This window comes from Caulobacter sp. UNC358MFTsu5.1 (genome assembly GCF_000712075.1).
Lineage (GTDB): Bacteria > Pseudomonadota > Alphaproteobacteria > Caulobacterales > Caulobacteraceae > Caulobacter.
The window spans coordinates 1-56930 of record NZ_JONW01000013.1 but is presented as its reverse complement, the minus strand read 5'-3'; the positions used below and the strand labels follow the sequence as shown (position 1 = coordinate 56930).

The 56930-nt window shown below is 69.7% G+C and carries 49 protein-coding genes, 1 pseudogene and 1 riboswitch (1 of these 51 running past the window's edge); of the genes and pseudogenes, 24 read left to right on the top strand and 26 right to left on the bottom strand.

The features are described 5' to 3' along the window. Positions 1-524: the 5' portion of a FecR domain-containing protein gene (locus tag BR39_RS0124390; protein ID WP_029917124.1), read on the bottom strand. The gene continues 484 nt to the left of window position 1, outside the view; the window shows 524 of its 1008 coding nt (coding positions 1-524); its start codon is at positions 522-524; its stop codon lies off the left edge, out of view. Between the two features lie 97 nt (positions 525-621). Next, positions 622-1119 carry an RNA polymerase sigma factor gene (locus BR39_RS0124385; RefSeq protein WP_029917123.1) on the bottom strand — a complete coding sequence of 166 codons (498 nt, stop codon included), beginning with the start codon at positions 1117-1119 and terminating at the stop codon, positions 622-624. A gap of 202 nt (positions 1120-1321) precedes the next feature. Between BR39_RS0124385 and BR39_RS0124380 the strand changes: the two genes are divergently transcribed. Then, positions 1322-1789, top strand: coding sequence for a hypothetical protein (locus BR39_RS0124380; protein WP_029917121.1), 468 nt, complete (start codon positions 1322-1324; stop codon positions 1787-1789). On the opposite strand, the gene BR39_RS0124375 is transcribed toward BR39_RS0124380, so the two are convergent. After that, entirely contained in the window at positions 1783-2271 is a 489-nt protein-coding gene (locus tag BR39_RS0124375) for a molybdopterin-binding oxidoreductase (RefSeq protein WP_029917120.1), read from the bottom strand. The genes BR39_RS0124380 and BR39_RS0124375 overlap by 7 nt on opposite strands. A gap of 9 nt (positions 2272-2280) precedes the next feature. Continuing rightward, positions 2281-3051, bottom strand: a complete 771-nt coding sequence (locus BR39_RS0124370) for a TOBE domain-containing protein (protein ID WP_029917118.1) — start codon at positions 3049-3051, stop codon at positions 2281-2283. Positions 3052-3208: 157 nt separating this feature from the next. On the opposite strand from BR39_RS0124370, the gene modB reads away from it, so the two are divergent. Continuing rightward, positions 3209-3880, top strand: coding sequence for a molybdate ABC transporter permease subunit (gene modB / locus BR39_RS0124365; RefSeq protein ID WP_029917117.1), 672 nt, complete (start codon positions 3209-3211; stop codon positions 3878-3880). Between the two features lie 46 nt (positions 3881-3926). On the opposite strand, the gene BR39_RS0124360 is transcribed toward modB, so the two are convergent. Continuing rightward, a complete protein-coding gene (locus BR39_RS0124360) occupies positions 3927-4814 on the bottom strand; it encodes a TauD/TfdA family dioxygenase (protein ID WP_029917115.1) in 888 nt (295 codons plus the stop codon). Between the two features lie 90 nt (positions 4815-4904). Continuing rightward, positions 4905-5423: a bifunctional adenosylcobinamide kinase/adenosylcobinamide-phosphate guanylyltransferase gene (gene cobU, locus BR39_RS0124355; RefSeq protein WP_029917113.1), complete on the bottom strand. Its 519-nt coding sequence runs from the start codon at positions 5421-5423 to the stop codon at positions 4905-4907. 49 nt (positions 5424-5472) lie between these two features. Then, positions 5473-5673: riboswitch (cobalamin riboswitch) on the top strand. Between the two features lie 108 nt (positions 5674-5781). Here cobU and BR39_RS0124350 point away from each other — a divergent pair. Genes BR39_RS0124350 through BR39_RS0124305 form a run of 10 tightly spaced genes read left to right on the top strand, consistent with a single transcriptional unit; the run spans position 5782 to position 15229 of the window. Continuing rightward, a complete protein-coding gene (locus BR39_RS0124350) occupies positions 5782-7710 on the top strand; it encodes a TonB-dependent siderophore receptor (protein ID WP_029917112.1) in 1929 nt (642 codons plus the stop codon). A gap of 2 nt (positions 7711-7712) precedes the next feature. Then, positions 7713-8696: a threonine-phosphate decarboxylase gene (locus tag BR39_RS0124345; protein WP_029917110.1), complete on the top strand. Its 984-nt coding sequence runs from the start codon at positions 7713-7715 to the stop codon at positions 8694-8696. Then, positions 8696-9316: a cob(I)yrinic acid a,c-diamide adenosyltransferase gene (cobO, locus tag BR39_RS0124340; protein WP_029917108.1), complete on the top strand. Its 621-nt coding sequence runs from the start codon at positions 8696-8698 to the stop codon at positions 9314-9316. Before BR39_RS0124345 ends, cobO begins: the two co-directional genes overlap by 1 nt. Beyond that, positions 9313-10167, top strand: a complete 855-nt coding sequence (locus tag BR39_RS0124335) for an ABC transporter substrate-binding protein (RefSeq protein WP_029917107.1) — start codon at positions 9313-9315, stop codon at positions 10165-10167. The genes cobO and BR39_RS0124335 overlap by 4 nt, the downstream gene beginning before the upstream one ends. Further along, positions 10164-11144 carry an iron ABC transporter permease gene (locus tag BR39_RS0124330; protein WP_029917105.1) on the top strand — a complete coding sequence of 327 codons (981 nt, stop codon included), beginning with the start codon at positions 10164-10166 and terminating at the stop codon, positions 11142-11144. The genes BR39_RS0124335 and BR39_RS0124330 overlap by 4 nt, the downstream gene beginning before the upstream one ends. 11 nt (positions 11145-11155) lie before the next feature. Beyond that, positions 11156-11935 carry an ABC transporter ATP-binding protein gene (locus BR39_RS0124325; RefSeq protein ID WP_029917103.1) on the top strand — a complete coding sequence of 260 codons (780 nt, stop codon included), beginning with the start codon at positions 11156-11158 and terminating at the stop codon, positions 11933-11935. After that, a complete protein-coding gene (gene cbiB, locus BR39_RS0124320) occupies positions 11928-12872 on the top strand; it encodes an adenosylcobinamide-phosphate synthase CbiB (RefSeq protein ID WP_051696087.1) in 945 nt (314 codons plus the stop codon). The genes BR39_RS0124325 and cbiB overlap by 8 nt, the downstream gene beginning before the upstream one ends. A 28-nt stretch (positions 12873-12900) precedes the next feature. Beyond that, positions 12901-13947, top strand: a complete 1047-nt coding sequence (gene cobT, locus BR39_RS0124315) for a nicotinate-nucleotide--dimethylbenzimidazole phosphoribosyltransferase (RefSeq protein WP_029917099.1) — start codon at positions 12901-12903, stop codon at positions 13945-13947. After that, positions 13947-14723 carry an adenosylcobinamide-GDP ribazoletransferase gene (gene cobS / locus BR39_RS0124310; RefSeq protein WP_231499549.1) on the top strand — a complete coding sequence of 259 codons (777 nt, stop codon included), beginning with the start codon at positions 13947-13949 and terminating at the stop codon, positions 14721-14723. The genes cobT and cobS overlap by 1 nt, the downstream gene beginning before the upstream one ends. After that, complete coding sequence (locus tag BR39_RS0124305) at positions 14720-15229, top strand: tyrosine phosphatase family protein (RefSeq protein WP_029917093.1); 510 nt, start codon at positions 14720-14722, stop codon at positions 15227-15229. The genes cobS and BR39_RS0124305 overlap by 4 nt, the downstream gene beginning before the upstream one ends. 63 nt (positions 15230-15292) lie before the next feature. Here the strand turns inward: BR39_RS0124305 and BR39_RS0124300 are convergent, their stop codons facing one another. Together BR39_RS0124300 and BR39_RS0124295 are read right to left on the bottom strand one after the other, a co-directional pair. Next, entirely contained in the window at positions 15293-17641 is a 2349-nt protein-coding gene (locus BR39_RS0124300) for a glucan 1,4-alpha-glucosidase (protein ID WP_029917089.1), read from the bottom strand. Positions 17642-17681: 40 nt separating this feature from the next. Continuing rightward, positions 17682-19235 (bottom strand): MFS transporter, encoded by a 1554-nt coding sequence (locus BR39_RS0124295; protein WP_051696085.1) that lies wholly within the window; start codon positions 19233-19235, stop codon positions 17682-17684. A 298-nt stretch (positions 19236-19533) separates the two neighbouring features. On the opposite strand from BR39_RS0124295, the gene BR39_RS0124290 reads away from it, so the two are divergent. Together BR39_RS0124290 and BR39_RS0124285 are read left to right on the top strand one after the other, a co-directional pair. Further along, positions 19534-20607 (top strand): LacI family DNA-binding transcriptional regulator, encoded by a 1074-nt coding sequence (locus tag BR39_RS0124290; protein WP_231499553.1) that lies wholly within the window; start codon positions 19534-19536, stop codon positions 20605-20607. A 139-nt stretch (positions 20608-20746) separates the two neighbouring features. Continuing rightward, positions 20747-23275: a hypothetical protein gene (locus BR39_RS0124285; protein WP_156035882.1), complete on the top strand. Its 2529-nt coding sequence runs from the start codon at positions 20747-20749 to the stop codon at positions 23273-23275. Positions 23276-23488: 213 nt separating this feature from the next. On the opposite strand, the gene BR39_RS0124280 is transcribed toward BR39_RS0124285, so the two are convergent. Beyond that, positions 23489-25114 (bottom strand): alpha-amylase family glycosyl hydrolase, encoded by a 1626-nt coding sequence (locus tag BR39_RS0124280; protein WP_197026757.1) that lies wholly within the window; start codon positions 25112-25114, stop codon positions 23489-23491. Positions 25115-25606: 492 nt separating this feature from the next. Here BR39_RS0124280 and BR39_RS0124275 point away from each other — a divergent pair, with 492 nt between their 5' ends. The 4 genes from BR39_RS0124275 (at position 25607) to BR39_RS0124260 (ending at position 33153) form a co-directional block, all read left to right on the top strand. Then, positions 25607-28369, top strand: coding sequence for a TonB-dependent receptor (locus BR39_RS0124275; protein ID WP_029917080.1), 2763 nt, complete (start codon positions 25607-25609; stop codon positions 28367-28369). 115 nt (positions 28370-28484) lie between these two features. After that, positions 28485-29984: a tryptophan halogenase family protein gene (locus BR39_RS0124270; protein ID WP_029917077.1), complete on the top strand. Its 1500-nt coding sequence runs from the start codon at positions 28485-28487 to the stop codon at positions 29982-29984. Positions 29985-30021: 37 nt separating this feature from the next. Beyond that, positions 30022-31227, top strand: a complete 1206-nt coding sequence (locus BR39_RS0124265) for a winged helix-turn-helix domain-containing protein (protein WP_029917076.1) — start codon at positions 30022-30024, stop codon at positions 31225-31227. Between the two features lie 108 nt (positions 31228-31335). Then, a complete protein-coding gene (locus BR39_RS0124260) occupies positions 31336-33153 on the top strand; it encodes a DEAD/DEAH box helicase (RefSeq protein WP_029917075.1) in 1818 nt (605 codons plus the stop codon). 64 nt (positions 33154-33217) lie between these two features. On the opposite strand, the gene BR39_RS0124255 is transcribed toward BR39_RS0124260, so the two are convergent. Together BR39_RS0124255 and BR39_RS0124250 are read right to left on the bottom strand one after the other, a co-directional pair. Next, a complete protein-coding gene (locus BR39_RS0124255; RefSeq protein ID WP_029917073.1) occupies positions 33218-34372 on the bottom strand; it encodes a DUF563 domain-containing protein in 1155 nt (384 codons plus the stop codon). Positions 34373-35124: 752 nt separating this feature from the next. Further along, a complete protein-coding gene (locus BR39_RS0124250) occupies positions 35125-36582 on the bottom strand; it encodes a coniferyl aldehyde dehydrogenase (RefSeq protein WP_029917071.1) in 1458 nt (485 codons plus the stop codon). A gap of 175 nt (positions 36583-36757) precedes the next feature. Here BR39_RS0124250 and BR39_RS0124245 point away from each other — a divergent pair, with 175 nt between their 5' ends. Continuing rightward, the gene (locus BR39_RS0124245; RefSeq protein ID WP_029917069.1) at positions 36758-37819 is read left to right on the top strand and encodes a GGDEF domain-containing protein; all 1062 of its coding nucleotides are present in this window, start codon (positions 36758-36760) and stop codon (positions 37817-37819) included. A gap of 101 nt (positions 37820-37920) precedes the next feature. Continuing rightward, positions 37921-38724: an enoyl-CoA hydratase/isomerase gene (locus tag BR39_RS0124240; RefSeq protein WP_029917061.1), complete on the top strand. Its 804-nt coding sequence runs from the start codon at positions 37921-37923 to the stop codon at positions 38722-38724. 84 nt (positions 38725-38808) lie between these two features. On the opposite strand, the gene BR39_RS0124235 is transcribed toward BR39_RS0124240, so the two are convergent. Then, positions 38809-39258 (bottom strand): type II toxin-antitoxin system RatA family toxin, encoded by a 450-nt coding sequence (locus tag BR39_RS0124235; protein ID WP_029917059.1) that lies wholly within the window; start codon positions 39256-39258, stop codon positions 38809-38811. Positions 39259-39260: 2 nt separating this feature from the next. Continuing rightward, a complete protein-coding gene (gene lipA, locus BR39_RS0124230) occupies positions 39261-40238 on the bottom strand; it encodes a lipoyl synthase (protein ID WP_029917057.1) in 978 nt (325 codons plus the stop codon). An 83-nt stretch (positions 40239-40321) separates the two neighbouring features. Here lipA and BR39_RS0124225 point away from each other — a divergent pair, with 83 nt between their 5' ends. From BR39_RS0124225 to BR39_RS0124215, 3 genes are all read left to right on the top strand, one after another. After that, positions 40322-41380 carry a serine aminopeptidase domain-containing protein gene (locus BR39_RS0124225; RefSeq protein ID WP_029917056.1) on the top strand — a complete coding sequence of 353 codons (1059 nt, stop codon included), beginning with the start codon at positions 40322-40324 and terminating at the stop codon, positions 41378-41380. Between the two features lie 143 nt (positions 41381-41523). Continuing rightward, positions 41524-43077, top strand: a complete 1554-nt coding sequence (locus BR39_RS0124220) for an AMP-binding protein (RefSeq protein ID WP_051696083.1) — start codon at positions 41524-41526, stop codon at positions 43075-43077. A 97-nt stretch (positions 43078-43174) separates the two neighbouring features. Next, positions 43175-43570: a DoxX family protein gene (locus BR39_RS0124215; RefSeq protein ID WP_029917052.1), complete on the top strand. Its 396-nt coding sequence runs from the start codon at positions 43175-43177 to the stop codon at positions 43568-43570. 71 nt (positions 43571-43641) lie between these two features. Here the strand turns inward: BR39_RS0124215 and lpdA are convergent, their stop codons facing one another. From lpdA to secG, 12 genes and pseudogenes are all read right to left on the bottom strand, one after another. After that, entirely contained in the window at positions 43642-45042 is a 1401-nt protein-coding gene (gene lpdA, locus BR39_RS0124210) for a dihydrolipoyl dehydrogenase (protein WP_029917051.1), read from the bottom strand. Positions 45043-45127: 85 nt separating this feature from the next. After that, positions 45128-45604, bottom strand: coding sequence for a glutathione peroxidase (locus BR39_RS0124205; RefSeq protein ID WP_029917050.1), 477 nt, complete (start codon positions 45602-45604; stop codon positions 45128-45130). Positions 45605-45625: 21 nt separating this feature from the next. Beyond that, positions 45626-46933: a pyruvate dehydrogenase complex dihydrolipoamide acetyltransferase gene (locus tag BR39_RS0124200; RefSeq protein ID WP_029917048.1), complete on the bottom strand. Its 1308-nt coding sequence runs from the start codon at positions 46931-46933 to the stop codon at positions 45626-45628. A gap of 12 nt (positions 46934-46945) precedes the next feature. Next, positions 46946-47029 (bottom strand): annotated as a pseudogene (locus tag BR39_RS27200) (aldehyde-activating protein); the annotation flags it as partial. A 409-nt stretch (positions 47030-47438) separates the two neighbouring features. Further along, a complete protein-coding gene (locus BR39_RS0124190) occupies positions 47439-48797 on the bottom strand; it encodes a pyruvate dehydrogenase complex E1 component subunit beta (RefSeq protein WP_029917044.1) in 1359 nt (452 codons plus the stop codon). Next, a complete protein-coding gene (gene pdhA / locus BR39_RS0124185; protein WP_029917042.1) occupies positions 48794-49825 on the bottom strand; it encodes a pyruvate dehydrogenase (acetyl-transferring) E1 component subunit alpha in 1032 nt (343 codons plus the stop codon). The genes BR39_RS0124190 and pdhA overlap by 4 nt, the downstream gene beginning before the upstream one ends. Before the next feature lie 163 nt (positions 49826-49988). Continuing rightward, a complete protein-coding gene (locus BR39_RS0124180) occupies positions 49989-50285 on the bottom strand; it encodes a septum formation initiator family protein (protein ID WP_029917040.1) in 297 nt (98 codons plus the stop codon). Positions 50286-50639: 354 nt separating this feature from the next. Next, complete coding sequence (gene eno / locus BR39_RS0124175; RefSeq protein ID WP_029917039.1) at positions 50640-51920, bottom strand: phosphopyruvate hydratase; 1281 nt, start codon at positions 51918-51920, stop codon at positions 50640-50642. A gap of 104 nt (positions 51921-52024) precedes the next feature. Further along, positions 52025-53053: a retroviral-like aspartic protease family protein gene (locus BR39_RS0124170; protein ID WP_029917037.1), complete on the bottom strand. Its 1029-nt coding sequence runs from the start codon at positions 53051-53053 to the stop codon at positions 52025-52027. Between the two features lie 206 nt (positions 53054-53259). After that, positions 53260-53442 carry a 50S ribosomal protein L32 gene (gene rpmF / locus BR39_RS0124165; protein WP_007671126.1) on the bottom strand — a complete coding sequence of 61 codons (183 nt, stop codon included), beginning with the start codon at positions 53440-53442 and terminating at the stop codon, positions 53260-53262. A gap of 116 nt (positions 53443-53558) precedes the next feature. Next, on the bottom strand, positions 53559-55211 hold the full coding sequence (locus tag BR39_RS0124160; protein ID WP_029917035.1) for a CTP synthase: 1653 nt from the start codon (positions 55209-55211) through the stop codon (positions 53559-53561). A 77-nt stretch (positions 55212-55288) separates the two neighbouring features. Continuing rightward, entirely contained in the window at positions 55289-55819 is a 531-nt protein-coding gene (secG, locus tag BR39_RS0124155) for a preprotein translocase subunit SecG (RefSeq protein ID WP_029917033.1), read from the bottom strand. A 153-nt stretch (positions 55820-55972) separates the two neighbouring features. On the opposite strand from secG, the gene BR39_RS0124150 reads away from it, so the two are divergent. Beyond that, entirely contained in the window at positions 55973-56491 is a 519-nt protein-coding gene (locus tag BR39_RS0124150) for a GNAT family N-acetyltransferase (RefSeq protein WP_029917032.1), read from the top strand. Between the two features lie 213 nt (positions 56492-56704). On the opposite strand, the gene BR39_RS27195 is transcribed toward BR39_RS0124150, so the two are convergent. Then, the coding region (locus BR39_RS27195; RefSeq protein ID WP_035019048.1) for a hypothetical protein at positions 56705-56930 on the bottom strand (226 nt) is incomplete at its 5' end.

Genomic DNA, 56930 nt, shown 5'->3' with positions numbered 1-56930 from the left:
GCCACGTCGAAGAAGACCTGGCCGTCGTCCATCTTGATCCGGCGCGCATGGCGCTCGAAGCGCACGGTGACGCGCGAGGCGGCGTTCATGTCGATCCGCGAGCCGTCCTCCAGGGCGATGGCCCTGCGCTCGCCGACGCCGGTCACGTAGGTGGTTTCGCGGCCGCCGATCAGGCCCTTGCTGGGCACGAGGACCGCGCCGGCCACGAAGGCGGCGGCGATCGCGGCGCCGGCCGACCACATCCAGACCCGTCGCGCCGGTCGCAGGGGGACCACATTGGCCGCCAAAGGCGTGCTCAGCGGCGCGCCGGCGGGCGCGGCCTCCGCGAAGCGCGCGTCGAGGTCCAGCCCCTGGTCGAAGGCGAGCGCGTCGTCATAGGCCTGGGCGTGCGTCGGCGAGGCCGTCAGCCAGGCGTCGAACGCCAGCCAGTCGCCCTCGGTGACCGTCTCGCCCTGCAGGCGGACGAGCCACGCGATCGCGGCCTCGGACGTCTCGGCGTCGATGTCTGTTTGGGCGCGCGTCATTTCGCTCCGTCCCGACGCCACGTTGCGCCCTCGCAAGGATAAGACGTCACCAAGTCGGCGGAACCTCCAAAACCCGTTCCAGAAACAATAGCCGCGCTCATGACAGCTTCGCCATCAGCGCCTTCAGGGCGGCGCTTACATGTTTTTCGACCGAACTGCGACTGACCCCCATGGCGGCCGCGGTCTCAGCGTGACTGAGACCGTCCAGCTTGTGAAGCTTGAAGGCGCGCGCGACCTGCGGCGGCAGGGTGTCGACCGCGGCCATCATCAGCTGCAGGCGCTGCCGGCCGGCCACGACCTCTTCAGCCGAGGGGATGTCGGCCACCTGCTGGTCGCCCAGCACGACGCCTTGCAGGCTGCGCCATCCGCCGTCGCGCGCGCTGGCGCGGGTCTGGCTGCGCAGCCGGTCCAGCATCAGGTTGTTGGCCATGCGGAACAGCAGGGCCGAGCCGTCGCCCTCGACCTCCACCTCGCCCAGGGCCTGCACCTTCAGGAACAGGTCCTGGATCAGGTCCTCGGCTTCGCTCACCGAGCGCAGCCGAGCGGCGAAGACGCGCACCAGATTGGCCCGCTTCTCGCCGTACAGCCGGGCCATCGGCGTGATCGTCGAAGATGGGGCGGGCAGCTCGGACTCCAAAGACTCAGTGCGGCGAACAGGTTGCGGCGAGTCCTTAACCTAGGCCGCTGACGCCCGCCGGTCCAGCGCACCGAACGGCTCCTTGTTGCGATTGACTCGCAACAAGATTGACGCCTAGATGGTGCGAACCATTCGCAACAAGCTCCGCACGGAGACCGGCATGACTCCCACTTCCACATCCCTCCGCTGGACGACCGGTCCGACGGTCGGCGAAAAGCTGCTCCTCAGCGCGATGCGGCACTGGGCGGTGCTGCGGTCGGCGGGCGAGTCCCCCGCCCGCATGGTCGCCCAGGCCCTGGCCTTCCGGGCGTCGAACCGGACCGGCGGCCTGTTCGTCGCCTGGATGCAGTCGGTCGAGGCCAGCCTGCGCCGGCCGATCCAGGTCGAATGCCCGGCCTGCGGCGGCATCTCCACCGACGAACAACGGCTGATGGTCTCGTGCGGCTTGGCGGGAACCGCGACGGCGACGGGCGAGGCCCTGCTCGAACCGCTGCTGATCGATTCCCAGCCGACCATGGTGCTGGCGCGCGCCCTGAACGCCGCCCTGCGGGTCGACGGCTATCCCCTGCCCGTCCGCTTGCGCGACGAATCCGCGGAGCCCGCCCCCGAGCCGCCGACCTTTCACTGAGGCTTGGCGGCGGCCAATCGAAGCACCTCGATCTCGCTGACCATGCGCGCCGAACGCGCCGGCCGCAGGTCGCCCTCGGCCACCAGCTTGAAGGCCCCGTCCTTGCCGCCCAGCGGCGCGCCGTCCGCCTTGTCGGCCAGGATGACGCGGTTGGCGCGGGTGCCCGGGTCCAGCTCGGCCAGGCCGAACGCCACCTGGTAGCCGTCGGACGCCTTGACCAGCACCACGTCGGCCATCTCCGGCCCGTGGATCGCCTTGCCGGTCGGGGTCCCGACCTTGGCCAGCACGTCGACCAGCAGCGGCCCCTCGTAGACGTGCTTCTCGCCGTGGGCGTCGAAGGCGACACTGACGCGCGGCAGGGCGGCGATGTCCGCCGCGCTGAGGCTGGCCGCCTCGCCCGAGGGCCCCTTCAGGGTCAGGGTCTGGGCGAAGGCCCCGGTGGCCAGGCCGGCGAAGCAGAGGGCGAGAGCGAAGGTTTTCACGAAGCGATCCTATTCGACGGCGAGGATGACGTTGGAGGGCGCGACGGTCGCCACGGCGCGGTCGCCGACGCCGGGCGCGCCCGAGACGGGTACGGTCGCGACCAGGGTCTTGCCGGCCGACAGGCCCAGCCGCACCTCGCTGACCTCGTGGCCGTCCTCGCGGTCGGCGACGATCCCGGCCAGACGATTGACCCCGCCCTCGGGCGCGTCCTGGTCGGCCAGGACGACGAAGCTGGACTTGATCAGGGCGACGACGGGCTTGCCGACCGCCAAGTCCAGCTCCTCGCGGCTGCGACGGGTGATGATCGAGACGATCTCGACGCCGTCGCCCAGGTCGATCACGACCCTGGCGGTCACCTCGCCGTCCTCGATGGCGGCGACGATCCCTCGCAGCGCGTTGCGGGCGCTGGTGCGCAGGCCCAGGCTCCAGAACACGTCCGACGCGGCCAGGCCGGCCTCAAGCCGCGACAGGGCCGCGCCGATCTCGCGCTCCACCTCGCGGAACGCCCGGATCACGGCCTGGCCGCGCGGCGTGACCACCGCCGCCCCGCCGGCCTTGCCGCCGGCGTTGGCGACCACCAAGGGCGCGTCGAACAGGTTGTTCAGCGCCTGCACGCCGTCCCAGGCGCCCTTGTAGCTGAGGCCCAACTGCTTGGCGGCGGCGCTGATCGATCCCAGGCTCTCGATGGCCTCGATCAGCGCCACGCGCTCCTGGCCCACCCGCGCCAGGCCGCCGCGGCGCAGGATCAGGGACGCGCTCAGATCGCCGTCGTTGGACATCGGAACCTCATGCCGCGCCGGGCCGTCGCCCAGGCCCTGACCTAGGCCGTGACCTAGGCGCGAAACCTCGTTATGTAAATCGACTACATAACCGAAGGTCCGGTCGTCCCGAAGCCATGCCCTCTCCGCCGCCGACCAAGATCGAGGCCCGCTGACCATGCTGGAGATCGCCTGGCTGACGGCCAAGCTGGCGGGGATCACCACGGTCCTGTTGCTGATCCTGTCCACGCCCCTGGCCTGGTGGCTGGCCCGGGGGCGTTCGCGCTGGCGGACGCCGGTCGGGGCGCTGGTGGCCCTGCCGATCGTCCTGCCCCCGACCGCCTTGGGCTTCTACCTGCTGATCGCCCTGGGCCCACAGAGCCCGCTGATCGCCCTGCTGCACCCGTTCGGGGTGCGCACCCTGGCCTTCACCTTCCAGGGCCTGGTGATCGGGTCGCTGATCTATTCGCTGCCGTTCGCCGTCCAGCCGCTGCGCAACGCCTTCATCGCCCTGGGCGACGAACCGCTGGAGGCGGCCGCCACCCTGGGCGCCTCGCCCTGGAGCGCCTTCCTGCGGGTGGCCCTGCCCCTGGCCCTGCCGGGCTACGCCGTCGCCGCCCTGCTGGTCTTCGCCCACACGATCGGCGAGTTCGGCGTGGTGATGATGCTGGGCGGCGGCATCCCGGGCCAGACCGAGGTGCTGTCGATCGAGATCTACCGCCTGGTCGAGGCCCTGGAATGGGACAAGGCCCACCAGCTGGCCGGCGCCCTGCTGGCCTTCGCCTTCCTGGTGATGCTCAGCCTGCTGCTGATGGAACGCCGGGTTTCGGCAAAGACTTCGCGGGTTTAACTCGATCCGCTCATCCCGGCGTTCGCCGGGATGAGCGGAGAGTAGATCAGAACGGCACGTCGCCCTGGATCGTCACCCGCTCGACGATGCGTTCCTGCGGCCAGTAGTCGAGGATGGCGTAGTGCTGGGTGGCGCGGTTGTCCCAGAAGACGATGGCGTTGGGCGTCCAGCGGAAGCGGACCTGGTATTCGGGGGTCTTCACCCGCTCCAGCAGCTCGGCCAGCAGCTGGGCGGCCTCGTCCTCGGGCAGACCCAGGATCCGCGTCGTGAAGACCTTGTTGACGAACAGGTGCTTCTCGCCGGTCTCGGGATGGGTGCGGACCACGGGGTGGGCCTGCACCGGATGGGCCGCCCGCAGCTCCTGCCGCTTGGCCTCGTCCACCCGGTAGCCGTAGCTCTGCAGGATGTCGTGCTCGGCCTTCAGGTCGGCGATGCGGTCCTTCAGCTTGTCGGGCAGGTCGCGATAGATGGCGGCGGTGTCGGCGAACAGGGTGTCGCCGCCCAGCGGCGGCATGTGGCGCATGCGCAGCACCCCGCCCATCGACGGCGCCGGGCGGAAGGTCACGTCGGTGTGCCACTTGTTGGCGGCGCGGACGATCGGCACGATCTCCTCGCGCAGCTTCATGCCGTCGGCGGCCTCGATGTGCAGGATTTCGGGGAAACCGGGCACGTGGGCGGTGACAGGATGCCCCTCCAAGTCCCCGAAATAGCGGCCGAAACGGACATGGTCCTCATGGCTGATGTCCTGGTCGCGGAAGAACACCACCTTGTGGCGCAGCAGCGCCGTGCGGATGGCCATCACGCTCTCCGGCGTCAGCGGCTGGCGCAGATCGACGCCTGAGATCTCGGCGCCCAGCACCGTGCCGGCGGGCGTCACGGTGAGGCCGGCGTAGTCGGGCGTTTCCGAAGCGGTGATCGGGGTAAAGGCGTTCATGGCGTCCTCCCGGAGCGCCGCCCATCCGCGTGAGCGACGGCTGTTATCCACACCCTAGACGTGGAATTTCAGCGCTCAATCGAGTTTTTCTCATTTCAGCCGAAGCGTAAGGCCGGCCACGACCAGGGTCACGGCGTCGGCGGCCTGGGCCAGGGCCTGGTGCAGCCGCCCGGCCTCGTCGCGGAACCGCCGGGCCAGGGCGTTGTCGGGCACGATGCCGAACCCGACCTCGTTGGACACCAGCCACAGCGCGCCCGGGAACCGCGCCGCGCTCGCCGCCAGCTCGGCCGCGGCCGCCGCGAGGTCGTCGCGATCGTCCAGCATCAGGTTCGACAGCCACAGGGTCAGGCAGTCGACCACCACCACGTCGCCGGCGCCCAGGCCGTCCAGCGCGGGAGCCAGGTCCGCCGGCGCCTCGACCGTGGTCCAGGCCGGGCCGCGATCCGCCCGATGCCGGTCGATGCGTTCGGCCATCTCCGAATCGAAGGCCTGGGCCGTGGCCACCATCACCAGCCGGCCGCCGGTTTCCGCCGCCCTGGCCTCGGCCGCGCCTTGCGCGAAGGCGCTCTTGCCGGATCGGGCTCCGCCCAGGACGAGGGTGAACGACAAGACGTGCTCCAGATTACCAGTCAGATTGACCGTGTGCGGCGCAACATATAGTGCAGCTCTCGCGACAGGTTCCTCGAAAGAGGATGAAAAGGGAACTCGGGTGCGAAACCCGGGCTGCCCCCGCAACTGTAAACGGCGAGCCCGCGTGTCTTATGCCACTGGCGCTTCTCTTCGGAGCAGCGCTGGGAAGGCGACACGCACCGGCCTTGACCCGTGAGCCAGGAGACCTGCCCGTCGCGGTCGTCCTTCGTCCGGCCGGGGTGCGCCGTACGATGGGGTTCTTTCCCCCGAGGCGACATCGTCGGGCCGGTCCGAATCTTCGGGCCAGCCTTCGTTGCTGCGCACGGAGGATTTGAACATGCGCTCTATTTCCGTCCTGGCCCTGGTGGCCGCCCTTCCCGCTCTCGGCTTGCCGAGCCTGGCCCTGGCCGCTGAAACCGCCGACGACGCCAACGCGGTCGACCAGGTGGTCGTCACCGCCGGCCGCGCATCCGACAAGCTGTCCGAAACGCCCGTCAGCACCACCGTCATCACCGCCGAGACCCTGCGCCAGCGCCAGGCGGTGGTGGTGTCGGACCTGCTGTCGCGCACGCCCGGCGTCACCGTCACTCGCAACGGCGGCGTGGGCGGCTCGACCCAGGTCCGCATCCGCGGCGCCGAGACCGACCAGACCGCCGTGCTGATCGACGGCGTCAAGCTGAACGACCCCTCGTCGACGGGCGGCGGCTACAACTTCGCCACCCTGCTGGCCGGCGACGTCGACCGCATCGAGGTGCTGCGCGGTCCCCAGTCCACCCTGTGGGGCAGCCAGGCCATCGGCGGCGTGGTCAGCATGATCACCAAGACCCCGGACGGTCCGCTGTCGGGCGACGCCACGGTCGAAGGCGGCTCGCGCGCCACGGCCTACGCCCGCGTCGGCGTCGGGGCCGGCGGCGACTGGGGCGGCTGGCGCCTGGCGGCGGGGTCCTACACCACCGCCGGCGTCTCCAACTTCGACGAGGCGATGGGCGGCAAGGAGAAGGACGGCTACCACAACACCGCCGTCAGCGGCCGCCTGGACCTGAAGGTCGCCGAATGGGCGACGCTGGACGCCCGGCTGTCCTATGCCGCCGGCCGCAACGAGTTCGACGGCTTCCCGGCGCCGGCCTTCGCCTTCGCCGACACCGCCGAATACGGCAAGACCAAGGAGCTGGTCAGCTATCTGGGCACGCGCCTGTCCAGCTTCGACGGCGCGCTGGAGAGCCGCATCGGCTACGCCTACACCCAGACCGACCGCGACAACTACAACCCCGACCAGGCCGTCACCACCAAGACCTTCGACGCCCGGGGCACCGACAGCAGCCTCGAGTACCAGGGCACGTGGACGATCAATCCGGTCTGGCGCGCGGTGTTCGGCGCAGAGACCGAGCGCACCTGGTTCCGCACCGCCGCGCCGTCCGACTTCGACCCGAATCCCGCGGCCGACCGCCACGCCACTGGCATGGACAGCGTCTACGGCCAGCTGCAGGCCAAGCTCGTCGCGGGCCTGACCCTGACCGGCGGCGTCCGCTACGACGACCACGACACCTTCGGCAGCGCCACCACCTTCCAGGCCGGCGCGACCTGGACCCCGAACGGCGGCGCGACGATCTTCCGCGCCAACTACGGCGAAGGCTTCAAGGCCCCGTCGCTGTACCAGCTGTACAGCGACTACGGGAACACGGACCTGAAGCCGGAAGAGGCCAAGAGCTGGGACATCGGCGTCGAGCACAGCGTCCTGGACGGCCGCCTGCGCGGCGCGATCACCTATTTCGACCGCGACACCACCAACCAGATCGACTTCCTGTCGAACAACACCCCGCCCAATTTCGGCGGCTACGCCAACACCGCCAAGACCCGGGCCGACGGCGTCGAGGTGGAAGGCAGCTTCGAGGTCAATTCGCTGCTGACCCTGACGGGCAACTACACCAACATGGACGCGGTCAATAAGTCGGCGGGCGCCAACTACGGCAAGGACCTGGTGCGCCGGGCCGGCGAGACGGCCTCGGCCGACGCCGAGCTGAGCCTGCCCAACGGCCTGACCGGCGGGGTGACGATGCAGTATGTCGGCCATAGCTTCGACAACGCCTCCAACACCCGGCGGCTGAAGAGCTACGTGCTGACCGACGTGCGGGTCTCCTACCCGATCAACGACACGTTCGAGCTGTATGGCCGGATCGAGAACCTGTTCGACCAGCAGTACGAGACCCTCTACCGCTACGGGACCCTGGGCCGCGGCGCCTTCGCCGGCGTGCGGGCGAGGTTCTAGCCATGGCCACGCCGGCGGCCCTGCTCGGCCACGGCGGACGCCTCGGCGCGGCGCGGACGGCCTGGCCGGACGCGCCGACGCCCTGGATCGACCTGTCGACGGGGATCAATCCTCACCCCTACCCGCTCCCGGCGTTCGCGCCGGAGACCTGGTCGCGGTTGCCCGATCCGGAGTCCCTGCGGGCCCTGGAACGGGTCGCGGCGACGGTGTTCGGGGTCGAGGATCCCGCGCGGGTCGTCGCCGCGGCCGGCAGCGAGGCGTTGATCCGCCTGCTGCCGCGCCTGCTCGAAGGGCGGCGGATCGCGATCTCGGCCCGGACCTACGGCGGCCACGCCGAGGCCTGGCGAGGGGCCGGGGCCGAGATCGTCGACCCCGGCGACCGGTCGGCCGACCTGCGCGTCCTGGTCAATCCGGACAATCCGACCGGCCGCGTCGTACCGCCCGACCAGGTCCTGGACCTGGCCGACGGACCGCTGCTGGTCGACGAGGCCTTCGTCGAGGTCGATCCGTCCGGGTCGGTCGGCGCGCTGGCCGGGACGTCCGGCTTCGAGCGACTGATCGTCCTGCGCTCGTTCGGCAAGTTCCACGGCCTGGCCGGCGTGCGGCTGGGCTTCCTGGTCGCCGAACCGGCCCTGGCCGCCCGCGCCCGCCAGGCGCTGGGCGACTGGCCGGTGTCGGGCCCGGCGATCGCCGCCGGCCTGGCGGCCTATCCCGACACCGCCTGGGCGGCCCAGACCCGGCTGCGCCTGATCGAGGACACCGTGCAGCTGGACGGCCTTCTGCGCCGCGCCGGGTTCGAGATCGCGGGCGGGACGACCCTGTTCCGGCTGGCGCGGGCCGCCGACGCGCCGCGCCGGTTCGAGGCCCTGGCCCGGGCCGGCATCCTCACCCGCCCCTTCCCCTGGGACGAGACGCTGATCCGCTTCGGCCTGCCCGGCGCCGAACAGGACTGGCTCCGCCTCGCCGACGCCCTGGAGACCCTCTGATGAGCGAAGACCCGAACGTCCAAGACCTCAATGCCAAGCACGCCGAAGCGATGAAGGCCCTGAAGGCCGAGCGCGACGCGATGATGGAGACCAAGACCCTCGAGAAGGGCCTGCTGCTGGTCCACACCGGCGACGGCAAGGGCAAGTCGTCGGCCGGCTTCGGCATGGTGGCCCGCCACCTGGGCTGGGGCCTGAAGGTCGGCGTCGTCCAGTACATCAAGGGCAAGTGGAAGACCGGCGAGCGGCTGTTCTTCAAGAAGTTCCCCGACCAGGTCCGCTACGAGGTGATGGGCGAGGGCTTCACCTGGGACACCCAGGACCGCGAGCGCGACATCGCCGCCGCCCGCGCCGCCTGGCTGGTCTCCCAGGAGATGATCGCCGACCCCAAGCTGGATTTCGTGCTGTTGGACGAGATCAACATCGCCCTGCGCTACGACTATCTCGACATCGACGAGGTGGTGGCGGTGCTGAAGGCCCGCCCCAACGACAAGCACGTGTGCCTGACCGGCCGCAACGCCAAGCCGCAACTGCTGGAGATCGCCGACCTGGTCACCGAGATGACCCTGGTCAAGCATCCGTTCGAGCAGGGCTTCAAGGCCCAGCGCGGGGTCGAGTTTTGACCGGCCTGACGCGGAGAACGGCGGTCGGCGCGGGCTTGGCGGCCGGCCTCTCGGGCGGCGCGGCGAGCGCCCGCGCCCTGCCCCGCGTCATCTCGCTCAATCCCTGCCTGGACGCCGTGCTGGTCCACGTGGCCGACCGTCCGCAGGTCGTGGCGCTCAGCCACTACGCCCGCGATCCGCAGCAATCGAGCATCGCCAAGATCGCCCTGACCTATCCGATGACCTACGAGAGCGCCGAGGAGGTGATCGCCCTGCGGCCCGACGTGGTGCTGACCGCCGCCCATTCCTCGCCCGCCACCCGCGCCGCCTTGAAACGGCTGGGCATCCGCACCGAGCTGTTCAAGGTGCCCAACAGCTGGGTCGAGAACCAGGACCAGATCCGCCGCATCGCCGAGGCCGCCGGCCACCCGGAACGGGGCGAGGCGCTGATCGCCCGGGTCGAGGCGGCCATGGCCAAGGCCGCGCCGCGTCCGGGAACCCGTCCGGTCACCGCCCTGGTCTTCCAGCCCAACGGCTTCGCCGCCGGCCACGGCACCCTGGTCGACGAGATGATGCGCCGCGCCGGCTTCGTGAACGTCGCCCAGCGCTACGGGCTGAAGAAGTGGGGCAATGTCTCGCTGGAGCGCCTGCTGGCCGATCCGCCCGAGGTGCTGCTGGCCGGCCAGGCCGCGCCCAACGCCCCGACCTGGGCCGAACGCATCCTCAACCACCCGGCTCTGGCCAGCGTCTCGCCGCGCATGACCCGCGCGGTGTTCCCCGAGCGGCTGCTCTATTGCGGCGGTCCCGGCCTGATGGACACCGCCGCCGCCCTGGCCACCGCCCGCCGACAAGTCCTGGGAGCCGCCGCATGACCAAGCGCCTTCTTCTGCTGGGCGGGCTCTGCCTGCTCGTCGTGCTGCTGAGCGGGCTGTCGCTGATGGCCGGCCGCGTCTGGGTGCCGTGGAGCGCCTGGTCGTCGGCGAGCCACGACCCGCGCTGGGCGATCATCTTCGAGCTGCGCCTGCCCCGGACCGTCCTGGCGGTCGCGGTCGGCGCCGCTCTGGGCCTCTCCGGCGCGGCCATGCAGGGCTACACCCGCAACCCGCTGGCCGATCCCGGCGTGCTGGGCGTGTCGTCCATGGCGGCCCTCGGGGCGGTGATGACCATGTATCTGAGCCTCGGCCTCTCCACGCCCTGGCTGCTGTTCGCGGCGGCCATGATCGGCGCGATCGTCGGCGTGGGGGTCATGCTGGTGCTGGCGGGCGGGACCGGCGGGACCATCACCTTCATCCTGGCGGGGGTGATCCTCAACACCGTGGCCAGCGCCGGGGTCGCCCTGGCGCTGAGCCTGGCCCCCAGCCCCTGGGCCGCGCAGGAGATCATCAACTGGCTGCTGGGCTCGCTGGCCGACCGCAGCGCCGACGACGTCTGGCGCGCCCTGCCCTTCATCGCCGTCGGTTCGGGCCTGATGCTGTTCCTGGGCCGGGCCCTGAACGCCCTGACCCTGGGCGAGACCGGCGCCAAGGCGCTGGGCGTGGACCTGAACCTGACGCGCGTGCTGCTGGCCGTCGGCGTCGGCCTGGCCTCGGGCGCCAGCGTGGCGGTGACGGGCATGATCGGCTTCGTCGGCCTGATCGTGCCGCACCTGATGCGGCCGCTGGTCGGCCACCAGCCGGGCGCGCTGCTGGCCCCCAGCGCCGTGGCCGGAGCGGTCCTGGTGCTGGCCGCCGACATCGTGGTGCGGCTGACGCCCTCGGCCGCCGAGGTCCGCCTGGGCGTGGCCATGGCCGCCGTGGGCGGGCCGTTCTTCCTGGCCCTGCTGATCTCGATGCGCCGGAGGCTGGCATGAAGGAGAGCGGCATGAACGATCTCGTCGCCGAAACCCTGACCGTCGCCCTGGGCGGCCAGGCGGTGCTGGCCGGCGTGAACGCCCGGTTCCGTCCGGGAGAGGTCACGGCCATCGTCGGCCCCAACGGCGCGGGCAAGTCGACCCTGCTGGCCTGCCTGGCCGGACTGCGTCGGCCCGACGACGGGCGCGTGTCGCTGGGGATCGAGCCGATCCTGACCCTGTCGCACCGCGAGCGCGCCAGGCGCATCGGCTTCCTGCCCCAGACGCCCGAGGTGGCCTGGGCCGTGGACGTCGAGACCCTGGTCGGCCTGGGCCGCACGCCGCACAGCGGCGCGCGGGGCCTCAGCGACGCCGACCATGCCGCCGTCCAGGCCGCCCTGGTCCGCACCCGCATGACGGGCCTGGCCCATCGCGACGTCCTGACCCTGTCGGGCGGCGAGCGGGCCCGCGCCCTGCTGGCCCGGGTGCTGGCGGGCGAGCCGTCGTGGCTGCTGGCCGACGAGCCCCTGGCCGGTCTGGACCCGGGCCACCAGCTGGACACCGTCGACCTGATGCGCGCCTTCGCCGTCGAGCACGGCCACGGCGTGGTCATGACCCTGCACGACCTGGGCGTGGCCCTGCGCCTGGCCGACCGGGTGCTGGTGCTGCGCGACGGGGCCCTGATCGCCGACGCCGCGCCGCTGGACGCCCTGACGCCGGCGGTGCTGAAGCAGGCCTACGGCGTGGAGGCGGTCATCGTGCCCGGCGCGGCCGGTCCCCTGATCGAGCTGATCGGTCGCGCGGATGGATGAGGCCGCGCCCTGGCCCTGGGTCGCGGCCCTGGCCCTGGGCCTGGAAGCGGTGCTGGGCTATCCCGCCGGGCTGAAGCATCCGGTCGCCTGGCCGGCGGCGCTGATCGAGGGGCTGGAGCGGCGCTGGAACCGGCCGGACGCCTCGGACGGGCGACGGCGGGCGCTGGGCGTGGTCCTGGTCCTGCTGCTGATCCTGGCCGCCGCCGCGCTGGGCGTCGCGATCCACGCCGCCCTGGGCTCCAGCCTCCCGGCCCTGACCCTGGTCGCCCTGATCGCCACGACGGGCCTGGCCCAGCGCAGTCTGCACGACCACGTCGCCGCCGTGCTGGCGCCGCTGCAAGCCGGCGACCTGCCGGCCGCCCGCGCGGCGGTGGCGATGATCGTCGGGCGCGACACCGAGGCGCTCGACGCCGAGGGCGTGGCGGCCGCAGCCCTGGAGAGCCTGGCCGAAAGCTTCAACGACGGCGTCGCCGCCCCGGCCTTCTGGCTGCTGGCCGGCGGCCTGCCGGGCCTGTTCGTCTACAAGAGCGTCAACACCGCCGACAGCCTGGTCGGGCACAGGGAACCGCGCTGGCGAGCGTTCGGCTGGGCCTCGGCGCGGACCGACGACCTGCTGAACCTGATCCCCGCGCGGCTGGCCGGCGCCCTGATCGCCCTGGCCGGCGGGGGCGGCTGGCGGACCATGCTGCGCGACGCCCGCCGCCACGCCTCGCCCAACGCGGGCTGGCCCGAGGCGGCCATGGCCGGGGCGCTGGCCGTCCAGCTGGGCGGCGAGGCCCGCTACGACGGCGAGATCGTCGCCCGACCGACCTTCGGCGACGGGCCGCGCCCGACCGCCGACGACCTCGAACGGGGCCTGCGCCTCTATCGCCGCGCCTGCGCCCTGCTCTGGCTGATCCCGCTGGCGGCCGGCCTGATCATCGCCCTCGCCCAATAACCCTCCCTCGGCTATCCAAGATCTCGTCATGACCACGCTTTCCGCCCTCACCGCCGCCATCACCCCGGTCGACGCCGCGCTGGAGCCCGCCCTGCGCGCCCTGCTGGACGGCAAGGCCAAGCCGCCCGGATCGCTGGGGCGGCTGGAGGACCTGGCCGTGCGGATCGGCCTGATCCAGAACCGGCTGGACCCCCGCATCGCGCGCACCGACCTCTACGTTTTCGCCGGCGACCATGGCCTGACCGCCGAGGGCGTCTCGGCCTATCCGTCCAGCGTCACGGCGGCCATGGTCGGGCTGTTCCTGTCCGGCCGGTCCAGCGTCGGCGCCCTGGCGCGGGCCACGGGCGTCGCGGTCCGGGTCGTGGACGCCGGGGTCGACGCCGACCTGCCCGACCATCCCGAGCTGATCGCCGCCAAGATCCGGCGCGGGACCCGCAACGCCGCCCGCGAGCCGGCCCTGACGCCGGACGAGGTGCTGGCCGCCATCGTCAAGGGCGCCGACATCGCCCGCTCGGCCGCCGCCGACGGCGCCGACGTCATCGCCCTGGGCGAGATGGGCATCGGCAACAGCTCGTCCGCCGCCCTGATCATGCACCGCCTGGCCAACGCGCCGCTCGAGGTCTGCGTCGGCCAGGGCACGGGCCACGACGCCGCCGGCCTGGCGCGCAAGCAGGCCGGCATCGCCCGCGCCGCCTGGCGCTCCGACGCGACCCAGCCGCTGGACGTGCTGGCGCAGTTCGGCGGCTGCGAGATCGCCATGATGGCCGGGGCCGTGCTGGGCGCGGCCTCGATGCGGCGCGCGGTCCTGGTCGACGGTTTCATCAGCACGGCCGCCGCCCTGGCCGCCATCCGCCTGGTCCCCGCGGCCCTGGACTACTGCGTCTTCGCCCACGGCTCGGCCGAGCGCGGCCATCCCCTGATGCTGCGGACCCTGGGCGTCCGCCCGCTGCTGGACCTGGACCTGCGGCTGGGCGAAGGCACCGGCGCGGCCCTGGCCGCCCCGCTGCTGGTCGCGGCCGCCAACCTGCTGACCGACGTCGCCGCCCTGGCCGACGTCTTGGCCGCTCCCGATTGATGGGCCGCCCCCGACTGATGCCGCGCCAGCTGAAGCTGTTCTTCTGCGCCCTGCAGTTCCTGACCCGGCTGCCGGCCCCGTCTTTCGCCGACTTCCAGCCGGACTGGATCACCCGCGCCGCCCGCTACTACCCGCTGGTCGGGCTGATCGTCGGCGCGATCAGCGCGGGGGTTCTGCTGGCGGCGGGACAGCTGTGGACCGGCCTCCTGCCCGCCCTGCTGGCCGTGGCGGCGGGGGTGCTGGTCACCGGCGGCTTCCACGAGGACGGCCTGGCCGACACCGCCGACGGCCTGGGCGGCGGCCAGACCCCGGCCCGCCGGCTGGAGATCATGAAGGACAGCCGGGTCGGGACCTATGGCGTCCTGGCCCTGGGCCTGACCCTGGCGATCAAGGTCGCCGCCCTGGCGACCCTGCCCCTGGCGACCGCCGCCCTGGCCTTGGTCGCCGCCCACGGCGCGGGCCGCGTGGCCGCCGTCGCGGTCATGGTGCTGGGCCGGCATGTCAGCGACCGCGACGACGCCAAGTACAAGCCCGCGCCCGACGGCGTGCGGCCGTTCGAACTGCTGGTCGCCGCCGTGCTTGGCCTGTGGCCCCTGGCGCTGCTGGGCTGGACGGGCCTTGCCGGGGCGGCCGTCGGGGCGGCCCTGGCGGCGGTGCTGGCCCTGACGGCCCGGCGGCTGATCGGCGGCCACACCGGCGACGTGCTGGGCGGGATCGAACAGGCCTGCGAGCTGGGCGTCGTGCTGGGCGTCTCGGCGATGGCGACGATCCGATGACCCTGCTGGTCTGCCCCCTCAGCCAGGTCGAGGCGGCGCGGGCCCTCCACCGGCCCTCGCATCTGGTGAGCCTGCTGTCGCCCACCGGCGAAGCCGTCTGGCCCGCCTCGGACCTCGGCGACGCCCACCTGCGCCTGGCCTTCCACGACATCCCTGAACCGCGCGAAGGCTACACCGCACCCGACGCGGCCCTGGTCGCGCGGCTGCTGGACTTCGCCGCCGGCTGGGACGCCGCGCGGCCGATGCTGGTCCACTGCTGGGCCGGGGTCAGCCGCTCGACGGCGGCCGCCTTCATCGTCGCCTGCCAACGCGGGCCGGAGCGCGCCGAGCGCGACATCGCCCAGGCCCTGCGCGCCGCCGCGCCCTACGCCACCCCGAACCCGCTGATGGTCAGCCTGGCCGACGCGGCGCTGGGTCGAGGCGGTCGCATGTCGGCCGCCGTCGCCGAGATCGGCCGCGGCGCCGACACCTTCGGGGGCGCGCTGTTCGAGCTGCCCTTAAGGTGAAGCTTCAAAAGCGACACTTTCGTCCGCGCCGGATTTCGCAGGCGCGGACGAAGCTTGGCCGTTCTACTTCGCGTAGCGCGCCGCCACCGGCTCGTAGCGATCCCACACCTGGCCGTCGCTGACCGAGCGCAGCAGCTTGACGTATTCGGCGTGCGACCAGGCCAGGGGCGTGGCCGAGTCCGTGCCCTCGCCGCGCGCATAGCCGTGCGGATTGGGGCCGATGCCGTCCCAGACCTGTTCGGGGATCAGCAGGCCGTCGTTGGCGAACAGCTCCATGGCCTTGACGTAGCGGTCACGGATCTTGCGGATCGTGGCGGCGTCGGGCTTGCCGTTCAGGCTGGCCAGGGCCAGCTCGTAGTGGCCGCGCTCGCCGGTGAAGATCGGCCAGACCCGGCCGCGCTGGCCGGGGCTCATCTTGCCGCCGACGCCGTAGTTGGCGCCCGTCTGGGCGTCCTCGCCGTAGCCGTCGACGTCGTAGCGCCGCCAGCCCGGGAACTCGCCCTCGACGCCGGGGAACGTGAAGTCGTAGCGCACGCGGTAGAGGTCGGCCCGGCTGGTGTCGTCCAGTTCCGGCAGGCTGCCGACGATCGCCTTATCGTCGGCCCGGCGCACGCCGTAGCGGACCAGCTCCAGGAAGCCGCCGTCGACCACCTGGTCCTTGGGCGGGGCGATCTGGCCGTTGGCGGCGCCGATCGGGGCGTGGTCGTTGGGGTCCTCGTTCTGGTTCAGGCGGACATAGTAGGTCCCGTCGCCGAACGGCCCCTTGGTGGTGACCATCAGGGCCTCGACCTTGGCAGAATAGGCGTCGGCCGTGGCCCGGTAGCGGGCCGCTCCGGTCGCATCGCCCGCCTGCTCGGCGATGTCGCCCGCCGTGACCAGGCCGGCGATGGTCGCCGCCGTGGTCGAGGGCGAGTAGCCGCCCTGCTCTTCCCAGCGCTCCTGCTGGGTGAACGGCGGCGTGATCGTCTCGTGGTTCCAGCCGATCCCCACCTTGCCGCCGTCGACCAGGAAGTCGGCCGCCGGCTTGATCATCTTGCCGTAGTAGGCCTTCAGGTCGGCTTCCGAGAGCCAGCCCAGCTTCCACAGCTTCCAGCCCAGCATGATCGGCATGGCCGTCTGGTCCAGCTGGACGCCGACCCATTCGGTGGTGCCGTCCACCCAGGTCTTCTGCAGGAACCAGCCGCCGACGCCGGTATTGCCCTTGGTGCCGGCCTTGACCTGCACCTGCGGCAGGTAGTGGAAGGCCGCCAGCGGGGTCTGCTTGTCGCCCAGGGCCGCCAGGGCCATGGCGCACTGGTAGAAGTCGCGCGGCCAGACGGCCTTGTAGCCCGTCGAGGGCTTGGAGGCGTCGACCGTGTCGCCCCACGGGTTGGACAGCGAGGCGATCAGGGCGCCGGCATAGGTGCGGTCCTCCTGCACCTTCAGCATCAGGGCGCTGGCCTGGACCAGCTTGCCGCCGTCCTCCGATGCCTCGCGCAGGCGCGGCAGCTCGGTCAGCGAAGCCAGATAGTCCTCCCAGCCGACGCGGTCGCCCTCGCCGTTGTAGCGGGCCAGGACCTCGTCATAGCCGGTCTTGAGCGTGGCCGAGGCGGCCTGGTCGGCGGCGGCGGCGTTGGGGCCGAAACCGATGGCGTAGTCCACCGTCACTTCACCGTCCTTGATCTCGGCGACGCGACCCGTGAGCATGATCGCGCCACGGACATTCCCGGTGTCAGCATGGAGGTCGTTCAACTGGCCGTCGGCGGCCAGGTCCGTGAGCCCGTCCGTCTTGCCCAGGAAGCCCGCGCTGGCCGCGCTGAACGGTTGCGACCCCTTCAGGGCCAGGAACACGTCCTTCTCATTCGCGGTCAGGGCTGTGTTGCTGGCCGTCCCGGCGTCGTCGCCGCCGGTATTGGCCATATGCGGCTCGAGCAGCAGATAGGGCGTGATCGGTCCCTTCAGGGCCCGGAAGGTGACGCGAACGAACAGCGACTGGCGATCGGGATCCGTGAAGATCCGCTTCTCGATCTCGAACGCGCCGCCCTTGTGCGTCGTGGTGACCTTGTAGGCCGGCGATAGAGGACGTCCCGCCGCATCGACGTGGAGATACTCGGTCTTCGTCGTGGTGTCCGGTCCCTCGATCGCGATCCCGCGCGAGAACCGCACGGCAAAGCGCAGCTGCTTGATCTGGGCCTCGTGGATCAGGCCGTACATGGTCTCGGTCAGGGTCCCGTCGGCGATCGAGAACCACACCTTCGACACCGCGCCCGTCGGGCCGCCGTCCTTGTAGGCGCCGTCGACATAGGCCTCGTAGGACGCCCCGACGCCGGTCTTGGCGGCATAGGCCCAGGTGGTCGGGGTCTGGGCGTGAGCGGCGGCGCCCAGGGCGACGGCGGCCGTTGAAGCGAGCGCGAGCATCTTCAGGCAACGCATGGAACTACCTCGTGAAATGACGGCGTCGATGAGACGCGATTCAAGCTTTTGACAGGACTTCGGGCGCCGGGACGGCGGCCGGCGCGGCCTTGGGCTCGCCCACGTCGCGGACCAGGAACACGCAGGCGGCGGCGGCCAGCATCCCGCCCGCGCCCAGGACCAGGGCCCAGATCGCCTCGCCGCCGAAGAACGCCCTCAGCAGCAGGCCCAGGATGGTCGCGGCCAGCAGCTGCGGGATGACGATGAAGAAATTGAAGATGCCCATGTAGACGCCCATCTTCCGTGCCGGCAGGGCGCCCGACAGGATCGAGTACGGGGCCGACAGGATCGACGACCAGGCGAAGCCCACGCCGATCATCGGCAGCCACAGCAGGCCGGGGTCGCGGATCAGCGGGAAGGCCGCCAGGCCCAGGCCGCCCAGGCCCAGGCACAGGGCGTGGCTGGCCTTGCGGCCGACGGCGCGGGCGATCGTCGGGATCACCAGGGCCGCCAGGGCCGCCACGCCGTTGTAGATGGCGAACAGCACCCCCACCCAGTCGGCGCCGTCGTTATAGGCCCGCGAGGCGGTGTCGGCGGCGTGGTAGTGGAAGGCGGCGACGGCCGGGGTCGTGTAGATCCACATGGCGAACAGGCCGAACCACGAGAAGAACTGGACCACCGCCAGCTGCTTCATGGTGGCGGGCATGCGGAACAGGTCCTCGACCACTTCCGAGAAGCCGTTGGCGGTCCGTCCGCCCCGCCGCAGCAGGCCGGCGACCAGCTGCGCCGCGCCGAACAGGCCGACCATGCCGGCCAGGACATAGACCTCCTTCTCCAGCCGCGCCGCGAAGATCGCGGCGGCCAGCAGCAGGCCGGCCACGGTCCAGACCAGGCCGCCGACGATGTAGGCGCGGACCGTGCGGGTCGGGGCGTCGGCTTCCGCCGCGGCCTTGCGCGCGGGGTCGGACGCCTCGAAGGCGGCCAGCTGGTCGGGGCTGTATTCGCGGGTGGTGAACACCGTCCACAGCACGGCCAGCAGCAGGCCCGCCGCGCCGGCGTAGAAGGCGATGTGCACCGACGGCGGCACGCCGCCGCCCTCGGCCACGTTGCTGACCGAGAACCAGTGGGTCAGCATCCACGGCAGGGCCGAGGCCAGAACCGCCCCGACGCCGATGAAGAAGCTCTGCATGGCGTAGCCCGAGGCGCGCTGCTCGTCGGGCAGGTTGTCGCCGACGAAGGCCCGGAACGGCTCCATGGTGATGTTTATCGAGGCGTCCATCACCCACAGGGCGGCCGCGGCGATCCACAGGACCGGGGCGTTGGGCATGACCACCAGGGCGGCGCTGGTCAGGATCGCGCCCCACAGGAAGTACGGGCGGCGGCGGCCCAGGCGGCCCCAGGTCTTGTCGCTGAGATAGCCGATGATCGGCTGCACCAGCAGGCCGGTGGCCGGGGCGGCGATCCACAGGATCGCCAGGTGGTTCACCTCGACGCCGAGGCTCTGGAAGATTCGCGAGGTGTTGGCGTTCTGCAGCCCGAAACCGATCTGGATCCCGAAGAACCCGAAGCACATGTTCCAGATCTGGAAGACATTCAGTCGAGCCTTGGTCGCCATCGCTCCCCTTCCCCGCCCCGTTGACCGGAACTTTGCGCAAATTTTTTCAGCGCTTTGTGAGGCGGCATTTGTGCATGCGCCGTTCCGGCTGGCAACGGAATTTTCCAAATTTTCCGGGCTTGAAGTGCGGATACATGAGGAATTCCACGGAACCCTCGGGGCTCGGAGCCCATCCCGCAGCCAAGGAAGATGGCAGAAGATTGCATAAATTTTCAATATCGCGCGACGGAACGCGGCCGCGCCTCACCCATGGCGCTTGAAAAGCATGTCCACGGCGCCTTAACAAAGGTCTGAAAAGATTTGCGGCAAATTTTGCAGCGCATCTCGACACAGAGATTCGACGGGACGGGGCGGGACAGTGACCAAGGGTGCGACGCGGCTTGAAGACCTGGCCAGGCTGGCCGGCGTATCGATCTCCACCGCCTCGCGGGCGCTGAACGACAGCCCGGCCGTCAACACGCGCACCAAGCAGCTGATCTGGAAGCTGGCGCGCGAGATGGACTATCCGTTCCGCCGCTACATGCCCGCCGGCCCGATCGGCGCGGAAGGCACGATCGCCATCGTCGTCCCCCGCCCCCAGGGCCGCGAGGGCCGACTGTCGGACCCGTTCTTCCTGGAGCTGCTGGCCGGGGTCGGCGAGGCGGCGCGCGAACGCGGCTGCGACCTGGTCATCAGCCACGTGGCGCCGACCAGTTTCGAGGACCTGTCGGTGGCCATGACCACCAGCCGCGCCGACGGCGTGATCTTCCTGGGCCAGAGCTGGCTGCACACCGCCTTCAACCGCCTGGCCGAGACGGAAGGCCGCTTCGTGGTCTGGGGCGCTCAGCTTCCGGACCAGGCCTATTGCTCGGTGGGGTCGGACAACCCGCTGGGCGCCAAGCGCGCGACGCTGCACCTGGCCCGGCTGGGCCGCAAGCGCATCGTCTTCCTGGGCGACACCGAGGCCCCCGAGGCCATGCAGCGCCATCGCGGCTATCTGGACGCCGTCGAGCAGTTCGGCCTGGGCGTCGATCCGGAGCTGATCGTGCCGGCCCATTTCGAGGTCGAGTCCGCCGAGGCCAGCGTCGACTCCCTGATCCAACGCGGCGTGAAGTTCGACGGCGTGGTCGCCGCCTCGGACCTGATCGCCCTGGGGGCCATCCGCGCCCTGCAGCACGCGGGGATGTCGATCCCCGGCGACGTCTCGGTGATCGGCTATGACGACGTGCCCTTCGCCCGCTATTCGCGCCCGGCGCTCAGCACCATCTCGCAGGACACCGCCAAGGCGGGCCGGCTGATGGTGTCCAAGCTGCTGGACGCCAGCGGCCAGGGCGCCAGCCGCTCGGAGCGGGTGCCCACGGACCTGATCATCCGCGAATCCTGCGGCGGCTGATCGCCTGCCGGCTAGGCGATTTGCGGGGTCGGCCCTGAGGCGATGACCCTATGGAGCCCCTCCGCTCGCGAGGGAAAATGCCCGCTCACCCGGCGATCGCGCCTTCCTGGCCGGTCCGGAAACCCCGAGCGAGGCGGCCGTGAAGACCTTATTGGCGATGGGCCTGGCGCTGTCGATCACGGCGCCGGTCAGTGTGGCCGGGCTGTCCGGCGGCGCATGGTCCCCGGACGCGGCGACGGCGGCCGAGCCGGCCGCGACCACCGCCGCCAAGACCATCGACGCCCGCCCCTGGCCCCGGTCGTACCAGGTCGACGGCGTGTCGTTCTCGCTCTACCGCCCCGAGGTCGACTCCTGGGAGGGCGAGACCCTGAAGGCCCGGGCCGTCATGGCGGTGAAGACCGGCGAGACCAAGGACGCGTCGGGCAAGGCGGTCGCCCAGCAGGACTACGGGGTCATCTGGCTGACCGCCCGCACCGAGACCGACAAGGAAGCCCGCGAGGTGGTGCTGGACCGGCTGACCATCGACCGCGCCAGCTTCCCGGCGGCCAAGGACCAGGAGACGCGCTACCTGGCCCTGGCCCGCAAGGTCGCGCCGACCACCAGCCTGGTGGCCAGCCTGAACCAGCTGGAAGCCTCGCTGGCCCTCACGGAGGCGGGCCGATCGCCCGAGGTCTCGCAGCCGGTCGACAACGCCCCGCCCGAGATCCTGTTCGCCTTCACCCCGACCCTGCTGGTGCTGATCGACGGCCAGCCGGTGCTCAAGCCCTCGGGCGTGGCCGGCGTCGAGCGGGTGATCAACACCCGCGCCGTGCTGCTGAAGAGCCAGGGCGCCTTCTACCTGACGCGCGACGGCAAGTGGGCGACGGCGACCGCGCTGGACGGGCCGTGGACCCTCGCCGCCAAGCCGCCGGCGGCCGTGACCCAGGCGGCCGCCAAGCTTGGGCCGGCCAAGCCGCCCCCGGGCCAGGCCGACCGTCAGGTCGACCCGGCCGCCGCCCAGCCCAAGGCCACGATCCTGGTCCGCACCCATCCCGCCGAACTGATCAGCGTCGAGGGCGATCCCGCCTTCGTGCCGATCCCCGGCACGTCCCTGAAGTTCGTGTCCAACACCCCCGCCGACGTGCTGATCGACGGCGCGGGCGGCTGGTACGTGCTGATCGCCGGGCGCTGGTTCACGGCCGCCTCGTCCAAGGGACCCTGGCGCTGGGTCGATCCCAAGACCCTGCCCGCCGACTTCGCCAAGATCCCCGGCGACGGCCCCAAGGGCGCGGTCCTGGCCTCGATCCCCGGCACGCCCGAAGCCCGGGAGTCGCTGGTGGCCAACGCCGTCCCGCAGACGGCTACTGTCAACCGCAACGAGGCCCGCTTCGACGCCCTCTACGACGGCGAGCCGAAGTTCAAGCCGATCCAGGGCACGGGGCTGAGCTACGCGGTCAATTCCCACGCCCCGGTGATCAACGCCGGCGCGTCCGGCTACTACGCCCTGGAGAACGGGGTCTGGTTCAGCGCCGCCGCGCCGAGGGGACCGTGGGCCGCCGCCACCCAGGTGCCGCCCGAGATCTACAAGATTCCCAGCGCCTCGCCCCTGCACTACGTGACCTATGTCACGATCTACGGGACCAACGGCGACGAGATCTATGTCGGCTACACCCCCGGCTACTACGGCACCGTCGTCAGCGACGGGGTCGTGGTCTACGGCTCGGGCTATCCCTGCGACAGCTGGGTCGGGACCGAGTGGTACGGCTGCCCCACGCCCTACGGCTATGGCGCCGCCTTCGGCTACGGGGCGGCCATGGGCTGGGCGCTGGCGTTCGGATGGGGCTGGTACGATCCCTGGTACGATCCGTGGTGGGGCCCCTGGTATCCCTACTATCCGGGCTACTATCCCATCGGCGGCGTCGTGGCCGGCAATGTCTACGGCCGCTGGGGGAACAGCGTGGTGGCCGGCACGGGCGCGGCCTGGGCCAATCCCTGGACGGGCAACTACGGCCGGGCCGGCCAGGGCGGCTACTACAACACCCGCACGGGCGGACGGGGCTACGGCTATGCCGGTCGCAACACCAACATCTATACCGGGACCTCGACCGCGGCGGCCGGCGGGGTGCGCTACAATCCCCAGACCGGGCGGGTCGTGGCGGGCCAGGGCGGCTCGATCTCGAACATCTATACCGGCGAAGGCGTGGCGGGCGGCTCGCGCACCGTGGTCAACACCGAGACCGGCCGCGTGACCAACCAGGCCGGCGCGGCCGGACGCGGCCAGGAGGGCGCGGGCGCGATCGGCGGGTTCAACACCCAGGGCCCGGGCGGCGGCGAGGCGAAGGGCGCGGGCTACATCCACTACGACCGCGACACCGGCGACATCTCCAAGGGCGGCGTCGTCGACATCAACGGCAACATCTACGCCGGCAAGGACGGCAATGTGTACAAGCACGGCGAGGACGGCTGGGAACAGGCCGGGGCCGGCGGCAAGTTCTCGAAGACCGACCGGCCCGACCCGTCGCTGGACCGCGAGCGGGTCAGCCGCGACCGCGGCTTCGAACGCGACCGCAGCGGCGGCGGCGGCTTCGAACGCTCGGCCGCCAGCCGCCCCTCGTTCGACCGGGGAGCCTATGGCGGCGGCTTCGGCGGCCACATGGGCGGGATGCGCGGCGGCGGACGCCGGCGCTAGGCTTCGCTCTCGACCTGCGGCGCGGATATTCTGGCGAGATCAGAACCCAAACCGTTGTCTTCCCGGAAGCCTCGCAGAGGCTGTCCGGGCCCAGGGGACTGGGCAGATGCTTTGCGGTACACCTGGGTCCCGGGTCTACGGCCCGCTACGCGGTCCTCCGCCCGGGATGACAACTGAAGTTCACAGCTTCAATCGGATAGAGACACCAGGGTCCTAAGCTCTGGTCGCCACCAGCCCCGCCATGGGCGGCAGCACGCCCTCCCCGGCCAGGTTGACGCTGTCGACGATCGCCCAGCCGGCCGGCAGGTCCCAGGCCGCGGCCTCGAAGCCCAGGTTGAAGGCGCACAGCACCTGGTCCGCGCCCTCGCCCCGCAGGAACACCAGCAGCGGCTCGGGCGCCTCGACCAGGGTCATGCCGCCCGTCCGCAAGGCCGGCAGCCGGCGGCGCAGCGCGACCACGCGGCGGGTCAGGTTCAGGGTGGAGTCGCCGTCGCGCTCCTGGCGGTCGACGGCCAGGTCGATGTGCGACGGATCGATCGGCAGCCAGGGCTCGACCTTGGAGAAGCCCGTGTGGGCGGCCACGGCCACCCAGGGCATCGGCGTGCGGGCGCCGTCGCGCCCCAGGGTCTCGGGCCAGTTGGCGATCGCCTCGGGGTCCTGCAGGCGGTCGTAGGGCACCTCGGCCTGGGGCAGGCCCAGCTCCTCGCCCTGGTAGATGAAGACGTTGCCGCGCAGGCAGACCAGCAGCAGCAGCGACATGTCGGCGAAGGCCTTGGGATCGCGGCCCCGGGCCCAGCGCGACACCGCGCGCGGCGCGTCGTGGTTCGAGAAGGTCCAGGACGGCCAGCCCTGGCCTTCCTCGCCCGACCACATGGCGGTCCCCTGCCGGATCAGGTCGGCGGCCAGGGTGTCGGCGTAGAGGTAGAGGAAGCCGTAGGCGCTGTGCAGGCGATCGGGGCCCTGGGTGTACAGCTTCATCTCGCTGTCGGCGCGCTCGCCCCCGACCTCGGCCACCATGAAGCGGCCGCCGTATGACTCGCCCAGCAGGCGCAGCCGGGTCAGGAAGGCGGGGATGTCGTCGTGCGACTGATTGTGGAAATGGTGCTGGAAGTCGAACGGCCGGGTGCGCTTGCCCTCGCCGCTCAGGATCGGCGGATTGTCGGTCAGGGCCTGGTCGTGCATCGCGAAATTGATCGCGTCGAAACGGAAGCCGTCGACGCCGCGCTCCAGCCAGAACCGGGCCGTGGCGATCAGGGCGTCCTGCACCTGCGGGCTGTGGACGTTGAGGTCCGGCTGGGCCGACAGGAAGTTGTGCAGATAGTACTGGCGGCGGCGCGCGTCCCAGGTCCAGGACGGCCCGCCGAACACCGACTGCCAGTTGCTGGGCGGCGAGCCGTCGGGCTTGGCGTCGGCCCAGACGTACCAGTCGGCCTTGGGGTTGCTACGGTCCTGGCGGCTGGCCTTGAACCACGGGTGCTCGTCGGAAGTGTGCGAGAACACCTGGTCGATGATCACCTTCAGGCCCAGGGCGTGGGCCTTCTCGATCAGGCGGTCGAAGTCGGCCAGGGTCCCGAAGATCGGATCCACGTCCTCGTAGTTCGAGACGTCGTAGCCGAAGTCCTTCATCGGCGAGGTGAAGAACGGCGACAGCCAGACGGCGTCCACGCCCAGCGAGGCCACGTGCTCCAGGTGGGCCGTGACGCCCGGCAGGTCGCCCACCCCGTCGCCGTTCGAGTCTGCGAAGCTGCGCGGATAGATCTGGTAGATCACCGCGCCGCGCCACCAATCGTGGTCCTGGGCCAGGTCGACGGACGGCTTTGAAAGGGTCTCGACCGTCACTGGCCAACCTCCGGAACGCAAATCGTGTGAGCGGACGCATCGGCGAGACCGCCGCGATCATTGGTCGCGTCGTCGCCGAGCAGGCGGTCGGGCAAGACGAAACCGGCCGCACGGCGGGACGTCCCGACCCGCGCGACTCCGGCGGCCAAGACCTCGGGAGCGGCGAACGCGGCGTCCGGCGATCGACTCATCCCTGCCCCCGAAATGCCCACGCCCCTCGCCCTTCCCGCTTATCGAAGACCGGTCGATAGAACGCCGATCCATTGTTTGCAATCTTTTGCAGAAACCCCGCAAACCTGTCAATCGACCTTATCGCCCCGCGAAGCGCGCCAATTTCCCGACTTTCGGCGCCTCAGGTGGACCGAAAAGCCACAGATGACATTTTGTCCATTTTTCCAGTTGCAATCCGATGCGTTTATTTGCAGTAATTTTCACAACGAAGCTTGGATCACCGCGGCGCAACCGCGGGAGCCGATTGGGAGGGAGCCTCAAATGACGACCAATTCGATGCCGCGCCGAGCGCGGCTGATGAGCGGAGCGGCCACGGGCCTGGCCCTGCTCCTGACCACCGCCGGCGTCGCCCACGCTCAGGACGCGGCCGCGCCCAGCACCGACACCGTCGAGGAAATCACCGTCACCGGCATCCGCGCCGGCATCCAGAACTCGATCGCGCTGAAGAAGACCTCCAGCTCGATCGTCGAGGCCGTGTCGGCCGAGGACATCGGCAAGCTGCCCGACACCTCGATCGCCGAATCCCTGGCCCGCCTGCCCGGCCTGACCGCCCAGCGCCTGGACGGCCGCGCACAGTCGATCTCAGTCCGCGGCCTGGGTCCCGACTACAACACCGTGCTGTTGAACGGCCGCGAGCAGGTCTCGACCGGCGACAACCGCGGCGTCGAGTTCGACCAGTATCCGTCGGAAATCCTCAGCGGCGTGCTGGTCTACAAGACCCCCGACGCCGCCCTGATCGGCCAGGGCCTGGCCGGCACCGCCGACCTGCAGACCATCCGCCCGCTGAAGTACGGCAAGAAGGTCCTGTCGGCCAACGCCCGCTACGAGTTCAACGGCGAGAAGAAGCTGAACCCGGACGCCAAGGACACCGGCCACCGCCTCAGCGCCACCTGGGTCGACCAGTTCCTGGACGACACCCTGGGCGTGGCCGTCGCCGTGTCGGACATCTCGACCCCGACCCAGAGCCGCCGCTTCAACGCCTGGGGCTATCCCAACGTCTCGACCGGCGGCCCGCTGGTGATCGGCGGCGCCAAGCCGTACGTGCAGTCCAACAACCTCAAGCGCACCGGCGTCATCGGCGTGCTGGAATACGCCCCGACCGACAAGCTGCGCAGCTCGCTCGACCTCTACTATTCGAAGTTCCGCGAGAAGCAGATCCTGCGCGGCATCGAGCTGCCGCTGTTCTGGAGCTCGGCCACGCTGCAGCCCGGCTACACCGTCCAGGACGGCCTGATCACCCAGGGCACCTACACCGGCGTGAAGGGGGTCATGCGCAACGACCTCAACACCCGCCACACCGAGCTGAAGTCGGCCGGCTGGAATATCTCCTACGAGACCGACAACGGCTGGACCCTGGCCGCCGACCTCAGCTACTCGGCCGCCGACCGCACCGACGTGATCTTCGAGTCCTATTCGGGCACGGGTCCGGCCGGCGTCGGCGCCACCGACACCCTGACCTTCAACACCACGCCGGGCGCCGGCACCACCTTCGGCTCGAGCCTGGACTACACGAACTCGACCCTGTTCGTGCTGACCGATCCCCAGGGCTGGGGCGCGGGCGCGGCCGGCGGGGCGCTGACCCAGGCGGGCTTCTACAACACGCCCGCGATCAAGGACGAGCTGGACGCGGTCCGCCTGATGGCCAAGCGCGACCTGGAGTGGGGCCCGATCAACAGGGTCGAGTTCGGCTACAACGCCAGCCGCCGCGAGAAGTCCAAGGAAGTGCACGAAAGCTTCCTGACCTTCGGCGGCCGCATCGCCGATGGCGCGCCGACCAGCCGCGCGATCCCCAAGGAAGCCCTGGTCGGCACCGTCAGCCTGGACCTGATCGGCATCAAGGCCATGCTGGCCTACGATCCGATGTACCTGCTCAAGAACAACTACTACACGCTGATCGCCGACCAGAACCCGGCCGTCCAGACGCGCAACTGGTCGGTCGAGGAGAAGGTCCAGATCGGCTACGTGAAGTTCGACATCGACAGCAAGGTCGGCTCGGTGCCGGTCACCGGCAACACCGGCCTGCAGGTGGTCTATACCGACCAGTTCTCCAAGGGCACGCGGATCAATCCGGCCGACACCGCCCACCCGACCAGCAACGACGGCGGCGACACCTACACCTACGTCCTGCCCAGCCTGAACCTGACGTTCGACCTCAGCAACGAGACGTTCCTGCGGTTCGGCGCGGCCCGCACCCTGGCCCGCGCCCGGATGGACGAGATGCGCGCCAGCCAGTCGTTCAACACGAACTTCAGCAACCTGACCTCGACGGATCCGTCCAACGCCTTCTTCAGCACCGAAGGCGGCAATCCCCTGCTGCGGCCCTACATCGCCGACGGCCTGGACCTGTCGCTCGAGAAGTATTTCGGCCGCTCGGCCTACCTCTCGGCCGCCGCCTACTACAAGAAGTTGTCGAACTTCGTGAACTCCAACTCCTCGCACCCCGAGGACTTCTCGGCCTTCGCGGCGCTGCTGCCGCCGGCGGTGCGGTCGCAACTGGGCACGACCCAAGGCGTGGCCAAGGGTCCGGAGAACGGCAAGGGCGGCTACATCCGCGGGATCGAGCTGTCGGCCTCGGTCACGGGCGACATCTTCTTCGAACCCCTGCGCGACTTCGGCCTGATCATCAGCGGCTCGTACACCGACAGCGAGGTCAAGCTGGACGACAACAGCGACCCGATCTCGATGCCGGGTCTGTCGAAGAAGGTGATCAACACCACCTTCTACTACGAGCACAACGGCTTCAACGCCCGGATCAGCAACCGCTATCGCAGCAAGTTCCTGGGCGAAGTGGCCGGCCTCAGCGCCGCGCGGATCTATCGGACCGTCGACACCGAGTCCGTGCTCGACGCCCAGATCGGCTACGAGTTCCGCCAGGGTCCGCTCGACGGCCTGTCCCTGCTGCTGCAGGCCAACAACATCACCGACGAGCCGTTCAAGACCTACGAGAACAACGATCCTCGCCGGACCATCGACTACCAGAAGTACGGCACCACCTACATGGTCGGTCTTTCGTACCGGTTCTAACGCGATCTCCCCTGCGACTCCCCGCCGGCGCCTGCACGCCGGCGGGGATTTTCTTTTGCGGGGAGAGGCATAGGGACTCGTCCGGAGAGGCGGGCCCGGAAGAGGGAAACCAGGGATGGGCGACGACAGGATCAAGTCCGTGGTCGTGGTCGGCGGCGGGACCGCCGGCTGGATGAGCGCGGCCGTGCTGGCCCGGGCCCTGGGCGACAGCGTCCGCATCCGCCTGGTGGAGTCCGAAGAGATCGGGACCGTCGGGGTCGGCGAGGCCACGATCCCCCAGATCCGCAACATCAACGCCTTCCTGGGCCTGGACGAGAACGCCTTCCTCGCCGCCACCCAGGGCACGATCAAGCTGGGCATCGAGTTCGTCGACTGGCGCGCGCCCGGCCACGCCTACCTCCACGCCTTCGGCGAGATCGGCCGCCCGCTGGGCGCCGTCCCCTTCCACCACTACTGGCTGGCGGGCCGTCCGAAGGGCGACGACCGGTCGCTGTGGGACTATTCGCTGAACGCCCGGGCGGCCTTCGCCGGGCGCTTCGACCGGGCCGTCCGCCGGCCCGGCGGCGCGGTCGAGCCGCTGACCTACGCCTTCCAGTTCGACGCCATCCTCTACGCCCGCCACCTGCGCGCCCACGCCGAGCGCCTGGGCGTGGTCCGAACCGAGGGCAAGATCGTCGACACGTCCCTGCGCGAGCCTGACGGCTTCGTCCGTTCGGTGACGCTGGAGAGCGGCGAGGTGGTCGAGGGCGACTTCTTCGTCGACTGCTCGGGCTTCCGCGGCCTGCTGATCGAGCAGGCCCTGGGGACCGGCTACGAGGATTGGTCGGGCCTGCTGCCCTGCGACCGCGCCGTCGCCGTGCCCACGGCCAACGCCGGCCCGCCCCGTCCCTACACCCAGGCCATCGCCCGGCCCGCCGGCTGGCAGTGGCGCATCCCGCTGCAGCACCGCACCGGCAACGGCCACGTGTTCTGCAGCCGCTTCGTCAGCGAGGACCAGGCCGTCGCCCAGCTGATGGCCAATCTCGAAGGCGAGCCCCTGGCCGAACCCCGGACGCTGAAGTTCCTGACCGGCCACCGCAAGCGGTTCTGGAACCGCAACGTCCTGGCCCTGGGCCTGGCCAGCGGCTTCATGGAGCCGCTGGAGTCGACCAGCATCCACCTGGTGCAGTCCGGGCTGTCGCGCCTGCTGAACCTGTTCCCGGACAAGGGCTTCGCCCAGCGCGACATCGACGAGTACAACCGCCAGACCGGCCTGGAATACGAGCGCATCCGCGACTTCCTGGTGCTGCACTACTGGGCCAACCAGCGCCAGGAGCCGTTCTGGCAAGCTTGTCGCGAGATGGCCGTCCCCGCTGAACTGACCCGCAAGGTCGAGCTCTTCCGCACCCACGGCCGGCTGTTCCGCGAGCCCGACGACCTGTTCCTGGAGGCCAGCTGGCTGCAGGTGCTGATCGGCCAGGGCGTGATCCCAGAAGCCCATCACCCCATGGCGGACCAGCTCACCGACGACCAGCTTCAGGGCTTCCTGGCCGACCTGCGCAAGATCACCGCCGACGGAGCGGCCGCCCTGCCCGCCCATGGTGACTTCCTTCGTCAGCAGTGCGCGGCCCGGTAGCTTGTCACCGGCCGCCCGGCCATGCTCACTCGGGGGCATGGTCGAGACCCTGTCGCACAAGCAAGCCCGCCGCATCGCCCTGGCCGCCCAGGGGTTCGCCGACAAGCGCCCCGCCGCCCCGACCCGACGGCATCTGATCACCACGATCCAGCGGCTGGCCCTGCTGCAGATCGACAGCGTCAACGTCGTCTCGCGCTCGCACTACCTGCCGCTGTTCTCGCGCCTGGGCGCCTATCCGCGCCCGCTGCTGGAGGACCTGGCCTGGGGCCGCAAGCCGGCGCTGTTCGAATACTGGGGCCACGAGGCCTCGCTGATGCCGCTGGACCTGCAGCCCCTGCTGCGCTGGCGCATGGAGGACGCGCGCCAGGGCGTCGGGGTCTGGGGCAATGTCGCCAAGTTCCTGGCGAGCCACCGGCCGTTCATCGACAAGGCCCTGGCGGCCATCCACGAGCGCGGCCCGCTGTCGGCCGGCGAGCTGGGCCTGGGCGAGCGCGGCCAGGCCGGCTGGTGGGGCTGGAGCGAGGCCAAGCGGGCCACCGAATGCCTGTTCTGGGCCGGCGAGCTGACCACCGCCACGCGGCGCGGGACCTTCGAGCGGGTCTATGGCCTGCCCGAGGAAGTCCTGCCCAAGGCGATCTGGTCGGCGCCGACCCCGTCCCGCGCCGAGGCCCACCGCGTCCTGCTGCGCCGGGCCGCCCGCGCCATGGGCGTGGCCACCGAACGCGACCTGCGCGACTATTTCCGCATGGGCCTGGCCGACGCCCGGCGCGGCGTGGCCGAACTGGTCGAGGCCGGCGACCTGGTCCCGGTCGAGGTCCGGGGCTGGGACCAGCCGGCCTATCTGGCGCCCGACGCCAAGCGGCCGCGCGGCGTGAAGGCCAGCGCCCTGCTCTCGCCGTTCGACAACCTGATCTGGTTCCGCGAGCGGGCCGAGCGCCTGTTCGACGTCCGCATCCGGCTGGAGATCTACACCCCGGCACACAAGCGCACCCACGGCTACTACGTGCTGCCGTTCCTGCAGGGCGAGGCGATCACGGCGCGGGTCGATCTGAAGGCCGACCGCAAGGCGGGCCTGCTGCGGGTGCTGTCGGCCCATCGCGAACCGGAGGCGAACGCCGAGACCGTCGCCCTCCTGGCGACCGAGCTGCGGCTCATGGCCGCGTGGCTGGGCCTTGCCGGCGTTGCGGTTGCGCCCAGCGGCGACCTGAGCGCGGCCCTGGCGGCGGACGTCGCCGGACATTGACTTTGGCTGGCCAAAGCCTATTTATCCCCAGCTTCGGAGCAGGCTTGGCGAATCCGCGCCACCCGTTCGCCCAAACACGGGTGGCTCCGGACTTCAGACCAGCGTGAAATGACAGAATTTTCCGAACTCGGGCTTTCGCCCACGACCCTCCAAGCGGTCGCCGACACCGGCTATACCACCGCCACCCCGATCCAGGCCCAGGCGATCCCGGTCGCCCTGGCCGGACAAGACGTCCTGGGCATCGCCCAGACGGGCACCGGCAAGACCGCCGCCTTCACCCTGCCCATGGTCGACAAGCTGGCCTCGGGCCGCGCCAAGGCCCGCATGCCGCGCGCCCTGGTCATCGCGCCGACCCGCGAACTGGCCGACCAGGTCGCCGCCAGCTTCGAGAAGTACGCCAAGGGCACCAAGCTCTCGTGGGCGCTGCTGATCGGCGGCGTGTCGTTCGGCGACCAGGAGAAGAAGCTGGACCGCGGCGTGGACGTGCTGATCGCCACCCCGGGCCGCCTGCTCGACCACTTCGAACGCGGCAAGCTGCTGATGACCGGCGTCCAGATCATGGTCGTCGACGAAGCCGACCGCATGCTGGACATGGGCTTCATCCCGGACATCGAGCGCATCTTCAAGCTGACGCCGCCGAAGAAGCAGACCCTGTTCTTCTCGGCGACCATGCCGCCGGAGATCACGCGCCTCACCAAGCAGTTCCTGAAGGATCCGGTGCGGATCGAGGTCGCCAAGCCGGCCACGACCAACGCCAACATCACCCAGCTGCTGGTCAAGGTCCCCTCCTCCGATCCGAAGGCCAAGCGCCTGGCGCTGCGCGCCCTGATCGAGAAGGCCCAGATCGAGACCGGCATCGTGTTCTGCAACCGCAAGACCGAAGTCGACATCGTCGCCAAGTCGCTGAAGAGCCACGGCTTCGACGCCGCCGCCATCCACGGCGACCTGGACCAGAGCCAGCGCATGAAGACCCTGGCGGCCTTCCGCGACGGCTCGCTGAAGATCCTGGTGGCCTCCGACGTCGCCGCGCGCGGCCTGGACATCCCGGCCGTCAGCCACGTCTTCAACTACGACGTCCCGCACCACGCCGACGACTATGTGCACCGCATCGGCCGCACGGGCCGCGCCGGCCGCACCGGCATCACCTACATGCTGGTCACCCCGGCCGACGACAAGGGCTTCGACAAGGTGGTCAAGCTGATCGGCTCGACCCCGGCCGAAGAGAAGCTGGACCTCGACTATTCCAACGCCGTGACCGTGCGCCGCGAAGGCGACAGCAAGCGCGGCGGCGGCCGGGATCGCGACCGCTCGCGCGGCGGCGAGCGTGGCCGCGACCGCGATCGTAACCGCGCCCCGACCGTGCCGTCCGACGTCGCGGCCGCCAATCTGGAAGCCGCCATCGCCGGCGAACCGATCCCCTCGGCCCCGGGCGAAGCCCCGACCAAGCGTCCGTCGCGCAGCCGCAAACCGCGTGGCGAGCAAGCCGCCGTCGAGACCGTCGAGGCCCAGGCCCCGGCCGCCGAGGAAGCCGCTCCCGCCGAACGCGCCCCGACCGAGCGCAGCCGTCGCGATCGCGGCGGCTCGTCGCGCGACCGCGGCCGCCAGCCGCGCGTCGAACAGGACGCCGTCGTCGAGGCCGCTCCCGCCGAACAGCCGGAACGGACCGAAGGCGAACGCCCGGCCCGCCGTGAACGCGGTCGCGACCGCGATCGCCGCCCCGAGCGGACCGAGCAGCCGCGCGCCGAAGCGGCCCCGGCCGAGCGCCCGTCGCGCGCCAACGCCCCGATGCCGGTGCGCGGCGTCCAGCCGGTTCGTGGCCGCGAGGACGACGACGACCGCCGCGTGGTGGGCTTCGGCAACGACGTTCCGGCCTTCCTGATGCGCGCCCCGCCGCGCCTGGCCCCGGTCAGCGACAGCGAAGACTAGGGTCGACGGAAGACCTGGAGTCGAAAGGGACGCACGAGGCTCGTGCGTCCCTTTTCTTTTGTCGTCAGAGCGCCGCGTCGACGAAGGCCAGGAAGTCGTCCAGCGGGACCTCGTAGCCGAAGCGGAACCCGCGGCGGAGGCGATGACGCCACGCCACCGCGCCGGGATCGACGGGCGAGGCGCAGACATAGCCGCGCCATTCCACGCCCGCCTGGCGGGCGGCCGCCCACACCCACTGGCTGGTGAAGTTCCGGGGCTGGATCTCGACGATCGTGGCCCCGGCCGGCGCGAACAGGGCGTTGGTCATGGCCGCGCCGGTCGGTCCGACGATGATCCCCGCCTCCTGCGCCATCCGGACCTGCTCCGCCGCGCTCAGGCGTTCGGGCCTGACGATCTCGAAGCCCCGCGCCCGCAACGCCGTCTCCAGCGCCGTCTCGTTGACCATCACCCGCATCGAGTGCCAGCGGCGCGAGAAGTAGAGCCTGCGGCCGCTGGTCCGGGGCTTGGGCGCCGCCGCCAGGATTCGCGCCCGCGTGCGCGCCAGCAGGTCGCCGGGACCGTGCAGATAGTGGTCCATGCTGGTGGCGTGGGCGGCGGCGGCGATCCGGACGACCTTGGCCTTCACCTCCCGCACCGGCCGCCCCACGGCCATGGCGACCAGGTCGCGCTGCCAGGCGGCCAGGGGCGGCGCGATCGGCGGATAGCGCGCCAGCAGCCCCTGCTCGTCGAGGGCCACCAGCGACGGCAGGCAGTCGAGCACGAAGTGCCCGTAGTTGAAGTTGCCGCCCCAGGCCTGGAACACCGACGCGCGGTCGAGCGTGGGGATCGCGTCGGGAAGCGTCAGGCGCGTGACGCCGTCCACGACCTCCGCGCCCGGCAGGCCGGAGAGGTCCGGCCAACGCTCCACCGCCTCGCCCGCCGAGGCCCTCAGGACCGCGCCGTCGGGCGACAGGATCGCGCCGAAGCCCGGCAGGTGGAGGACGTCGCGGGTCAGGCACAACGCGGTCGGCCGCGCGGACGGCGGGCGGTGCTCGAACGGCCAGGCGGCCAGCGCCGCCCCGCCCAGGGCGAAGGCCTCGGCCGCCGCGCCTTCCCCTTCGGGCAGGTCCAGCCTCGCCGGCCCGCCGGCCTCCGCGGCTTCCCGCGCGAAGACCTCGGCGTTCACCGCCGGCAGGACGTTGACCTCATCGACGATCCGGAGCGGCGTAGGCTTGCCCATAGCGGCCTTCGATCACGGGAATCGATGCGAGGCAATCCGGGGGGGGCCGTCGCAGCCGGGGACATGCCCTTGGGCGTGTCCCCAAGACCTGGCTCCGCGGATGCCGATGGGGACACGCCCAAGGGCATGTCCCCGGCTGAGCGACTTACGCTCGGCGGATAGCGGATGAAGCTCAGCGATTTCAATGCGCTAAGTTTTTTCGACCAAACTTATGCTCACCCTTCCAGGCGCCCGTATCCTGATGTCACCTGAAGGCATGGGAAGGGCGTCCGGCCGGCGACCGAACGGCTTTCAGGGGTGGACGAGCGGGAAGGCTTTGTCCGTCGTGTCTCCTCGGGGACGCCCTGGGTTGGAGTTGGAGCAGGTTCGCCCTAGCCGCGACGAAGCTTCGGCGCTCGGGGTAGGCGGATCAAGTCGTCAGGCCTGGGCTGAAATCGCCCAGGCGGTCCGGAAGGCGCCAACCTTCCGCCCGTCGGGGGCCTCCATCGGAGCCGGTTAAAAATCGGCGCCCCGAAGGCTTCCGGATAACGGCTCCACGCGAAGCGCTCTGACTTCGTCGAAACGGTATCAACATCAAAGCTACTCCGGGCGAGGCCCGGGCGCTTCGCACCCTTCCCACCACCCGCCGGGCTCCCCGGCCGGGGACATGCGCTCGCGCATGTCCCCAAGTCCTGGCGCCGTGGAGGCTGATGGGGACACGCCGCAAGGGCATGTCCCCGACCGAAGCCTTGAGGAAAGACCTTGGAAAGCCCCTACTTCTTGATCTGCCCCGCCAGGTACTTCCGGATCCCCTCCCCGTACGGCGGGCGCAGGGCCAGCATCGGGGCGATGTCCTTCTTCAGCTGGGTGAACACCGCCTTCTTGTGGCTGAACTCCAGGAAGCCGTCGCGGCCATGGTAGCTGCCCATGCCCGCCGGGCCGACGCCGCCGAACGGCAGGTCCTCCTGGGCGACGTGGAAGATCACGTCGTTGACCGTCACCCCGCCGCTGGTCGTGCGGTTCAGCACCATGTCCCGCTCGGCGGTGTCGGTCCCGAACCAGTAGAGCCCCAGCGGCCGGTCGCGGCCGTTGATGTAGTCCACCGCCTCCTCGACCTTGCCGTAGGTCTTCACCGGCAGCACCGGACCGAAGATCTCGTCCTGCATCACCGTCATGTCGTCGGTCGGGTCCAGGATCAGGGTCGGCGGGATCTTGCGGTGCTCCTGCTGGCTGAAGTCCTCGCCGGCCGGATTGATCTCGACGATCCTGGCGCCCTTGGCCCGGGCGTCGTCCACATGGCCCTTGATCCGGTCGTAGTGACGCTGGGCGACCACGGCGGTGTAGTCGGGATTGTCCTTGATGGTCGGGAAGGTTCTGGCCACCGCGGCCTTGGCCTCGGCCACGAAGGCGTCGACCTGGTCGGCCGGGGCCAGCACGTAGTCGGGCGCCAGGCAGATCTGGCCGGCGTTCAGGGTCTTGCCGTTCATGATCCGCGCCGCCGCCGTGGCCATGTCGGCGCCGCGCGACAGGATCACCGGGCTCTTGCCGCCCAGTTCCAGGGTGACCGGCACCAGGTTCTCGGCCGCGGCCCGCATCACATGGCGCGCCACCGAGGTCGCGCCGGTGAAGACCAGGTGGTCGAACGGCAGGCTGGTGAAGGCCTGGCCGACTTCCGGGCCGCCGGTGATCACCGCGATCTCCTCCTCGGAGAAGACCTTGGCGAACATGGTCTTCATCAGCTCGGACGTGACCGGCGTGAATTCGGACGGCTTGATCATCGCCCGGTTGCCGGCCGCCAGCACCCCGGCCAGCGGCGCGAAGGTCAGGTTGACCGGGAAGTTCCAGGGGCTGATCACCCCGACCACGCCCTTGGGCTGGTACTGGACCTCGGCCTTGGCCCCGAACAGACCCAGGATCGCCGGGGTGGTCTTGCGCTTCTCGGGGCGCATCCACTTGGCCAGGTTCTCCTTGGCGAACTTGAGCGGACCGATCGAGCCGGCGATGTCGGTCAGGCCCGTGGCGTCCTTCGAGCGCGCGCCGAAATCGGCGTTCAGGGCGTCGGCGATCTCGGCCTGGTGATCGACCAGCAGGCCGATGCAGCGGTCCAGCCATTCGATGCGCCGCTCGGCCGTCGGGGCGCCTTGTCGCAGGTGCGCGGCCTTCTGCGCCTCGAGGATTCGAGACATCGCGGCTTTCGCCGATTCCAGGTTGAGGTTGGCGGGCGCGTTCACGGTCAGGTTCCTCCCAGCGGCCTGCAGGCTCATCTTATCACCGTTCACAATGCTCGGGACGGAGGGATCACGCAAGTGAACGTCGTTCGTTCTTAACGGCTCGTTTGAACTCTTCGGCCTAGATTGGAGCTCCAAGCGCGCATCCGGGCGATGCGGCGCTGTTGGGGGACTGGAAATGTCGGACGTCGAAACCACGCTGCGCGGCCCTGAGGCCTATAAGATCGCCGGCCGGGCGCTGGGACTGATGGAGCGCCATCAGGTGTGGCCGACCGCCCTGAACTTCGAGCTGTGGACCCACTTCGTCGCCGATCCGGACGGCGCCCTGGCCCGCGAGCTGACCCGCCTTATCTCGCTGGGCGAGCCGCTGACCGAGCTGCTCAGCGAGGAGCTGGCCGCCACCTACCTGCCCAAGGCCAAGCTGAACGAACAGATCCGCGACGCCGGCGACCTGCTGAGCAAGGAACTGGAATCGGTCTCCAAGGCCATCCAGGACGCCCAGAAGAGCAACGCCGCCTACGGCAAGACCCTGAACGGCGCGGCCAAGGAGCTGGACGCCTCGCAGGACGTGGGCAAGCTGAAGGCCGTCGTCAGCGGCCTGGCCGACGCCACCCGCCGCGTCCAGAAGGAAAACAAGTCGCTGGAGACCCGCCTGGCGGAGTCCACCGCCGAGGTCGACCGCCTGCGCGAGCACCTGGAACAGGTCCGCCGCGACGCCACCACCGACGGCCTGACCAACCTGGCCAACCGCAAGGCCTTCGACGAAGAGCTGGACCGCGCCTGCAGCGAGGCCGACGAGGCCGGCACCACCATCTGCCTGGCCGTGCTCGACATCGACCACTTCAAGGGCTTCAACGACACCTGGGGCCACCAGACCGGCGACCAGGTCATCCGCTACGTCGCCAGCGTCATCGGCCGCGTCGCCGCCCCGCCCCGCTTCGCCGCCCGCTACGGCGGCGAGGAGTTCGCGATGATCTTCCCGCGCGAGTCGGCCGCCATGGTCGCCGGCACCCTGGAGGAGATCCGCGTCGAGGTGTCGTCGCGCATGCTCAAGCGCCGCTCGACCAACGAGGACCTGGGCGCGATCACCATCTCGTCGGGCTTCGCCGAGCGTCGTCCGGGCGAGACCGGCCACTCGGTCATGGAACGGGCCGACGCGGCGCTCTACACCTCCAAGCGCGGCGGCCGCAACCGCGTCACCGCCGCCGAGAGCAAGCCGGACTCGGCCAACGCGGCCTAGTCGCGAGCGCCCTGAACGGGGCGTCTCAGATTTTTCTGGTCTTCCCCAAGGTTAGTCGCGCCTAGACTCCAGGCGACAACGACGAGCCTTGGGAGGACGCCATGACCTACGAGAAGATCCGGCTGGAAGCCGCCGACGGCCTGGCCGTCGTCACCCTCGCCGATCCGTCCACCCTGAACGCCGCCAGCCTGGAAATGGCCCGCGAACTGGCCCACGCCTTCGGCTCGATCGCCGCCGGCAAGGTCGAGGCGCGCGCCGTGATCCTGACCGGCGAAGGCCGCGGCTTCTGCTCGGGCGCCAACTTGTCGGGCGGCGGCGCGGCGGGCCGCGAGGCCGACGTCGACGGCAAGCCCGACGCCGGCTCGGCCCTGGAAAGCACCTACAACCCGCTGGTCAGCCTGCTGCGCGACTTCCCCCTGCCGATCGTCACGGCGATCAACGGCCCAGCGGCCGGCGTCGGCTGCTCGATCGCCCTGCTGGGCGACATCGTGGTGGCCGCCGAGAGCGCCTATTTCCTCCAGGCCTTCCGTCGCATCGGCCTGGTGCCGGACGGCGGCTCGACCTATCTGCTGCCGCGCCTCGTCGGCAAGGCGCGGGCCATGGAGATGATGCTGCTGGGCGACAAGATCCCGGCCGCCACGGCCCTGTCCTGGGGCCTGATCAACCGCTGCGTCCCCGACGCCGAACTGATGCCGACCGCCACGGCCATCGCCAAGGAGCTGGCCGCCGGCCCGGCCGCCCTGTCGGCGATCCGCAAGCTGGTCTGGAACAGTCTCGACGCCGACTGGGTGGGCCAGCTGAACGCCGAGCGCCACGCCCAGAAGCACGCCGGCAAGACCGACGACTTCATCGAAGGCGTCAGCGCCTTCCTCCAGAAGCGCCCGGCGGCGTTCAAGGGGCGGTGACGGGGACATCCCCTTGCGGCGTGTCCCCAAGTTCGAGCGCCGCGCCAGCCGATGGGGACACGCCGCGAGGGCATGTCCCCGGCTTTATTTCGGCCCGTAGATCGCCCGGGCCCGGTCCTCGAAACAGCCGATCAGCGTGTTGGCCGCCCGGTCCAGATTGGCGGCCAGCATGGCGTCGAGGATCTTGGACTTGAACGCGAAGTCGATGACGAACTCGACGGTCGTGCCGGCTTCGTGCGGCAGGAACCGCCACTGGTTCGCCAGCCGCTTGAACGGGCCGTAGAGCAGGCTGACGTCCACCGTCAGGGCCGAGGCGTCGCGCCGGACCCGGGTGGCGAACTTCTCGCGCAGGAACGAGAACCCGACCTGGGCCTCGGCGTCCACGGTCGAGACCTGGGCGTCGGCGCGTCCGTTCCAGGTGCGCATAGCCGTGATCCACGGCACGAACTGCGGATAGGCCTCCACGTCCCCGACCAGCGTGAACAGCTGCTCGGGCGCATAGGGCAGCACCCGGGTGACGACGTGGCGGTGCAAGTCTAGGCGCTCTTGGCGTCCAGCGCCCGGCGCGCGGCCTGCAGCTTGGCGAAGTCCTCGCCGGCGTGGTGCGACGAGCGGGTCAGCGGGCTGGACGAGACCATCAGGAAGCCCTTGGCCCGGGCGATGGCCTCGTAGGCCTTGAACTCTTCCGGCGTCACGAAGCGGTCGATGGCCGCGTGCTTGCGGGTCGGCTGCAGGTACTGGCCGATGGTGATGAAGTCGACGCCGGCCGAACGCATGTCGTCCATCACCTGCATCACCTCCTCCTTGGTCTCGCCCAGACCGACCATCAGGCCGGACTTGGTGAACTGGGAGGGATCGCGTTCCTTGACCCGCTCCAGCAGGCGCAGGGAGTTATAGTACCGGGCGCCGGGGCGGATCTTCAGATAGAGCCGCGGCACGGTCTCGAGATTGTGGTTGAAGACGTCCGGCCTGGAGTCGATCACCACGTTCTCGGCGCGGTCCTTGCGCAGGAAGTCCGGGGTCAGGATCTCGATGGTCGTGCCCGGCGAGGCGGCGCGGATCGACGTGACCACCTCGGCGAAGTGGCGGGCGCCGCCGTCGATCAGGTCGTCGCGGTCGACCGAGGTGATGACCACGTGCTTGAGGCCCATCTTGGCGACGGCCTCGGCCACGCGGCGCGGCTCGTCGGGGTCCAGCTGGGTCGGCAGGCCGGTGGCGACGTTGCAGAAGGCGCAGGCCCGGGTGCAGATCTCGCCCATGATCATCATGGTCGCGTGCTTCTGGCTCCAGCACTCGCCGATGTTCGGACAGGCGGCTTCCTCGCAGACCGTGGTCAGCTTGTGCTCGCGCACGATGCCCTTGGTCTCGTTGTACTGACCCGAGCCCGGGGCGCGAACCCGCAGCCAGTCGGGCTTGCGCAGCACCGGCGTATCGGGGCGGTTCTGCTTTTCGGGGTGGCGAACAGCGCGATCTTCGGGAGAGCGGGCGTTCAGCGTGTCGATCAGGGTGACCATAACGGCCTAGATCGGACTTCCTGGCCTCCAGATCAAGCATGCGTTCTTGCATGTGACGCTAAGGCGCGAAAAGAGTGCCTGGAATGCGTCGCCGCCTCCTGAGTCTGCTGCTGCTTTTGCCGCTCGTCGCGTGCCGCGACGAGGGCGTCCGCGCGCCGTTCGCGGAGAGCCGCACGCCCCCGTCCCTCGACGTGCGCTTCCAGCCGCCGGCGGGCTGGGCCTGGGGCTACGTGAAGGTCGGCGACGACCTGGTGCAGCGCTATGGAGTCTCCGCCCCACGGGGCGTGGCGCGAGGCCAGATCCTGATCCTGCCGGGCTACGGCGAGTCCGCCGAGGGCTGGTTCGAGACGGCGGCCAACCTCAACGGCCGGGGCTATGTGGTCTGGATCCTGGAGCGCCAGGGCCAGGGCGGCTCGGAACGGGCCACGCCCTGGCGGGACCTGGGCCATGTCACCAGCTTCGCTCCCGACGTCACCGCGACCCGGGCCATGGTCAAGGCGGTGATCCGGCCGCCCCAGGGCGGCGTGGGGGCCCGCGACCCGTTCGTGATCCTCGGCGCCGGCGACGGCGGCCTGGTGGCGCTGCGGGCCTTGGAGGAAGGGGTTCTGGCCGACACGGTGATCCTCTCCTCGCCCAATTTCGATCTCGCCGACCCGCCCCGTTCCAAGACCGAGCTGATCCGCATCGCCCGCTGGGCCCGCGGCCTGAAGCTGGGCTTCGTGCGCTATCCGGGCCAGGCGGGCTGGAAGCGCGAAGGGCCCGACGGCTTCGGCGCCAGGCTGACCCACGATCCGGCGCGCGGCGCGGTGCAGCAGGCCTGGCGGCTGGCCAATCCCGACCTGCGGATGGGCGCGCCGAGCCTGGCCTGGTACGCGGCCTTCTACGACGCCGTGGACGCTGTCGGGCGCGACCTCAAGCGCGTGCGGACGCCCGTCGTGATGCTGGACGCCGGCCAGGACGTCAAAGCCCTGCCCGGGCCCCAGCGCACGGTCTGCGCCGCCCTGCCCCGCTGCGTCGAGACTCGCTACCCCGGCGCCCGCCACGCCCTGCATCTGGAGACAGATTCGCTGCGCGCTCCATGGCTGCAAAAGGTGGATCAGGTTCTGCGCTCTCGCACGGCTTCACCGCCCGCCAAGCCTTGAACGACAAGGGCTTGAGCGCATTTTAGAAGGACCGGTGCGCTTCCGCGCGCGTAACGGGTGTTTGCAAAGCGACACGCCGTCGCTAGGGTCCCGCTTCAATCAGACGAGGGCGCGACGTCGCGCTTCCGGGAGGTTTCGCCGGCATGCCGGTAGTTTTCAATGCGCAGGACGGCCAGAAGGCCATCTTCGACGCCCTGCTCGACGCCCGTGACAAGTACGGCGCCAAGAAACTGATCCTCGAGGATCAGGATCGCAATCCACTCAGCTACACCGACTTGGTGCGGGCGAGCTTCGCGCTCGGCCGCAAGATCGCGGCCATGACCAAGCCGGGCGAGCATGTCGGCGTGCTGCTGCCGTCCGGCGCCGGCGCGGTCGTCACCTTCTTCGCCCTGCACGCCTTCGGCCGCGTGCCGACCATGCTCAACTTCACGGCCGGCCTGCGCAACCTGCGCGCCGCCTGCGAGCTGGCCGGGGTCAAGCGCGTGCTGACGGCCCACAAGTTCATCGAGCTGGGCAAGCTGCACGACATCGTCGATGCGCTCGAGCAGAAGGCCCAGATCACCTATCTGGAGGACGTGCGGGGCACGATCGGCCTGGCCGACAAGCTGTTCGCCGCCGCCGCCGGGATCTTCCCGCGCCAGTTCCGCGCCTCGGCCAAGCCCTCGGATCCCGGCGTGGTGCTGTTCACCTCGGGCAGCTTCGGCGCGCCGCGGGGCGTGGTGCTGAGCCAGGCCAACCTGGTCTCCAACGCGATCCAGATCGCCGCCCATATCGAGCTGGACCCGGCCTGGGTGTTCTTCAACCCGCTGCCGGTGTTCCACTGTTTCGGCCTGACCGGCGGGGTGATCCTGCCGCTGCTGACCGGCATGAAGGCCTTCCAGTACCCCTCGCCGCTGCACACCAAGCAGATCCCGCCACTGCTGAAGGACGCCGGCGCCTCGGTACTGCTGGCCACCGACACCTTCGTCAACCAGTACGCCCGGGCCTCGGAAAGCGACGAGCTGAGCGGCCTGAAGTTCGTCGTCTGCGGGGCCGAGAAGGTCCGCGAGGAAACCCACAACCTGATCGCCGAGAAGTTCGGCAACGTGCCGGTGCTCGAAGGCTACGGCGCCACCGAGGCCTCGCCGGTCATCGCGGTCAACAAGCCCGACGACAACCGCCGGGGCACGGTCGGCGGCCTGCTGCCCGGCCAGGACTGGAAAATCGAGCCGGTCGAGGGCATCACCGAGGGCGGTCGCCTGCTGGTGCGCGGCCCCAACATCATGACGGGCTATCTGCGCGAGGACGGCGGCGTCGACGCCCCCGAGGGCGGCTGGCACGACACCGGCGACGTGGTGACGGTCACCGACGACCTGTGGATCACCATCAAGGGCCGCGTGAAGCGCTTCGCCAAGATCGGCGGCGAAATGGTCTCACTGACCGCCGCCGAGGACCTGGCCAGCGCCGTCTGGCCCGACGGCCGCCACGCCGTGATCTCGATGCCCGACAAGAAGAAGGGCGAGCGGCTGGTGCTGGTCACCGACCGCCAGGACGCCGACGTCTCGCCGCTGGTCGCCCACGCCCAGAGCATCGGGGCGCCGGAGCTGGCGGTGCCGCGCAAGATCCTCAAGGTCACCCAGGTGCCCGTGCTGGGCAGCGGCAAGACCGATTATGTCGCCATCCAGAGGATGGCCGATCAGGACGCCAAGGCCGCTTGATGGACCTGGCGGACATCGCCTCTTTCAAGAACCCCGGCGGGCCGCCCTGGCCCGTCGGGGTTTTTCGTTTTGACCGTCGACTAGGAGGGAGATCGACATGGAACGACTGATCGTCTGGACGCCGCGCGTGCTCAGCCTGCTGCGGATCATCGCCGCCCTGCTCTTCATGGAGCACGGCCTGATGAAGGTGTTCCACTTCCCCGGGCCGCAGCCGGGCGCGCCGGACCCGCTGCCGCCGATGCTGGTGGCCGCCGCGTGGCTGGAGATCATCGGCGGGACCCTGCTGGTGCTGGGCCTGTTCACGCGTCCCGTGGCCTTCGTCCTGTCGGGCCAGATGGCCGTGGCCTATTTCCTGGCCCACGCCTCGCAGGGCTTCTGGCCGGCCCTGAACGGCGGCGAGGCGGCGATCCTGTTCTGCTTCGTCTTCCTCTACCTGGTCTTCGCCGGGCCGGGCGAATGGAGCGTCGACGCCCAGGTGCGCAAGCGGCCGTAAGGTCGCTGCGAGCCAAACAAAAAGGGCGGCGCTCCGGAGCGCCGCCCTTCTCTTTTGCCGCTAGGCCAAGCCTAGATGTGCAGGACGCGGCCGTAGGCGTCGAGCGCGGCCTCGTGCATGGCCTCCGACATGGTCGGGTGGGCGTAGACGATGCCGTGCAGGTCTTCCTCGGTGGCCTCGAGCGTGATGGCCGTGACGAAGCCCTGGATCATCTCGGTGACCTCGTGGCCGATCATGTGGGCCCCGATCAGGGCGCCGGTCTTGCCGTCGAACACCGTCTTGACGAAGCCCTCGACCTCGCCCGCCGCCACGGCCTTGCCGTTGACGCGGAACGGGAAGCGGCCGGCCTTGACGTCGATACCGGCGGCCTTGGCCGCGGCTTCGGTCAGGCCCACCGAGGCGACCTGCGGGTTGGCGTAGGTGCAGCCCGGGATCGGCGAGTTGACGTGCGGGGTCTTGAAGCCGGCGATGAACTCGGCGGCGTGGATGCCTTCGTGGCTGGCCTTGTGGGCCAGCCAGGGCGGGCCGGCGGCGTCGCCGATGGCGTAGAGGCCCGGCACGTTGGTCTCGCCGTGCTTGCCGGTGACCACGTGGCCGCGGTCCATGTTCAGGCCGATCGCTTCCAGGCCCTCGGTGTTCGGGGCGATGCCGACGGCGACGATGCACTTCTCGGCGGTCAAGGTCTCGGCCTTGCCGCCGACCTCGACGGCCACCGAGACGCCGTCCTTGGTCTTCTCAACCTTGGTCACCTTGGCGCCGATGCGGAAGGTGATGCCGCGCTTCTCGAAGGCCTTCTGGGCGGCCTTGGAGACCTCGGCGTCCTCGACCGGCATGATGCGGTCGACGGCTTCCACGACGGTCACCTCGGCGCCCAGGGCGCGGTAGAAGCTGGCGAACTCGATGCCGATGGCGCCCGAGCCGATGACGACCAGCGACTTGGGCATGGCCTTGGGGGCCAGGGCGTCGCGATAGGTCCAGATCTTGTCGCCGTCCGAGACCGCGCCGATGGCCGGGATGTTCCGGGCCCGGGCGCCGCTGGCCAGGATCACGTTCTTGGCCTGGATGGTGCGGCTGCCGCCGGCCTTGAGGGCCACGACCACCTTCGGCGAGGGGTTGCCCTTCTCGAGCTTGGCCTCGCCTTCCACGACCTCGATCTTGTGCTTCTTCATCAGGAAGGCGATGCCCGAGGACATCTGCTTGGCCACGCCGCGCGAGCGCTCGATGATCTTGCCGAAGTCGAACGAGGCCTTCTCGACCGACAGGCCGTAGCCGCCCAGGTGCGACAGCTGCTCGTAGATCTCGCCGGACTTCAGCAGCGCCTTGGTGGGGATGCAGCCCCAGTTCAGGCAGATGCCGCCCAGGCTCTCGCGCTCGATGATCGCCGTCTTCAGGCCCAGCTGGCTGGCGCGGATCGCGGCCACATAACCGCCGGGGCCGGCTCCGATGACGACGACGTCGAATTCCGTGGACATGTCTTTCGTATCCTAGCTTTTGACGCCGTCGGGGGGAGCCGGCCGGCGTCGGTCGATCGGTCCCGAGGACCGGTCCAGGAGAGCGTTACAGCAGGGCCTCGACGGCCTGCTTGAGGTCTTCAGGCTTGGTGGTCGGGGCGAAGCGTTCGACGACTTCACCGTCGCGACCGATCAGGAACTTGGTGAAGTTCCACTTGATCGCCTCGGTGCCCAGGAGACCCTTCTGCTCGTGCTTGAGATAGGCGTAGAGCGGATGGGCCGACGGGCCGTTGACGTCGATCTTGGCCAGGACCGGGAAGGTCACGTCGTAGGTCAGCGAGCAGAAGTTCGCGATCTCCTCGGCGTTCCCAGGCTCCTGAGCCCCGAACTGGTTGCAAGGGAAGGCCAGGACGGTGAAGCCCTTGTCCTTGTACTCCCGGTACAGCGCCTCCAGCCCCTCGTACTGGGGGGTGAAGCCGCACTTGCTGGCCGTGTTGACGATCAGCAGCACCTGGCCGCGATAGTCGGCCAGGCTTGCGTCCTGGCCGTCCAGCGTCTTGGCGGAGTAGTCGTAGACGGACATCCCTGCCCTCCCCTATGCCGCTTAGACGATCAGGGTCAGCGGCTCTTCGATCAGCGGCTTGAAGGCAGCCAGGAACTTGGCCCCGATCGCGCCATCGACCACGCGGTGGTCGCAGGTCAGGGTGACGGTCATCACCGTGGCCACGGCCAGCTGGCCGTCCTTGACCACCGGACGCTGCTCGCCGGCCCCGACGCTCATGATCGCGCCTTGCGGCTCGTTGATGATCGAAGCGAACTGCTTGATGCCGAACATGCCCAGGTTGGAGACCGAGAAGGTGCCGCCCTGGAATTCCTCGGGCTTCAGCTTCTTGGCCTTGGCGCGGGCGGCCAGGTCCTTCACCTCGGCCGAGATCTGGGCCAGGCCCTTGGTCTCGGCGGCGCGGACGATCGGGGTGATCAGGCCGCCGTCGATGGCCACGGCCACGGCGATGTCGGCGTGCTTGTGCAGGGCGATGCCTTCGGGGGTGTAGGAGGCGTTGGCCTCCGGCACGCGCTTCAGGGCCACCGCCGCGGCCTTGATGATGATGTCGTTCACCGACACCTTCACGCCCTGGCCTTCCAGCAGGTGGTTGATCTTGGCGCGCGCGGCCAGCAGGGCGTCGATCTCCAGATCGATGACCAGCGGGAAGTGCGGCACGTCGCGGAAGCTGTCGGTCAGGCGGCGCGCGATGGTCTTGCGCATGCCGTCCAGCGGGACCAGGTCGTACGAGCCGGCCGGGATGCCCTGCTGCTCCAGCGACTGCACCTTGCGCGGCTCGGCGGCGGCGGCCGGGGCCGAAGCGCCGGCGGCCGGAGCGGCCTTGGCGGCGGGCGCGCCGCCCTTCTGGGCGGCTTCCACGTCGGCCTTGACCACGCGGCCGTGCGGGCCGGTGCCGGGGATCGACTTCAGGTCCAGGTTCGCGGCCGAGGCCAGGCGACGGGCCAGCGGCGAGGCGAAGACGCGGTCGCCGGTCGGCGTAGCCGCGGGAGCGGCCTTGGCGGGCGCGGCGGTCTCGCCGGCGGCCTGGGCGGGCGCGGCCGGAGCCGGAGCGGCCTTCGGCGCTTCAGCGGCCGGAGCAGCCTTGGCGGGAGGCGGCGCCGGGCTCTCGCCCTCGCCGGCCAGCTTGGCGATCGGAGCGTTGACCTTGACGTTCTCGGTCCCGGCCTCGACCAGGATGGCCTCGACCACGCCTTCATCGACGGCTTCGACTTCCATCGTCGCCTTGTCGGTCTCGATCTCGGCGATCACGTCGCCGGCCTTGACGGTGTCGCCGACCTTGACGTGCCACTTGGCGAGGGTCCCCTCCTCCATGGTGGGCGACAGGGCGGGCATCAGGATGTCGATCGACATTGAGCTTCTTCCTCAAGCGTTCGGGACGGCTTCGACCAAGGTGGTCGGCGTCCATTTGGCCTTGCGACGGGCAAGGCGTTGTTCGTCCGTTTCGTCGTGATAGTCCAGCCGTTCGGGCACGCGATCGGCGAAACCCGGCAGGTCGGTCCCCACGACGTTGAGGGTGGCGTAGGCCTGGCCCTCGTCCTCGATCATCGCCGCCACGTAGCAGGCGCATTCGCGACAGATCAGGAAGTCCACCGCCCGCCGCCCGAACCGGTAGCGCATCAGCGCCCCCGGGGCGGCGGTGATGTGCAGGCGGCTGGCCGGATCGCTGGTCGTGCGCCCGCCCTGCCGACGGCAGAACGAGCACTGACAGGCCCGCAGCGGCAACTGGTCCAGCGGCTTGCCGTGGTCCAGTTGCACATGCACCGCGCCGCAGTGGCAGGAGCCGTTGAGGGTCTGGGTCATGAGCGCCTCCGAGCCCGTTCACACAGGCCAGGGCCTAGGTGAACGGGCCGGATGATCACCGGTAGCAGACCGTCTTGGCCGCCTTGACGATCTTGGGGACCGAAGGCAGCGACAGGGCTTCCAGGTTCGCCGCGTAAGGCAGCGGCACGTCTTCCTGGTGCACCCGCAGCGGCGGGGCGTCCAGGTAGTCGAAGCCGAACTCGGTGATCCGGGCGACGATCTCGGCGCCGACGCCCATCGGGCCCCAGCCTTCCTCGACCGTGACCAGGCGGTTGGTCTTCTTGACGCTTTCCAGGATCGTGTCGTGGTCCAGCGGACGGATCGTGCGCAGGTCGACGACCTCCGCCGAGATGCCTTCCTTGGCCAGTTCCTCGGCCGCCTGCAGGGCGAAGCCCACCATGCGGCTGTAGGCCACCAGGGTGACGTCCGAGCCTTCGCGACGAACCTTGGCCTTGCCGATCGGCACGATCCAGTCCTCGACGTCCGGGATGTCGAACTCGTGGCCGTACATCATCTCGTGTTCGAGGAAGACGATCGGGTTCGGGTCGCGGATGGCGGCCTTCATCAGGCCCTTGGCGTCGGCCGCGTCGTACGGCGCGATGACCTTCAGGCCCGGGATGTTGCCGTACCAGGCCGCGTAGTCCTGGCTGTGCTGGGCGCCGACCCGCGAGGCCGCGCCGTTGGGGCCGCGGAACACGATCGACGACTTGATCTGGCCGCCCGACATGTACAGAGTCTTGGCGGCCGAGTTGATGATCTGGTCGATCGCCTGCATGGCGAAGTTCCAGGTCATGAACTCGACGATCGGCTTCAGGCCGGCCATGGCCGCGCCGACCCCGAGGCCGGCGAAGCCGTGCTCGGTGATCGGCGTGTCGATGACGCGCTTGTCGCCGAACTCCTGCAGCAGGTCGCGGCTGACCTTGTAGGCGCCCTGGTACTGGGCGACTTCCTCGCCCATCAGGAAGACCTTGTCGTCGCGGCGCATCTCTTCGGCCATGGCGTCGCGCAGGGCGTCGCGGACCGTGATCTTCTTCAGCGGCGTGCCTTCCGGGATTTCCGGGTCGGCGAAGGTCGAGGCGGCCGAGATCGGCGCGGCGGCCGGAGCCGAGGCGGCGACCGGAGCGGGCGCGGCCTCAGCGGCCGGAGCGGCGGCGGAAGCCGGCGAAGCGGCTTCGCCCTCGCCCTTAAGCTTGGCGATCAAGGTGTTGACCTTGACGTTCTCCGAGCCGGCCGGAACCAGGATGGCTTCGATCACGCCCTCGTCCACGGCTTCGACTTCCATCGTCGCCTTGTCGGTCTCGATCTCGGCGATCACGTCGCCGGCCTTGATGGTGTCGCCTTCCTTGACCAGCCACTTGGCCAGGGTCCCCTCTTCCATCGTCGGGGACAGGGCGGGCATCAGGATGTCCGTCACTGGGCGGCCTCCAGGTATACGTCGGTGTACAGTTCGGAAGGATCGGGCTCGGGGCTGGTGCGGGCGAATTCGGCCGCCTCGGCCACGATGCGCTTCACCTCGGCGTCGACGACCTTCAGGTCGTCCTCGGTGACGCCGGCCTTGGCCAGGCGCTCCTTCAGGTGGTCGATCGGGTCGCGGGTCTGCTTGACGTTGTCGACCTCGTCCTTCGTCCGGTACTTGGCCGGGTCGGACATCGAGTGGCCGCGATAGCGATAGGTTTTCATCTCGAGGATGAACGGACCCTGGCCGCTACGGGCGTGCTCGGCGGCGCGGGCCCCGGCCTCGGCCACGGCGATCACGTCCATGCCGTCGACTTCCTCGCCCGGAATCCGGAACGACGTGCCGCGCTTGTGGAAGGCGGTTTCCGACGCCGAACGCTCGACGCTGGTGCCCATGGCGTACTGGTTGTTCTCGATCACGTACACGACCGGCAGCTTCCACAGCTGGGCCATGTTGAAGCTCTCGTAGACCTGGCCCTGGTTGGCCGCGCCGTCGCCGAAATAGGCGAAGGCCACATTGCCGTTGCCGCGGTAGTGGTTGTTCAGCGCCAGGCCGGTGCCGAGCGACACCTGGGCGCCGACGATGCCGTGGCCGCCGTAGAAGCCGGTCTCGATGTCGAACATGTGCATCGAGCCGCCCTTGCCGCGCGACGAACCGCCCGCGCGGCCGGTCAGCTCGGCCATGACTTCGTTGGGGTCCATGCCCGCGGCCAGCATGTGGCCGTGGTCGCGGTAGCCCGTGATGATCTGGTCGCCCTTGACCTTGATCGACTGCATGCCGACGGCGATGGCTTCCTGACCGATGTAGAGGTGGCAGAAGCCGCCGATCAGGCCCATGCCGTACAGCTGGCCGGCGCGCTCCTCGAAGCGGCGGATCAGCAGCATGTCCTGGTAGAATTTCAGAAGCTCGTCCTTGCCGACGAAGGTGTTGACACCGGTGGCATCACCCTTCCCCGCGGGGGCTTCACCCTTGCGCGTACGCGCCATTCAACTCTCCCTGGCCAATCTTCATCGCGGCCTACTCCTGAACGCCCACCGCCGAATGAACCTTCGGTTCCGCGTTAGATGGGCGCCCGTTGTCAAACCCGAAACGGGCCAGGCTCACCTGATCCGTCGGCAGAGCCGCGGGACCGGTTCCCGTACCAAACGCTCAGCGCGGGGTGCGGATCACATAGTCCTTGGGGTCGGCGTATCCCAGGAGCGAACGCGCGCGTTCTTCCAGAAGGTCCGCCGACAAACTGCCGCTGCGTAATAGACGAGCACGGGCCTCCAGGTCCATCCTTTCGGCGCGGATCTTCTTCAACTCCAGCGTCTTGGCGGCGAGATCTGCGTTGCGCTGCGACGTCGACAGCAGGCCGCGTTCGCCCGTCAGGGCGTGAAACACGAAGTAAGTGATCAGCAGAAGGAGCGCCGCGGTCGGCAGGAAAGGTTGCAGTCGGGCGAACATCAGCGATTCCCAGGAGGGGAAGTTTACCCTGCCCGATCATGCTTAACGCCTTACTAAACGGGGGGTTTGCGAAGGTCGGGACAAGATGTCGAAAGCAGCTCCCTAACGCTTTCATTTGAGATGGTTTCAAGGGCATCTAGATACCGCGTCGCAGCATCTGAACGGCCGTTTGGAGCCATTTTTTGCGGCGGTGCGGCGAGGCGCCGTTTTTGCTTTTAGAAAAATTGTTGGTGAATTTTGGCGCCCGGCGCCTCGAAAACGGGCGTCCGGACCTTCGGGAACGAGAATCGTAACATCCGAAACGAAAAAGGCGGCGCTGGAAGCGCCGCCTTTCGTCGTCCGGGAGCCTTAAAACTAGCGGCCCTTGAGCACCGCGCGGCCGGCGTAGACGGCCTGGTCGTCGAGGGCCTCCTCGATGCGCAGCAGCTGGTTGTACTTGGCCAGACGGTCCGAGCGGGCCAGCGAGCCGGTCTTGATCTGACCGCAGTTCAGGGCCACGGCCAGGTCGGCGATGGTCGAGTCCTCGGTCTCGCCCGAACGGTGGCTCATGACGCTGGTGTAGGCGTTGCGGTGGGCCAGGTCGACGGCGTCGATGGTCTCCGACAGGGTGCCGATCTGGTTGACCTTGATCAGGATCGAGTTGGCCAGGCCCTTGTCCAGGCCCAGCTGCAGGCGCTTGGGGTTGGTGACGAACAGGTCGTCGCCGACCAGCTGGACCTTCTTGCCCAGGGTGTCGGTCAGCAGCTTCCAGCCTTCGAAGTCGTCTTCCGACATGCCGTCCTCGATCGACAGGATCGGGAACTTGTTCGCCAGGTTGGCCAGGTAGTCGACCATCTGGGCCGGGTCGAGGCTCTTGCCCTCGCCTTCCAGCTCGTACTTGCCGTTCTTGAAGAACTCGGTGGCGGCGACGTCCAGGCCCAGAACGAAGTCCTCGCCCGACTTGTAGCCGGCCGCTTCGCCGGCCTTGACGATGAAGGCCAGGGCGTCTTCGGCCGAGCCGAGGTTCGGGGCGAAGCCGCCCTCGTCGCCGACGTTGGTGTTGTGGCCGGCGTCCTTCAGGGCCTTCTTCAGGCCGTGGAAGATCTCCGCGCCCATCCGCAGGGCCTCGGCGAAGGTCGGGGCGCCGGTCGGCAGGATCATGAATTCCTGGATGTCGATCGGGTTGTCGGCGTGGGCGCCGCCGTTGATGATGTTCATCATCGGCACGGGCAGGACGCGGGCCGAAACGCCGCCGACGTACTTGTAGAGCGGCAGGCCGGCCGACTCGGCGGCGGCCTTGGCGGTGGCCAGCGAGACGCCGAGGATGGCGTTGGCGCCCAGGCGGCTCTTGTTGGGCGTGCCGTCCAGCTCGATCATCAGATTGTCGATGCGGCGCTGGTCCTCGGCATCGACGCCCGACAGCGCGTCGAACAGTTCGCCGTTGACCGCCTCCACGGCCGCCTTGACGCCCTTGCCGCCGTAGCGGGACTTGTCGCCGTCGCGCTTTTCGACGGCTTCATGGGCGCCCGTCGAGGCGCCCGACGGCACGGCGGCGCGGCCGAAGGCCCCGTCTTCCAGGACGACATCGACCTCGACCGTCGGATTGCCGCGGCTGTCCAGGATTTCGCGGGCGATGATGTCGACGATCTCGGTCATGGGAGCTCCCCTTTCAAAAGGCGCCTCCCCTTAGCGGCGTGGGCCGCGAACCGCAACCAGCGCTCGCCGGATCGTCGATCAGATCGTCGGAACGAACGTTCGGGTCAGGCCTCGAGGATCGGCGGCGTCCAGCCCTTGCCGAGGCGGAACTTCACGCGGTCGGAGCCGAAGTCCAGCTCGACCCGGGCGAACATCTTCAGCACGTCGACCCCCAGCAGCACGGCGGGGCGGCTGTTGAGGTTCCAGATATCGAAGATGTGCAGGTCGGCCAGCACCAGCGGCAGGTTGGTCATCCGCAGGGCGCCCATCTCGATCGAGCGGACGACGCGCAGTTCGCCCACGGTCGCCTCGCCCGCCGCGCCGACCAGGCGGATGGCCATGGACGGTTCGGGCTTGCGGCGCACCCGCAACTTGATCGCCTCGGCCAGAGCCATGTTGCCCATGCTGGCGCCGGAGCCGGAGTCGATGAAGGCCACGCAGCGCACGCCGCTGACCCGGGCGTTGGCCACCGCCAACCGGCCGAAGCGGGCGTCGGCGACCACCGAGACCTCACGCACACCGGGATAGGCGGCCGTCATCGAGGTGCTGCGACGCACCTCCAGCCGCTTGCGGCGGAAATCCATGATGACGTTGCGGTCGTCCAGCATGTCGACGCCCAACAGACCGTCCACGCCCAGGCGTTCGGGGCTCAGCACCGGCAGTTCGGCGTTCCTCATGCGGGAATCGCCGGCCACCATCAGCGGCACCTTGGCCGTGGGCGTCAGGGCCGAACCGCCTACCCCGTGCAGCATCACGTCGGGCCCGCGCTCCAGAGCCAGCTTCGCCGCCAGGGTCGTCGACAGCGCGCTGCGGTCGGCCCCCGTGTCGACGACGAAGGCGAAGGGCCCCTGCCCGTTGATGAAGACCTCGACCGTCATGCGGTCGATCGCGTCCAGGGCGGTGTCGAGGAAGATCGGCGGCGCCTCCTCGACCGGGGGCGTCACGCCGGGCGGCGGCGCGGGCGGCGGCGGCGTCGGCGCGGTCTGCAGCGAAGCCGGCTGCAGCAGGGCCGCGGGCGTCGAGGATCGAGCCCAGGCCTGCTCGGCCATCAGCGACAATCCCAGTCCCGCCGCGATGTTTCGGCGTGTGAGCATGGGTGAATCTCCCTGCCGTCAAGATAACACGGTTATTCGACGACGTTGTCGAAATCCGCATCCAGCCAAGCATGGGAGCCGCCGCGCCACTTGGGGAAAGCTGCGCCGAAAAGCGAAAAGGCGGCGGTCCGGGGACCGCCGCCTTTCAGGCTTCGTCTTGTCGCCCGACCCCGGCTATTTCACCGGGGCGAGGCTGACCGGAAGGACTAGTCTTCCTTCGGGGTCAGGATCTGCTTGCCGTTGTACAGGCCGGTCTTCAGATCGACGTGGTGCGGACGGCGCAGTTCGCCCGAGTCCTTGTCCTCGACGAAGGAGTTGGCGCCCAGGGCGTGGTGCGACCGGCGCATGTTCCGGCGAGAAGGCGAAGTTTTTCTTTTAGGAACGGCCATCGAAGTGACTCTGCTCGCTGAGCGTGAAAATCGGAAGCGGCGACTCGGGAAAGACCCAGGCCGCCGCGTGAGGGCGCGCTTATGCCCGAATCTGTTCGGAGATGCAACCGCGCTTGTTAGACGAGTCGTCCCTGCTCTTTCGCCGCCGCGATGAAGCTGGCGAACAGGGGGTGCGGGGCGAACGGACGGCTCTTCAGTTCGGGGTGATATTGCACCCCGATGAACCACGGATGGTCCTCGCGCTCGACGATCTCGGGCAGCACGCCGTTGGGCGAGCGGCCGGTCAGTTTCAGGCCGGCGTCCTCCATCAGGTGGGCGTAGCCGATGTTGACCTCGTAGCGGTGGCGGTGGCGCTCGCTGATCTCGGTGCCGCCGTAGATCTCGGCGACCTTCGAACCGGCCGTCAGGACGGCCTCGTAGGCCCCCAGGCGCATGGTGCCGCCCAGATCGTCGTTGCTGCGCCGCTGGACGGTCTCGTTGCCCTTGATCCACTCGGTCATAATGCCGACCACCGGACGCTCGGTGGGGCCGAACTCGCTGGACGAGGCGTCCTTGATGCCGGCCACGTTCCGCAGGGTCTCGATGACCGCCATCTGCATGCCGAAGCAGATGCCGAAGTACGGCACCTTGCGTTCGCGGGCGAACTGGGCGGCGCGGATCTTGCCCTCCGCGCCCCGCTCGCCGAAGCCGCCGGGCACCATGATGGCGTGGGCGTTCTCGAGCCGCGCGGCGGCCGCGCCCTCCTCGCCCTCGAAGGTCTCGCTCTCGACCCAGTCCAGGTTGACCTTGACCTTGTTGGCCAGGCCGCCGTGGTGCAGGGCCTCGATGAGGGACTTATAAGCGTCCTTCAGGACCGTGTACTTGCCGACCACGGCGATGGTCACTTCGCCGTCGGGGTGGTTGACGGTCTGGTCGATCGCTTCCCAGCGCGACAGGTCCGGCTTGGGCGCGTCGCTCATGCCGAACACGTCCAGCACCTCGGCGTCCAGGCCTTCCTTGTGATAGTCGATCGGCACGGCGTAGATCGACGAGCTGTCCATCGCCTGGATCACGGCGCTGGGGCGCACGTTGCAGAACTGGGCGATCTTGCGCTTTTCCTCGACCGGGATCTCCTGCTCGCAGCGGCACAGCAGGATGTCGGGCTGGATGCCGATCGAGCGCAGTTCCTTGACCGAGTGCTGGGTCGGCTTGGTCTTCATCTCGCCGGCCGTCTTGATGAACGGCAGCAGGGTCAGGTGCACGTAGCAGCTCTGATTGCGCGGCAGGTCCTGGCGCAGCTGGCGGATGGCCTCGAAGAACGGCAGGCCCTCGATGTCGCCGACGGTGCCGCCGATCTCGACCAGCACGAAGTCGACCGGCTTCTCGCCCGTCTCGTCCATGGCCGGCGACAGGACGAAGTCCTTGATCTCGTTGGTGACGTGCGGGATCACCTGGACGGTCGCGCCCAGATAGTCGCCGCGGCGTTCCTTCTCGATGATCGTCTTGTAGATCTGGCCGGTGGTGATGTTGTCGGCCTTGGTGGCCGACACGCCGGTGAAGCGCTCGTAGTGGCCGAGGTCCAGGTCGGTCTCGGCCCCGTCGTCGGTCACGAAGACCTCGCCGTGCTGATACGGGCTCATCGTGCCCGGATCGACGTTGAGATAGGGGTCGAGCTTACGAAGGCGGACCTTGTAGCCGCGTGCCTGAAGAAGCGCTCCGAGCGCCGCGGAGGCGAGGCCTTTTCCCAATGAGGAAACCACGCCGCCGGTGATGAAGATGTACCGGGTCATGGGCGATCAGATTAGCCGTGATTCGTCCTCGCCGGGGAAAAGACCGGCGTTCATCAACAGTAAAATGCCGCCGGCCCTTACTGGGCCGGCTTCTGGTCGGCCGCGGCCGGGGCGCTGATCACCGGAACCGGCGCGGCGGCCGGCGCCTTGGGGGCCGGAGCCTTGGCGGCCGGAGCGGGCGCCGAGACGGTCGGGGCCGGGGCGCTGATCTGGGGGGCCGGGGCCTGGATCGTGGCCGGGCCGGCGGCGGTCGGAGCCGAGGGGACCGGAATGGTCGTGGTCGGGGCCGGGGCGGTCGGACCAGCCGGCAACGGCGCGGCGTTCAGGGTCTTGCTGTCCAGGCCGTCGAGCTTCAGTCGGTCGACCACGGAATTGGTCGAGCCCTGGCGACCCGTCAGGACGGTCAGCACGATGCTGATGATCAGGAAGATCGAGAACAGGATCCAGGTCGTGCGGGTCAGCAGGTCGCCGGCGCCGCGGGCGGTCATGAAACCGCCGCCGCCGCCGCCCATGCCTAGGGCGCCCCCTTCGGAGCGCTGCATCAGCACCACGCCGATCAGGACGACGCAAACGATAATGTTGATGGCCAGCAGAACGCCGATGAGCATGTCTAAATCGATCTCGATCCGGGCGACGGACGCATCCGCCGCGAAAAACGAAGCGGCCCCTCTATCACTTGCGACGAGCCCGCGCCATAGCTGGGGACGAACCGTCCGCACTCAAGACCATTCCCCACGTCCGTATCAGGTCCTTTCCGCCGCATGATCCTCGAGACCGAACGCCTCAGGCTGACGCCGCTGACGCTTGAGGACGCCCCCCTTGTCTACCCGTTCATGAGCGATCCGGAGGTGATGGCCCACTGGGACCGCGCCGCCATCGAGGATCCCGACGAGGTCGCCGCCGCCGTCGCCGCCCAGGTCGCCGAAATGGCCGAGCGCCGGGCGCTGTACTGGGCGATCCGCCACGCCAAGAGCGACTGGTTCCTGGGCTATTGCGAACTGGTCGACCTGGACTGGCGGCACCATCGCGGCGAGCTGGGCTTCATCATCACGCGCGACGCCTGGGGCCAGGGCTACGCCACCGAGGCCGCCGCCGCCCTGCTGGCCCACTGCGCCTCGTCCCTGGGCCTGAAGCGGATGATCGCCCGCACCCATGTCGGCGACAGCCGGGCGGAGAAGGTGCTGGAGAAGCTGGGCTTCGAGCAGGAAGGCTATCTGAAGGGCCATGTGGACCGCGACGGGGAGCGGCGGGATTGCCGGCTCTACGGGTTGCTGTTCTAGGGGTTTCCTCGAGACTGCTTCGGTCGGGGACATGCCCTTGGGCGTGTCCCCAAGTCTTGGCTCGGCGCTTTCTGATGGGGACACGCGCGAGCGCATGTCCCCGGCCGGGAAGCCCGGCGGGTGATGGGAAGGGTGCGAAGCGCCCGGGCCTCGCCCGGAGTAGCTTTGATGTTGTTACCGTTTCGACGAAGTCAGGCGCTTCGCGCGGAACCGTTATCCGGAAGCCTTCGGATCGCGGATTTTTAACCCGCTCCGAGAGAGGCCCCCGACGGGCGGGGTGCTGGCCGCACCCCGGACCGCCTGGGCGATTTCAGCCCAGGCCTGTTGCGTCCGCCGATCCCCCGCCGCCTGGGTTTCGTCTTCACAGAAGAACCTGCCCAGGACCGCCGCGAAGGCGTCACTCAAGACCACCGGCGAGCGCTTCCCGCTCGTCCACCCC

Coding starts and splice junctions, on each gene's coding strand:
- BR39_RS0124385 (WP_029917123.1), bottom strand. CDS start 1,119: ATGGCCCGGCTGTACGGCGAGAAGCGGGCCAATCTGGTGCGCGTCTTC.
- BR39_RS0124380 (WP_029917121.1), top strand. CDS start 1,322: ATGACTCCCACTTCCACATCCCTCCGCTGGACGACCGGTCCGACGGTC.
- BR39_RS0124370 (WP_029917118.1), bottom strand. CDS start 3,051: ATGTCCAACGACGGCGATCTGAGCGCGTCCCTGATCCTGCGCCGCGGC.
- modB (WP_029917117.1), top strand. CDS start 3,209: ATGCTGGAGATCGCCTGGCTGACGGCCAAGCTGGCGGGGATCACCACG.
- BR39_RS0124360 (WP_029917115.1), bottom strand. CDS start 4,814: ATGAACGCCTTTACCCCGATCACCGCTTCGGAAACGCCCGACTACGCC.
- BR39_RS0124350 (WP_029917112.1), top strand. CDS start 5,782: ATGCGCTCTATTTCCGTCCTGGCCCTGGTGGCCGCCCTTCCCGCTCTC.
- BR39_RS0124345 (WP_029917110.1), top strand. CDS start 7,713: ATGGCCACGCCGGCGGCCCTGCTCGGCCACGGCGGACGCCTCGGCGCG.
- cobO (WP_029917108.1), top strand. CDS start 8,696: ATGAGCGAAGACCCGAACGTCCAAGACCTCAATGCCAAGCACGCCGAA.
- BR39_RS0124330 (WP_029917105.1), top strand. CDS start 10,164: ATGACCAAGCGCCTTCTTCTGCTGGGCGGGCTCTGCCTGCTCGTCGTG.
- BR39_RS0124325 (WP_029917103.1), top strand. CDS start 11,156: ATGAACGATCTCGTCGCCGAAACCCTGACCGTCGCCCTGGGCGGCCAG.
- cbiB (WP_051696087.1), top strand. CDS start 11,928: ATGGATGAGGCCGCGCCCTGGCCCTGGGTCGCGGCCCTGGCCCTGGGC.
- cobT (WP_029917099.1), top strand. CDS start 12,901: ATGACCACGCTTTCCGCCCTCACCGCCGCCATCACCCCGGTCGACGCC.
- cobS (WP_231499549.1), top strand. CDS start 13,947: ATGGGCCGCCCCCGACTGATGCCGCGCCAGCTGAAGCTGTTCTTCTGC.
- BR39_RS0124305 (WP_029917093.1), top strand. CDS start 14,720: ATGACCCTGCTGGTCTGCCCCCTCAGCCAGGTCGAGGCGGCGCGGGCC.
- BR39_RS0124300 (WP_029917089.1), bottom strand. CDS start 17,641: ATGCGTTGCCTGAAGATGCTCGCGCTCGCTTCAACGGCCGCCGTCGCC.
- BR39_RS0124295 (WP_051696085.1), bottom strand. CDS start 19,235: ATGGCGACCAAGGCTCGACTGAATGTCTTCCAGATCTGGAACATGTGC.
- BR39_RS0124275 (WP_029917080.1), top strand. CDS start 25,607: ATGACGACCAATTCGATGCCGCGCCGAGCGCGGCTGATGAGCGGAGCG.
- BR39_RS0124270 (WP_029917077.1), top strand. CDS start 28,485: ATGGGCGACGACAGGATCAAGTCCGTGGTCGTGGTCGGCGGCGGGACC.
- BR39_RS0124265 (WP_029917076.1), top strand. CDS start 30,022: ATGGTCGAGACCCTGTCGCACAAGCAAGCCCGCCGCATCGCCCTGGCC.
- BR39_RS0124260 (WP_029917075.1), top strand. CDS start 31,336: ATGACAGAATTTTCCGAACTCGGGCTTTCGCCCACGACCCTCCAAGCG.
- BR39_RS0124255 (WP_029917073.1), bottom strand. CDS start 34,372: ATGGGCAAGCCTACGCCGCTCCGGATCGTCGATGAGGTCAACGTCCTG.
- BR39_RS0124245 (WP_029917069.1), top strand. CDS start 36,758: ATGTCGGACGTCGAAACCACGCTGCGCGGCCCTGAGGCCTATAAGATC.
- BR39_RS0124240 (WP_029917061.1), top strand. CDS start 37,921: ATGACCTACGAGAAGATCCGGCTGGAAGCCGCCGACGGCCTGGCCGTC.
- lipA (WP_029917057.1), bottom strand. CDS start 40,238: ATGGTCACCCTGATCGACACGCTGAACGCCCGCTCTCCCGAAGATCGC.
- BR39_RS0124225 (WP_029917056.1), top strand. CDS start 40,322: ATGCGTCGCCGCCTCCTGAGTCTGCTGCTGCTTTTGCCGCTCGTCGCG.
- BR39_RS0124220 (WP_051696083.1), top strand. CDS start 41,524: ATGCCGGTAGTTTTCAATGCGCAGGACGGCCAGAAGGCCATCTTCGAC.
- BR39_RS0124215 (WP_029917052.1), top strand. CDS start 43,175: ATGGAACGACTGATCGTCTGGACGCCGCGCGTGCTCAGCCTGCTGCGG.
- lpdA (WP_029917051.1), bottom strand. CDS start 45,042: ATGTCCACGGAATTCGACGTCGTCGTCATCGGAGCCGGCCCCGGCGGT.
- BR39_RS0124205 (WP_029917050.1), bottom strand. CDS start 45,604: ATGTCCGTCTACGACTACTCCGCCAAGACGCTGGACGGCCAGGACGCA.
- BR39_RS0124200 (WP_029917048.1), bottom strand. CDS start 46,933: ATGTCGATCGACATCCTGATGCCCGCCCTGTCGCCCACCATGGAGGAG.
- pdhA (WP_029917042.1), bottom strand. CDS start 49,825: ATGGCGCGTACGCGCAAGGGTGAAGCCCCCGCGGGGAAGGGTGATGCC.
- BR39_RS0124180 (WP_029917040.1), bottom strand. CDS start 50,285: ATGTTCGCCCGACTGCAACCTTTCCTGCCGACCGCGGCGCTCCTTCTG.
- eno (WP_029917039.1), bottom strand. CDS start 51,920: ATGACCGAGATCGTCGACATCATCGCCCGCGAAATCCTGGACAGCCGC.
- BR39_RS0124170 (WP_029917037.1), bottom strand. CDS start 53,053: ATGCTCACACGCCGAAACATCGCGGCGGGACTGGGATTGTCGCTGATG.
- rpmF (WP_007671126.1), bottom strand. CDS start 53,442: ATGGCCGTTCCTAAAAGAAAAACTTCGCCTTCTCGCCGGAACATGCGC.
- BR39_RS0124160 (WP_029917035.1), bottom strand. CDS start 55,211: ATGACCCGGTACATCTTCATCACCGGCGGCGTGGTTTCCTCATTGGGA.
- secG (WP_029917033.1), bottom strand. CDS start 55,819: ATGCTCATCGGCGTTCTGCTGGCCATCAACATTATCGTTTGCGTCGTC.
- BR39_RS0124150 (WP_029917032.1), top strand. CDS start 55,973: ATGATCCTCGAGACCGAACGCCTCAGGCTGACGCCGCTGACGCTTGAG.